Source organism: Cupriavidus pauculus (assembly GCF_002858765.1).
GTDB classification, from domain to species: Bacteria; Pseudomonadota; Gammaproteobacteria; order Burkholderiales; family Burkholderiaceae; genus Cupriavidus; species Cupriavidus pauculus_B.
On record NZ_PJRP01000002.1, the window covers coordinates 167,310 to 223,038 of the forward strand.

At 67.0% G+C, this 55,729-nt stretch carries 54 protein-coding genes (2 of these 54 only partly in view); 32 read left to right on the top strand and 22 right to left on the bottom strand.

The genetic code is table 11. From position 1 onward, the window contains the following. Nucleotides 1-358, bottom strand: the start of a protein-coding gene (locus CYJ10_RS05610; protein WP_101680539.1) for a LysR family transcriptional regulator. It extends 563 nt beyond the left edge of the window; 358 of the gene's 921 nt are visible here — the first part of the coding sequence; it begins with the start codon at nt 356-358; its stop codon lies off the left edge, out of view. A 161-nt stretch (nt 359-519) separates the two neighbouring features. On the opposite strand from CYJ10_RS05610, the gene CYJ10_RS05615 reads away from it, so the two are divergent. The 5 genes from CYJ10_RS05615 (at nt 520) to CYJ10_RS05635 (ending at nt 6,134) form a co-directional block, all read left to right on the top strand. After that, nucleotides 520-2,013, top strand: coding sequence for an acyl-CoA synthetase (locus CYJ10_RS05615; protein WP_101680540.1), 1,494 nt, complete (start codon nt 520-522; stop codon nt 2,011-2,013). Between the two features lie 109 nt (nt 2,014-2,122). Continuing rightward, nucleotides 2,123-3,091 (top strand): Bug family tripartite tricarboxylate transporter substrate binding protein, encoded by a 969-nt coding sequence (locus CYJ10_RS05620; RefSeq protein ID WP_101680541.1) that lies wholly within the window; start codon nt 2,123-2,125, stop codon nt 3,089-3,091. A 95-nt stretch (nt 3,092-3,186) separates the two neighbouring features. Then, nucleotides 3,187-4,650: a chloride channel protein gene (locus CYJ10_RS05625; protein WP_101681044.1), complete on the top strand. Its 1,464-nt coding sequence runs from the start codon at nt 3,187-3,189 to the stop codon at nt 4,648-4,650. 264 nt (nt 4,651-4,914) lie between these two features. Continuing rightward, the gene (locus tag CYJ10_RS05630) at nt 4,915-5,196 is read left to right on the top strand and encodes a hypothetical protein (RefSeq protein WP_101680542.1); all 282 of its coding nucleotides are present in this window, start codon (nt 4,915-4,917) and stop codon (nt 5,194-5,196) included. Between the two features lie 104 nt (nt 5,197-5,300). Next, nucleotides 5,301-6,134 carry a hypothetical protein gene (locus CYJ10_RS05635; protein WP_101680543.1) on the top strand — a complete coding sequence of 278 codons (834 nt, stop codon included), beginning with the start codon at nt 5,301-5,303 and terminating at the stop codon, nt 6,132-6,134. A 71-nt stretch (nt 6,135-6,205) separates the two neighbouring features. On the opposite strand, the gene dapB is transcribed toward CYJ10_RS05635, so the two are convergent. After that, nucleotides 6,206-7,015, bottom strand: coding sequence for a 4-hydroxy-tetrahydrodipicolinate reductase (dapB, locus tag CYJ10_RS05640; RefSeq protein ID WP_101680544.1), 810 nt, complete (start codon nt 7,013-7,015; stop codon nt 6,206-6,208). A gap of 96 nt (nt 7,016-7,111) precedes the next feature. Continuing rightward, entirely contained in the window at nt 7,112-7,561 is a 450-nt protein-coding gene (locus CYJ10_RS05645; protein ID WP_101680545.1) for an Lrp/AsnC family transcriptional regulator, read from the bottom strand. Nucleotides 7,562-7,700: 139 nt separating this feature from the next. On the opposite strand from CYJ10_RS05645, the gene CYJ10_RS05650 reads away from it, so the two are divergent. The 3 genes from CYJ10_RS05650 (at nt 7,701) to CYJ10_RS05660 (ending at nt 10,794) form a co-directional block, all read left to right on the top strand. Beyond that, on the top strand, nt 7,701-8,894 hold the full coding sequence (locus CYJ10_RS05650; RefSeq protein ID WP_101681045.1) for a saccharopine dehydrogenase family protein: 1,194 nt from the start codon (nt 7,701-7,703) through the stop codon (nt 8,892-8,894). Beyond that, nucleotides 8,891-10,414 carry an L-piperidine-6-carboxylate dehydrogenase gene (gene amaB, locus CYJ10_RS05655; RefSeq protein WP_101680546.1) on the top strand — a complete coding sequence of 508 codons (1,524 nt, stop codon included), beginning with the start codon at nt 8,891-8,893 and terminating at the stop codon, nt 10,412-10,414. The genes CYJ10_RS05650 and amaB overlap by 4 nt, the downstream gene beginning before the upstream one ends. A gap of 149 nt (nt 10,415-10,563) precedes the next feature. Continuing rightward, entirely contained in the window at nt 10,564-10,794 is a 231-nt protein-coding gene (locus CYJ10_RS05660) for a hypothetical protein (RefSeq protein WP_175459967.1), read from the top strand. A 173-nt stretch (nt 10,795-10,967) separates the two neighbouring features. Here CYJ10_RS05660 and CYJ10_RS05665 read toward each other — a convergent pair whose 3' ends face one another. From CYJ10_RS05665 to hemA, 6 genes are all read right to left on the bottom strand, one after another. Then, nucleotides 10,968-11,582, bottom strand: a complete 615-nt coding sequence (locus CYJ10_RS05665; RefSeq protein WP_101680547.1) for a UbiX family flavin prenyltransferase — start codon at nt 11,580-11,582, stop codon at nt 10,968-10,970. A gap of 17 nt (nt 11,583-11,599) precedes the next feature. Next, nucleotides 11,600-11,911 (bottom strand): Grx4 family monothiol glutaredoxin, encoded by a 312-nt coding sequence (gene grxD / locus CYJ10_RS05670; RefSeq protein WP_035875397.1) that lies wholly within the window; start codon nt 11,909-11,911, stop codon nt 11,600-11,602. A gap of 122 nt (nt 11,912-12,033) precedes the next feature. Next, a complete protein-coding gene (gene prmC, locus CYJ10_RS05675; RefSeq protein ID WP_101680548.1) occupies nt 12,034-12,906 on the bottom strand; it encodes a peptide chain release factor N(5)-glutamine methyltransferase in 873 nt (290 codons plus the stop codon). Between the two features lie 148 nt (nt 12,907-13,054). After that, the gene (locus CYJ10_RS05680; protein ID WP_101680549.1) at nt 13,055-13,384 is read right to left on the bottom strand and encodes a hypothetical protein; all 330 of its coding nucleotides are present in this window, start codon (nt 13,382-13,384) and stop codon (nt 13,055-13,057) included. Nucleotides 13,385-13,576: 192 nt separating this feature from the next. Further along, nucleotides 13,577-14,659 (bottom strand): peptide chain release factor 1, encoded by a 1,083-nt coding sequence (gene prfA / locus CYJ10_RS05685; RefSeq protein ID WP_101680550.1) that lies wholly within the window; start codon nt 14,657-14,659, stop codon nt 13,577-13,579. A gap of 109 nt (nt 14,660-14,768) precedes the next feature. Continuing rightward, nucleotides 14,769-16,073, bottom strand: coding sequence for a glutamyl-tRNA reductase (hemA, locus tag CYJ10_RS05690; RefSeq protein ID WP_101680551.1), 1,305 nt, complete (start codon nt 16,071-16,073; stop codon nt 14,769-14,771). A 157-nt stretch (nt 16,074-16,230) separates the two neighbouring features. Between hemA and CYJ10_RS05695 the strand changes: the two genes are divergently transcribed. Next, a complete protein-coding gene (locus CYJ10_RS05695; RefSeq protein ID WP_101680552.1) occupies nt 16,231-16,473 on the top strand; it encodes a hypothetical protein in 243 nt (80 codons plus the stop codon). Between the two features lie 52 nt (nt 16,474-16,525). On the opposite strand, the gene CYJ10_RS05700 is transcribed toward CYJ10_RS05695, so the two are convergent. After that, on the bottom strand, nt 16,526-17,293 hold the full coding sequence (locus CYJ10_RS05700) for a 5'-methylthioadenosine/adenosylhomocysteine nucleosidase (protein ID WP_101680553.1): 768 nt from the start codon (nt 17,291-17,293) through the stop codon (nt 16,526-16,528). A 210-nt stretch (nt 17,294-17,503) separates the two neighbouring features. Between CYJ10_RS05700 and CYJ10_RS05705 the strand changes: the two genes are divergently transcribed. From CYJ10_RS05705 to CYJ10_RS05720, 4 genes are all read left to right on the top strand, one after another. After that, nucleotides 17,504-19,678, top strand: coding sequence for a TonB-dependent siderophore receptor (locus CYJ10_RS05705; protein WP_257993098.1), 2,175 nt, complete (start codon nt 17,504-17,506; stop codon nt 19,676-19,678). 93 nt (nt 19,679-19,771) lie between these two features. Beyond that, nucleotides 19,772-20,785, top strand: a complete 1,014-nt coding sequence (locus CYJ10_RS05710) for a DUF2157 domain-containing protein (protein WP_101680554.1) — start codon at nt 19,772-19,774, stop codon at nt 20,783-20,785. Beyond that, a complete protein-coding gene (locus CYJ10_RS05715; protein WP_101680555.1) occupies nt 20,782-21,936 on the top strand; it encodes a DUF4401 domain-containing protein in 1,155 nt (384 codons plus the stop codon). Before CYJ10_RS05710 ends, CYJ10_RS05715 begins: the two co-directional genes overlap by 4 nt. Further along, the gene (locus CYJ10_RS05720) at nt 21,933-22,433 is read left to right on the top strand and encodes a GDYXXLXY domain-containing protein (RefSeq protein WP_101680556.1); all 501 of its coding nucleotides are present in this window, start codon (nt 21,933-21,935) and stop codon (nt 22,431-22,433) included. The genes CYJ10_RS05715 and CYJ10_RS05720 overlap by 4 nt, the downstream gene beginning before the upstream one ends. Before the next feature lie 531 nt (nt 22,434-22,964). Here the strand turns inward: CYJ10_RS05720 and ychF are convergent. Further along, the gene (ychF, locus tag CYJ10_RS05725; RefSeq protein ID WP_101680557.1) at nt 22,965-24,056 is read right to left on the bottom strand and encodes a redox-regulated ATPase YchF; all 1,092 of its coding nucleotides are present in this window, start codon (nt 24,054-24,056) and stop codon (nt 22,965-22,967) included. Between the two features lie 186 nt (nt 24,057-24,242). Between ychF and CYJ10_RS05730 the strand changes: the two genes are divergently transcribed. The 5 genes from CYJ10_RS05730 (at nt 24,243) to CYJ10_RS05750 (ending at nt 31,918) form a co-directional block, all read left to right on the top strand. Continuing rightward, on the top strand, nt 24,243-25,502 hold the full coding sequence (locus tag CYJ10_RS05730; RefSeq protein ID WP_101680558.1) for a UbiH/UbiF family hydroxylase: 1,260 nt from the start codon (nt 24,243-24,245) through the stop codon (nt 25,500-25,502). 169 nt (nt 25,503-25,671) lie between these two features. Next, nucleotides 25,672-26,430 carry a DsbC family protein gene (locus CYJ10_RS05735; protein WP_101680559.1) on the top strand — a complete coding sequence of 253 codons (759 nt, stop codon included), beginning with the start codon at nt 25,672-25,674 and terminating at the stop codon, nt 26,428-26,430. A 106-nt stretch (nt 26,431-26,536) separates the two neighbouring features. Beyond that, nucleotides 26,537-27,541 carry an acrylyl-CoA reductase (NADPH) gene (gene acuI / locus CYJ10_RS05740; RefSeq protein ID WP_101680560.1) on the top strand — a complete coding sequence of 335 codons (1,005 nt, stop codon included), beginning with the start codon at nt 26,537-26,539 and terminating at the stop codon, nt 27,539-27,541. Between the two features lie 62 nt (nt 27,542-27,603). Beyond that, nucleotides 27,604-29,418, top strand: a complete 1,815-nt coding sequence (locus CYJ10_RS05745; RefSeq protein ID WP_101680561.1) for a M61 family metallopeptidase — start codon at nt 27,604-27,606, stop codon at nt 29,416-29,418. Between the two features lie 97 nt (nt 29,419-29,515). Next, complete coding sequence (locus CYJ10_RS05750; RefSeq protein WP_101680562.1) at nt 29,516-31,918, top strand: FUSC family protein; 2,403 nt, start codon at nt 29,516-29,518, stop codon at nt 31,916-31,918. Nucleotides 31,919-31,979: 61 nt separating this feature from the next. Here the strand turns inward: CYJ10_RS05750 and CYJ10_RS05755 are convergent, their stop codons facing one another. Both CYJ10_RS05755 and CYJ10_RS05760 read right to left on the bottom strand, forming a co-directional pair. Then, nucleotides 31,980-33,311, bottom strand: a complete 1,332-nt coding sequence (locus tag CYJ10_RS05755) for an ABC transporter ATP-binding protein (protein ID WP_101680563.1) — start codon at nt 33,309-33,311, stop codon at nt 31,980-31,982. 36 nt (nt 33,312-33,347) lie between these two features. Next, nucleotides 33,348-35,093, bottom strand: coding sequence for an ABC transporter permease (locus CYJ10_RS05760; protein ID WP_101680564.1), 1,746 nt, complete (start codon nt 35,091-35,093; stop codon nt 33,348-33,350). A gap of 100 nt (nt 35,094-35,193) precedes the next feature. On the opposite strand from CYJ10_RS05760, the gene CYJ10_RS05765 reads away from it, so the two are divergent. Next, entirely contained in the window at nt 35,194-35,481 is a 288-nt protein-coding gene (locus tag CYJ10_RS05765) for an acylphosphatase (protein WP_101680565.1), read from the top strand. A gap of 4 nt (nt 35,482-35,485) precedes the next feature. Here the strand turns inward: CYJ10_RS05765 and CYJ10_RS05770 are convergent, their stop codons facing one another. From CYJ10_RS05770 to rpe, 8 genes are all read right to left on the bottom strand, one after another. Further along, on the bottom strand, nt 35,486-36,247 hold the full coding sequence (locus tag CYJ10_RS05770) for a uracil-DNA glycosylase (RefSeq protein WP_101680566.1): 762 nt from the start codon (nt 36,245-36,247) through the stop codon (nt 35,486-35,488). Further along, complete coding sequence (locus tag CYJ10_RS05775) at nt 36,237-36,881, bottom strand: CYTH domain-containing protein (protein ID WP_101680567.1); 645 nt, start codon at nt 36,879-36,881, stop codon at nt 36,237-36,239. Before CYJ10_RS05775 ends, CYJ10_RS05770 begins: the two co-directional genes overlap by 11 nt. A gap of 45 nt (nt 36,882-36,926) precedes the next feature. After that, entirely contained in the window at nt 36,927-37,730 is an 804-nt protein-coding gene (gene trpC, locus CYJ10_RS05780; RefSeq protein WP_101680568.1) for an indole-3-glycerol phosphate synthase TrpC, read from the bottom strand. Nucleotides 37,731-37,736: 6 nt separating this feature from the next. Next, nucleotides 37,737-38,765: an anthranilate phosphoribosyltransferase gene (gene trpD / locus CYJ10_RS05785; RefSeq protein WP_101681047.1), complete on the bottom strand. Its 1,029-nt coding sequence runs from the start codon at nt 38,763-38,765 to the stop codon at nt 37,737-37,739. A 65-nt stretch (nt 38,766-38,830) separates the two neighbouring features. Further along, nucleotides 38,831-39,400, bottom strand: coding sequence for an aminodeoxychorismate/anthranilate synthase component II (locus tag CYJ10_RS05790; protein ID WP_101680569.1), 570 nt, complete (start codon nt 39,398-39,400; stop codon nt 38,831-38,833). Nucleotides 39,401-39,418: 18 nt separating this feature from the next. Next, the gene (trpE, locus tag CYJ10_RS05795; protein ID WP_101680570.1) at nt 39,419-40,942 is read right to left on the bottom strand and encodes an anthranilate synthase component I; all 1,524 of its coding nucleotides are present in this window, start codon (nt 40,940-40,942) and stop codon (nt 39,419-39,421) included. Nucleotides 40,943-41,408: 466 nt separating this feature from the next. Then, nucleotides 41,409-42,155 (bottom strand): phosphoglycolate phosphatase, encoded by a 747-nt coding sequence (gene gph, locus CYJ10_RS05800; protein ID WP_101680571.1) that lies wholly within the window; start codon nt 42,153-42,155, stop codon nt 41,409-41,411. Nucleotides 42,156-42,169: 14 nt separating this feature from the next. Then, a complete protein-coding gene (gene rpe, locus CYJ10_RS05805) occupies nt 42,170-42,871 on the bottom strand; it encodes a ribulose-phosphate 3-epimerase (protein WP_101680572.1) in 702 nt (233 codons plus the stop codon). A 204-nt stretch (nt 42,872-43,075) separates the two neighbouring features. Between rpe and apaG the strand changes: the two genes are divergently transcribed. After that, nucleotides 43,076-43,450 carry a Co2+/Mg2+ efflux protein ApaG gene (apaG, locus tag CYJ10_RS05810; protein ID WP_101680573.1) on the top strand — a complete coding sequence of 125 codons (375 nt, stop codon included), beginning with the start codon at nt 43,076-43,078 and terminating at the stop codon, nt 43,448-43,450. A 46-nt stretch (nt 43,451-43,496) separates the two neighbouring features. Here apaG and CYJ10_RS05815 read toward each other — a convergent pair whose 3' ends face one another. After that, nucleotides 43,497-43,694, bottom strand: coding sequence for a hypothetical protein (locus CYJ10_RS05815; protein WP_101680574.1), 198 nt, complete (start codon nt 43,692-43,694; stop codon nt 43,497-43,499). 64 nt (nt 43,695-43,758) lie between these two features. Between CYJ10_RS05815 and mltA the strand changes: the two genes are divergently transcribed. From mltA to CYJ10_RS05875, 12 genes are all read left to right on the top strand, one after another. Then, on the top strand, nt 43,759-44,886 hold the full coding sequence (mltA, locus tag CYJ10_RS05820; RefSeq protein WP_101680575.1) for a murein transglycosylase A: 1,128 nt from the start codon (nt 43,759-43,761) through the stop codon (nt 44,884-44,886). 311 nt (nt 44,887-45,197) lie between these two features. Next, the gene (locus CYJ10_RS05825) at nt 45,198-46,847 is read left to right on the top strand and encodes a nitrite reductase (RefSeq protein WP_101680576.1); all 1,650 of its coding nucleotides are present in this window, start codon (nt 45,198-45,200) and stop codon (nt 46,845-46,847) included. Nucleotides 46,848-46,915: 68 nt separating this feature from the next. Then, the gene (locus tag CYJ10_RS05830) at nt 46,916-47,221 is read left to right on the top strand and encodes a c-type cytochrome (protein WP_101680577.1); all 306 of its coding nucleotides are present in this window, start codon (nt 46,916-46,918) and stop codon (nt 47,219-47,221) included. A gap of 41 nt (nt 47,222-47,262) precedes the next feature. Continuing rightward, entirely contained in the window at nt 47,263-47,631 is a 369-nt protein-coding gene (locus tag CYJ10_RS05835) for a c-type cytochrome (RefSeq protein ID WP_101680578.1), read from the top strand. Then, nucleotides 47,553-48,818, top strand: a complete 1,266-nt coding sequence (locus CYJ10_RS05840) for a cytochrome D1 domain-containing protein (RefSeq protein WP_101680579.1) — start codon at nt 47,553-47,555, stop codon at nt 48,816-48,818. The genes CYJ10_RS05835 and CYJ10_RS05840 overlap by 79 nt, the downstream gene beginning before the upstream one ends. 16 nt (nt 48,819-48,834) lie before the next feature. Continuing rightward, nucleotides 48,835-49,818 carry a siroheme decarboxylase subunit beta gene (ahbB, locus tag CYJ10_RS05845; RefSeq protein WP_101680580.1) on the top strand — a complete coding sequence of 328 codons (984 nt, stop codon included), beginning with the start codon at nt 48,835-48,837 and terminating at the stop codon, nt 49,816-49,818. Continuing rightward, complete coding sequence (locus CYJ10_RS05850; RefSeq protein ID WP_101680581.1) at nt 49,815-50,333, top strand: Lrp/AsnC family transcriptional regulator; 519 nt, start codon at nt 49,815-49,817, stop codon at nt 50,331-50,333. The genes ahbB (CYJ10_RS05845) and CYJ10_RS05850 overlap by 4 nt, the downstream gene beginning before the upstream one ends. A gap of 5 nt (nt 50,334-50,338) precedes the next feature. Beyond that, nucleotides 50,339-50,872, top strand: a complete 534-nt coding sequence (gene ahbB / locus CYJ10_RS05855) for a siroheme decarboxylase subunit beta (protein ID WP_101680582.1) — start codon at nt 50,339-50,341, stop codon at nt 50,870-50,872. 3 nt (nt 50,873-50,875) lie between these two features. Next, entirely contained in the window at nt 50,876-52,039 is a 1,164-nt protein-coding gene (gene nirJ / locus CYJ10_RS05860; protein WP_101680583.1) for a heme d1 biosynthesis radical SAM protein NirJ, read from the top strand. Next, a complete protein-coding gene (locus CYJ10_RS05865; protein ID WP_101680584.1) occupies nt 52,036-53,562 on the top strand; it encodes a cytochrome D1 domain-containing protein in 1,527 nt (508 codons plus the stop codon). Before nirJ ends, CYJ10_RS05865 begins: the two co-directional genes overlap by 4 nt. Before the next feature lie 12 nt (nt 53,563-53,574). Continuing rightward, nucleotides 53,575-54,450, top strand: coding sequence for a uroporphyrinogen-III C-methyltransferase (cobA, locus tag CYJ10_RS05870; protein WP_257993100.1), 876 nt, complete (start codon nt 53,575-53,577; stop codon nt 54,448-54,450). Nucleotides 54,451-54,701: 251 nt separating this feature from the next. Then, nucleotides 54,702-55,729 carry the 5' portion of an ABC-F family ATP-binding cassette domain-containing protein gene (locus tag CYJ10_RS05875; RefSeq protein WP_101680586.1) on the top strand. It continues 595 nt past the right edge of the window, so only the first 1,028 of its 1,623 coding nucleotides appear in the window; the start codon lies at nt 54,702-54,704; its stop codon lies beyond the right edge, outside the window.

Consider the following 55,729-nt stretch of genomic DNA (forward strand, 5'->3'; position numbering starts at 1 on the left):
TGCCTGGGTGCAGTTCGGCAAACCGCAGCAACAGCGGGGCGATGAAGGCGTCGCCCAGGCCGGTGGGCACGCTCACGCGCACATGGCCGCGCAGCGTCTTGCCCAGGCTGTCGATCTCGGCCTGCGCGGCGGCCATCTCCTGCAGGATGCGCAAGCCGTGGTCGTAGAGCGACTGGCCTGCATCGGTCATTTCCAGCCGGCGCGTGGTCCGACGCAGCAGCATGGCGCCGGCCTGCTCCTCCAGTTGCCCAAGCTGCCGGCTGACCTGCGATCGCGTGACGCCGCGCCGGCGCCCCGCTTCGGCCAGGTTGCCCGCTTCGACGATATCCACGAAGGCCTGCACAAGGTTGAGATCCATGCGACGACTCTGAAAGCAATGTCAAGTTTGATGCAACATTGTGATTCGGTCAGATGGGATTGTCGATATTGGCGCGCCTCGCTACAGTGGCCAGTCATCGGTGGAAAAGTCCTGACTCGTGGCCATCCACCGCATCCGGCAGCCATACAAGGAGACCCCGCATGCCCGCAGACCTCTGGTTCGACTCGTTGCAGCGCCCTGGCGCGGAGGTGCTGGCACGCGGCACGCGGCTGGCTGGCGGGCTGAGGCGGCTTGGGCTGGAGGAGGGCGGCGTGGTGGCGGTGCTGCTGCGCAATGATCCGGTGTTTGCCGACGTGGTGTTTGCGTGTCGCGCGGCCGGCACCTACTACTGCCCGGTCAACTGGCATTTCATGGCCGAGGAAGTGCGCTTTCTGCTGGAAGACAGCGGCGCGCGGGCGCTGATCGTCCACGCCGACCTGTTGCCGGCCGTGCAAGCGGTGGTGCCTGCCGGCGTCGCGGTGCTGGTGGTCGGCGGCACGCATCCCGACGGGATCGAATACGAACCGTGGCTGGCCGCACAAGCCCCCTACGACGGGCCGCGCGTGGCCCCGCGCGGGCATCTGGCCTACACGTCCGGCACCACGGGCAGGCCAAAGGGCGTGCTGCGCCAGGCGGTTCCTCTGGCAGACCTGGACGCGCAGCAGGAACGCCTGCGCTCGCTGATCCGGCAGGCCTACGGCATCGTGCCTGGCTGCCGTGCGTTGATGTCGGCGCCGCTCTATCACAGCGCGCCGAGTGTGTACGTGCAGAACGCGCTGCAGATGGCCGAGCGCCTGGTGCTGGCGCCGCGTTTCGATGCCGAGCAGGTGCTGGCGCTGGTGGAAAAGCATCGCATCGACGTGCTCTACCTGGTACCGATCATGTACGTGCGGCTGCTGAAGCTGCCGCCCGAAGTGCGCGCCAGGTATGACCTGTCGTCGATCCGCTTTGTCGCGTCCACCGGCTCGCCGTGCTCACCGGAGGTCAAGCGCGCCATGCTCGACTGGTTCGGGCCAGTGATCCACGAAACCTACGCGTCGAGCGAGGCCGGTCTGGTCACCGTGGCCACGCCCGAGGATGCCGCAGCCCGCCCTGGCACGGCCGGGCGCCCCGTGGACGACGCCAGCGTGCGCATCATCGACGAGAACGGCAAGCCGTGCGCGCCGGGCGAAGTGGGCCTGGTCTACGTGCGCCAGCCTGCCTATCCCGACTTCACCTACCTGAACAACGACAAGGCGCGACGCGAGATCGATATCGACGGCCACGTCACGTTGGGTGACATGGGCTACGTCGATGCCGACGGCTACCTGTTCATCTGCGACCGCGCGTCGGACATGGTCATCTCGGGCGGCGTCAACATCTATCCCGCCGAGATCGAGCACGAACTCGTGCGCTATCCGGGTGTGGCGGACTGCGTGGTGTTCGGCGTGCCGGACGACGAGTACGGCGAGCGCCTGCACGGCGTGGTCGAGCCGGTGGCGGGCGCCGAAGTGGCCCCTGCAGCGGTGATCGAATGGCTGCGCCACCGGCTGTCAGGCTTCAAGGTGCCGCGCTCGATCGAGATCGTGGCACGGCTGCCGCGCGACGAAACCGGCAAGCTGGCCAAGCGCCGGCTGCGCGACCAGCACTGGGCGGGCCGCCAGCGACGCGTCTGAGCACGACTTGCCCCAAGGTTCTTTCCCCTCTCCCACACGGCGGGCAAGGGGCGGGAGAAAGGGCAGGCGTCGGCATTGCGATTCCATTCAAATAAAGCAGGAGACAACCATGCACCGTATCGCCATCAGCATCTGCGCCGCCTTGTTGGGGATCGCGTTCACTGCCCCAGCCGTGGCCGCCTACCCCGACCGGCCGATCAAGCTTGTCGTACCGTACACACCGGGTGGCTCCACCGACCAGTTCGGCCGCGCGATGGCCGAAGGCATGGCGCGTGAACTGAAGCAGCCCGTGGTGGTGGAAAACCGCCCTGGCGCCAACACGATGGTCGGCACACAGGGCGTGGCGCGGGCGCAGCCGGATGGCTACACGGTCCTGATGGGCAGCAGCGCCAGCATGGTGCTGAACCCGATGCTCTACAAGAAGACCGGCTACGACCCGAAGGACTTCAAGGTCATCCTGATCGGCATCGAGGTGCCGCTGGTGGTGGTCACCAACCCCCAGGTGCCGGCCAGCAGCATCAAGGACTTCGCGGCCTATGCCAAGGCGGCGGGCGGCAAGCTCAACTATTCGTCCGTGGGGCTCGGCAATCCGCTGCAACTGGCCACGGAAATGCTGAAGTCTGAACTGGGTATCGAGATGACGCACGTGCCGTACAACGGCAGCGCGCCGGCGCTGGCGTCGCTGCTGGCCAACGACACGCAGTTGATGGTGGACGTGGTCAGCACCTCGCTGCCGCATATCAAGGCCGGCAAGCTCAAGGCGCTGGCCGTGACGGGCCGTTCGCGGCTGGAAGTCCTGCCCAATGTGCCGACGGTGGCCGAAAGCGGCTACCCCAACTTCCATGCGGCCACGTGGTTTGGTCTGGCCGTGCCGGCCCAGACGCCGCCGGAGGCTGTCGCGAAACTGCAGGCCGCCGCGTCGCACGTGCTGACCGAGACGCCGTTCCGCAACACGTTCAATGCGCTGGGCCTGATCGTGCAACAGCCGCGCGGCCAGGCGGAGATTGACCGCTACGTGCAGGCCGACCGAGAGAATTGGGGCAAGGTGATTCGCACCAACAACATCAGCCTGGATTGAGCCGGCGCGGCGGATCGGTGCATTGCGGGAAATCGGGAGCGTATAGTTGAGGACGTTTTTTGCCACGCCCCCGCATGCGTTATCGCATCGACGTCATGACCGATCCTGTCGAACCGCCTGATTCGAGCCCTCCCGATTCCAATCCGCCATCCGAGCCCGCCCCCCGCCGCGATCGGCTGGGCCAGCTCCGCGTTCACGCGCGCCGCGCGGCGCATCGCAAGACGCGCCAGGTGGGCCGGATATCGCGCACGTCGATGCGCTATGCGGTGTTCATGTGCGGCGCCGGCGGGGTGGCGCTGTTCTCGATGGTCTTTGCCTACATCGCCGAAATTGCGCTGCGCTGGAATGCGAAGCTGACCACGGCCACGCCTTGGCTGGCCTTTGTGATGCTGCCCTTCGGACTGGCCGCCCTGCGCTGGCTGACGATCCGTCTGGCGCCGCAGGCGCGTGGCTCCGGCATTCCGCAGGTGATCGCCGCCGTGACGCTGCCACCGGCTGGCGTGGCGCAGAACGCGCTCGTGTCATTCCGGCAATCGATGTGGAAGGTCCTGCTGACCGCCGGGGCGCTGCTGGCGGGCGCATCGGTGGGGCGCGAGGGGCCATCGGTACAGGTAGGGGCCGCAGCGATGCTGGCCTGGGGGCAGTGGTGCCAGCAGAAGCTGCGTTTCCGCATAGGCTTTCATCCCAGTTCGCTGATCGCGGCCGGTGCGGCGGGCGGTTTGGCGGCGGCGTTCAACACGCCGCTGGCCGGGGTGGTCTTCGCCATCGAGGAATTGGGTCGCGGCACGGCCGTACGGTGGGACAGGCTGGTGCTGTCCGGCGTGCTGACGGCGGGCTTCCTGTCGCTGGCCGTGCTTGGCAACAACCCGTATTTCAGCGTCAAGGTGCCGATGCTGGTACTGCACGACGTGTGGGGCCCGGTCATGCTGTGCGCGGTGGTCAACGGCGTGATGGGCGGGCTGTTCGCCAAGTTGCTGATTCGCGGCGTGCCTGGCTTGGTGCCGGCGGCATGGCGCGGCTGGACGACCGGGCATCCGGTCTGGGTGGCTTTCCTGTGCGGGCTGGTGGTGGCAGCTGTGGGCTGGGCCACCGCCGGCGCCACCTTTGGAACGGGATACGAGCAGGCGTCCGGCTTGATCAATGGCGAGCCGCACAGCACGTTGTGGTTCGGGCTGGCCAAGTTCGTGGCCACGGTGGTGTCGTACTTCGCGGGCATTCCGGGCGGGATCTTCACCCCCGCGCTGGCCATCGGCGCTGGCATCGGGGCGAATGTGGCCGATGTCGTGACCCATTTCATGTCCGGCATGGCCGAGCCGCGCGTGCTGGCGCTGGTGTCGATGGCGGCCTTCCTGGCGGCCGCTACCCAGGCGCCCATCACCGCCAGCGTGATCGTGATGGAAATGACGCGCACGCAGGACCTGACCATCTACCTGCTGGCGGCATCGCTGCTGGCGTCGTTCCTGTCGCGCCAGTTCAATCCGCACCCGTTCTATCACCACATGGGCCATGCGTTTCGCCGGGAGGCGACGGCCATCGCGCGGAAGGAAGCGCCGGCATGAAGCCCCCGAAATGGGGTCCAATAGTGGCGCAAGCGCCCCTCCGCTGTCGTCGTAACAGGTGGTTACAAACTTCCCCCGGCGGACGCACGCCGAAGTGTGGGTTTGGCATCGAAGCGCCGTAGCGGACGCATTCGCGATGTCTTACCATCTGCTGCGCATTGAACGGCGGCAGCAGATCGGCCGGCAGTGCATGTGTACCGGCGGCACACGACCTCGTCGGACCGGCATCGGATGTACATCGGATGCATTTCGGGGGAGCAGAAAATGGCTATGCAACGACCGGGCGGCACACGCCCGACCACGCCGCGCACAGGCAAGCCGCACACCAGCACGCCGCGCGACAGCGCCCAATGGCACGATCTTGGCGCGGACACCGCTATCTGGCACACGCGCGGCCTGCAGGCCAACACCCGCATGCGCGCACCGGTGGCCCAGCGCACACCGTCACGGCAGTTGCCGCCAAGCCCGGTGCCGAAGCTGATTCTGTGGGCAGTGCTGATTGGCATCGCGCTGGTATGCTTCAATGCTGTGAAGCATATGCTCTGACCCAACCTGTCGACCCGGCATCACACCGTTGATGCCGCGTATCCCCGGCAGGAACCCTCGGGACGGAGCCGGCTCCAATGCGGAGCCGATTTCAGGAGTGTGTTTTGAGATTTCCTCTTGCCGGGCTGGCAATTGCCGCCCTGCTGGCGACGTCTGTCGCCCGAGCCGCCCCGGCTGCGCCCGTCGCACCGGCCGCACCGGCAGCGCAGCCTGCCATCAAGGCCCCCAATGCCGCCGCGGCCACGGCGGCGCTCCTCGACGGCAAGGACCGTTTTTCGACGATGCTCGACACGCTCGAGATCGGCAGTCCGCTACCCGCATTGCCCGATTGCGCCGACCACCGGACCCCGGATGGCAAGGACGTGACCGCGTACTGCGTGGAATTGCGTGGCGACGGGGTGATGCGTCAGGTGGGGGTGCCGCGCGCCCAGCGGCCCGCGTTCATGGACGGCCCGCGCCTGGTGGCGCTGGTCGATGGCAATGCGCTGGTGGGCGTCATCGTGCCGACCGACGGCATCCGCTCGCAGGACGCTGCTGCCCAGGCGCTCAACGCCCGGTATGGCAAGCCGTTCCGCCAGGAGATGGTGGACATGAAGGACAAGGCGGGCAAGGACGTGCGGAGTATCCACGCGGGCTGGATGCGCAAGCCGCTGACCGTGGAGCTCTACGCGATTCCCGAGGATCCGGCCGAAGGCACGATTGAACTGCTGCTGCCGCAGGCGCGAGCGCTGATGGCCAACCGCGATGCCGAAGTGGCGAAGTCGCTGGCGCCTCCACCCGCGCCGCCGGGCAAGGGCGGCAAGTCGGACAAGGCTGACAAGGCTGACAAGGCTGACAAGGCTGACAAGGCTGACAAGGCTGACAAGGCCGAAAAGACGGACAAGGTCGAGAAGAAGGCGGCAGCCCCCGCCAAGGCGGTCAACCCGGGCAGCTGGTAACGCCGGAAGCCGCCAGGAAGGGCGGCGAGGGGAGGCAGGGCGCGCGGCGTGCTGCCGTCAGAGCCCTTCCGTCAGAGCCCTTCCATCACCTTGTCCAGGCCGCGCACCACGCCGCGCACCGTCTGCACCTTGCGGATGGCCAGCAGCGCGCCGGACACATAGGGCTTGGAGCCGTCGCCGGCTTCGTGCTTGATGTGCAGGCGCTGGCCATCGGCGCCGAAGATCACCTCGACCCCCAGCTGGTATCCCGGCAGCCGCACAGCGTGCACCTGCGTGCCAGACATCGTGGCGCCGCGCGTTTCCTTCGGGCCGCTGACCTGATCCACGGGTACGGCCTGCGCCGCCTGCTTGACCTGACCTAGCCGGAACGCCAGTTCACGCACCGTGCCGGACGGCACGTCCACTTTGCCGGCCTTGGCGTAGTCGATGATTTCCCAGTGATCGAGGTGGCGCGCCGCCATCTCGGCAAACTTCTGCAGCAGTACCACCGTGATCGCGAAGTTGCCGCAGGCCAGCACGCCGCGGTCGGCCTTGCGCGCCGCGGCGTCGATCTCTGCGTAGTCGTCCTCGGACAGACCCGATGTACCCACCACCACATGCGCGCCGTGCGCCAGCGCCTGCAGGATGTTGTGCTTGGCGATGACCGGCTTGGTGTACTCGACGTAGACGTCGTACGGCGTCTGGCCCAGTTCCTCGATGCTGGCCGCCGCCACGCCCGGGGTGTCCTTGTGGCCCGTCAGGCTGGCCAGCGTCTGGCCTGCCGCGCCGCGCGACAGCCCGGCCACCAGCGTCATGTCGGCGGCGTGGGCCACGCCGCGTGCCAGCTCGCCGCCGGCCCAGCCCGTCACGCCGCCCACGGCAACGCGAATATTCTTATCCATCGTTCTCTCCCGCTCCGGTTGCAAGGAGGGCAAGCATAGCGCGCCGGCTTCAACCGCGCTGGCCATGCCCCGCGATGCCGGCTGGCGCTGGCGGGGCTAGTCCGCCGCGCGCCGCCGGTCGATCTTTCGCGCCAGCACGATCGACGTGGTGGTGTGGTTCACGCCGTCGAGCATGCCGATCTCGTCGAGCAGCTTGTCCAGCCGCGCGTGGGTGTCGCAGCGGATCACGGCCAAGTAGTCCACCGGGCCGCTGACCGAGTTCAGTTCCTCGATCTCTGGAAAGCGCTGCAGCGCGCGCACCACGGCGGGCGCCGCTTTAGGCTGCACGGACAGCCCGCAGAACGCCAGGATGGCGTTGTCTTCCATCTGGCTGCCCAGCCGCACGCCGTACCCGGCGATCACGCCCGTGCGTTCGAGCCGGGCGATGCGGGCCACCACAGTCGTGCGTGCGATGCCCAGTGCGCGCGACAGGTTGGCCGCACTCTCCCGGGCGTTGGCCTGCAGCAGCGCCAACAGATGCCGGTCGGTCTGGTCGAGTTCTGCCATGGTCGTCGATGACGTTTCGTCAAATTACTATGTCAATACGACCGATTATGCCGGGCTTTCGTCAATCTTGCGGCTATATAACGTGCGCGTGGCTGCCCATACTTCAGTCACCAACAACAAGTTTCTGACGGAGTCAGCCATGCAAGCTTCCACGCTGGGTCCCGCCACGGTGCGCGACCTGACTCTCGCCCCCCGTCCGCTTTCGGTGGTCGTGCTCGGTGCCGGCAAGATCGGCCGCGTGATTGCCACGATGCTGGCCAATACTGGCGACTACCGCGTCTGCCTGGTCGATCACGACGCGCACCGGCTCGATGGCGTGCCGCGCGGCATCGAGGTACGGGCTGGCGATCCGACCGAACCCGGCACCTGCGCGGCGCTGCTGGCCGGGGCCGATGCGGTGATGAACGCGCTGCCGTTCCATGCCGCCATCCACGTGGCCACGGTGGCCGCGCGCCTGGGCGTGCATTACTTCGACCTGACCGAGGACGTGACGGCCACCCACGCCATCCGCACGCTGGCCGGCGGCGCGCGGTCGGTGCTGATGCCGCAATGCGGGCTGGCACCCGGCTTTATCGGCGTAGTGGGACACGACCTGGCGCAGCGCTTCCTGCGCGGCGGCGGCGAACTGCACGACCTGCGCATGCGCGTGGGCGCGCTGCCGCGCTACCCCAGCAACGCGCTCAAGTACAACCTGACGTGGAGCACCGAGGGGCTGATCAACGAATACTGCAACCCATGCGAGGCCATCGTGGACGGCCGCCGCGTGGAATTGCCGGCGCTGGAGGGGCACGAGACCTTCGCACTGGACGGCGTGGAGTACGAAGCCTTTAATACCTCTGGCGGGCTGGGCACGCTGCCCGACACGCTGGCCGGGCGCGCCCGCCAGGTCGATTACAAGTCCATCCGTTATCCCGGCCACTGTGCCCAGATGAAGCTGCTGCTGAACGACTTGCGGCTGCGCGAACGACGCGAATGGCTGCGCGAGATCTTCGAGCACGCCATTCCGGTGACGGCGCAGGATGTGGTGGTGGTGTTCGCCAGCGCCACCGGCCACCCGCCCGGCACGCGGGGCGAGGGCAAGCGCGGGCCGCTGACGCAGGCGTCGTTTTCCACGCGGATTGGCGGCATGGACGATTTCGCAGGCATCGGCCATGTCAATGCGATCCAGCTGACCACGGCGGCTGGCATCTGCACCGCGCTGGATCTGGTGGCCACCGGCGTGTTGCCGCAATCGGGATTTGTGAAACAGGAAGCCATGCCGCTCGACCGCTTTCTGGCCAACCGCTTCGGCCAGCATTACGCGCGGCACCCGCTGCAGGAGACGCTCGCATGAAAGCGCAGGAATTTGCCGAATGCTGGCAGGCCATGGGCCTGCCGCAGCCTTGGACGCCGGCCGGCGCGCCCGCGGCGGGTACGCTGGCCGTGCGTTCGCCGATCGACGGCGAGGTGTTTGGCCAGTTGCCGGTGTGTTCGCCCGCCGACGCCGATGCGCGCATCGCCCGCGCCCACGCGGCGCAGAGTGTCTGGGCGCTGACACCGGCGCCGGCACGCGGCGAGGTGGTGCGCCGCCTGGGCGAGGCGCTGCGCGTTCACAAGGCGGCGCTGGGCCGACTGGTGTCGCTGGAGGCGGGCAAGATCCTGCAGGAAGGGCTGGGCGAAGTGCAGGAGATGATCGACATCTGCGACTTTGCCGTGGGTCTGTCGCGCCAGTTGCACGGGCTGACGATTGCCTCGGAGCGCCCCGCGCATGCGATGCGCGAGACCTGGCATCCGTACGGGCTGTGCGGCGTGATTTCGGCGTTCAACTTCCCGGTGGCCGTGTGGGCGTGGAATGCCGCGCTGGCGCTGGTGTGCGGCAACGGCGTGGTGTGGAAGCCTTCGGAAAAGACGCCGCTTTGCGCGCTGGCCGTGCAGGGGCTGCTCGACCGGGTGTTGGACGACCATGCGCCGCAGTTTGCGGGCCTGTGCTGCGTGCTGACGGGCGGGCGCCAACTGGGCCAGGCGCTGGTACAGCATCCCTCGGTGCGGCTGATGAGCGCGACCGGCTCCACGCGCATGGGCCGCGAGGTCGGCATGGCCTGCGCCGCGCACTTCAAGCGCGCCATCCTGGAACTGGGAGGCAACAACGCGGCGATCGTGGCGCCATCGGCCAACCTGGAACTGACGATCCGCGCGATGACCTTCGCGGCGGCCGGTACGGCCGGGCAGCGCTGCACCACGTTGCGGCGCGCGTTCGTCCACGCGGATCGGATCGAAGCGGTGACGCAGCGCCTGCGCCAGGTGTATGCCCGCCTGCCGGTGGGCGACCCGCTGCAGGACGGCACGCTCGTCGGGCCGCTGATCGATGCCGCGGCCGGCGATGCCATGGCCAACGCGCTGGCCAGTTGCCGCGCGCAGGGCAACGTCGTGCATGGCGGCGAACGGCTGCTGGCCGACCGGTTCCCGCGCGCCTGCTACGTGCGGCCGGCGCTGGTGCTGACCGACACCCAGCATGACACGATGCTGACCGAGACCTTCGCGCCCATCCTTTACCTGATGCCATACACGTCGCTGGACGAGGCCATCGCGCTGAACAACGCGGCATCGCATGGCCTGTCGTCGTGCATCTTCACCGAGTCGTTGCGCGAGGCGGAGATGTTCCTGTCGGCGGCGGGCAGCGACTGCGGCATTGCCAACGTTAACATCGGCACCAGCGGCGCGGAGATCGGCGGCGCGTTCGGCGGCGAGAAGGCAACCGGCGGTGGCCGTGAATCGGGGTCCGATGCGTGGAAGGGCTATATGCGCCGGGCCACCAATACGATCAACTACGGCGACACCCTGCCGCTGGCCCAGGGCGTCCGCTTCGACGTCTGACCCAGCGTGCCGCTTACATGCACGAAGTCGTTGCGAATCGTAACAAGGGTTACAGCGCCTTGACGCTGTATTACCGGACCCACCCGTATAACGTTCTTAAGGACAGTGCATTGAGATGACGCAATGCCTGGGACAAAAAGGACGTTGTGATGAGAACGAAAGCGATTGTGTTGGGTCTGGCAGTGACGGGCGCGGCCATGCTTGGCGGCTGCGCGGTATATCCCACGCCGTACGGGCCCGAGGTCGGCCCGGCCCCGGTCGCGGTGGCACCCGCGCCGGTGTACGTGTCGCCGCCGGCCGTGGTGGTGCGGCCATCGTATGGCTACTACGGTGGCGGGTACTACGGTGGTTACTACGGGCGCCGGTATCGGCACTGGTAATTGGGGCGCGTGAGCGCTTGAAGAGTGATCCTCTTTCCCGCCTGCGGGAGAGGGGTAGGGGAGAGCGCGGGCGTTTCAAGCGACAACAAGTCGCTGTTTGAACTGTCGAGCCCTCTCCCTCGGCCCCTCTCTTGCAAGTGGGAGAGGGGAAAAAGACAGCGAGCCAAATCGAATCAGTCGCCTGCGGTGTTGTTCAGCCCGCCCCAACCCGGCGCGAGCGTTTCACCGACATCGCGCAGGTCCACCAGGTCGAGCACGCGGCCGACGGTATGGTCGACCAGTTCAGCGATGCTCTGCGGCTTCTGATAGAACCCCGGCACTGGCGGAAATACGATGCCGCCCATCTCGGTGACGGCGGTCATGTTGCGCAGGTGGGCCAGGTTCAGCGGGGTTTCGCGCACCATCAGCACCAGCTTGCGGCGCTCCTTGAGCGTGACGTCGGCAGCGCGGGTGATGAGGTTGTCTGAGAGACCATGGGCCACGGCGGCCAGCGTACGCATCGAGCACGGCGCCACGATCATCGCGTGGGCGCGGAACGATCCGCTGGCAATGGTGGCGCCGATATCGCGCACGTTGTGAACCACATCGGCCAGCGCTTCCACTTCCGCGCGGCCGATGTCGAGTTCGTGCTGCACGTTCATGATGCCGGCGGGCGACATCAGCAGGTGGGTTTCCACGCCGCTCACATCGCGCAGCACCTGCAGCAGCCGGACGCCGTAGACGGCGCCGGTGGCACCCGTGATGGCGACGATCAGCCGTTGCGGCACGCCGCCCTGATTCACAGGCATGGCAGTTCCAGACAGGCTCAGGCCTTCAGCAGCGATTGCAGTTCGCCGTTCTGGTACATCTCCATCATGATGTCCGAGCCGCCGACGAACTCGCCGTTCACGTACAGCTGCGGGATGGTCGGCCAGCTGGCGTATTCCTTGATGCCCTGACGGATGCCCTCGTCTTCGAGCACGTTGACCGTGGTCGGCGCGTCGACGCCGCAGGCCTTCAGGATTTGGATCGCACGGCCCGAGAAACCGCACATCGGGAACTGGGCGGTGCCCTTCATGAACAGCACCACGGGGCTGCCCTTCACGATCTGGTCGATCTTCTGTTGTACGTCACTCATGATGAAAACGGTCCGGTTGCATGGGGGATCAGCGGATTTTACCGGAATCGGGCCCCGGCATCAGGTAGGGGTATCAGCCAGTCGTCGGCCCATCCCCCCCCGGGCCACCCTCAGGCCCGCCCTCAGCCGGGCAGCCGGCCGCCGCTGCAGCGCTCGTTTCCGCCCAGGTCGCGTGCGGTGAACACCTCGGCAAAGCCGGTGCTGGTCAGCAGGTGGCGGGTGGCGTAGCCCTGGTCGTAGCCGTGCTCCATCAGCAGCCAGCCCTGCGGCAGCAGCCGCTGGGTGGCGCCGGCGACGATGGCCCGCAGGTCGGCCAGGCCGTCCTCGTGATCGGTCAGGGCGTCGATCGGCTCGAAGCGCAGGTCGCCTTCGGCCAGGTGCGGATCGCCCGCCGCGATATAGGGCGGATTGCTCAAGATCAGGTGAAACCGTTGTCCGGGCGGCAGCGCGTGATACCAGTCCGACACCAGAAAGCGGATATTGTCGGCCTGCAGCGCGCGGGCGTTGTCCTGCGCCACCATCAGCGCGCCGCGTGAAATGTCGGTGGCCCAGACGTCGGCGTCAGGCCGCTCGCGGGCGATGGTGACGGCCAGGACGCCCGAGCCGGTGCCCATGTCCAGCACGCGCGGCGTGTGGATACCGGCCAGACGGGCCAGCGCGGCCTCGGCGGCCACTTCGGTATCGGGACGCGGAATCAGCACATCGGGCGTGACGCGGAACGTGCGGCCGAAGAATTCGCGTTCGCCCAGGAGGTAGGCCATCGGCTCCCCGGTCAGCCGGCGCGCCAGCAACGTGGAAAATGCATCACGTTGTGCCTCATTGAGAGGGTCCTGGTCACGGGTGATCAACTGGGTGCGCGTGAGCCCGGTGACATGGGACAGCAGCATGCGGGCCTCCAGCGCGGGCAGGCCGGCCATGGCAGCAAGCGTCTGCGCTTCGCGCAGGGTGGGCGTGGAAGGCAGGGGCGGAAAATCGCCCGGAGGATTCGAGGACATCGGCGGCAGTGCGTCAGGACAATCGGCGGCCGGTTCGCAAAAAACCCCGTCGGGCCTGGGCCTGACGGGGTTTTCGCGTGGCTCTGCATTCAGGCGCCTAGTGTAAGCCCATTCGGGGCCGACTTCCGCGCGCGCCTGCGTAGGACTATTACTTGTTGACGGCGTCCTTGGCCTTGTCGGCCGTAGTGTTGACGGCGTCCTTGGTCGCTTCCTTGGCGTGGGCCATGGCGTTGCCGGCGTCTTCGCGGGCCTTGTCGGCGGCGGCGGAGACATCCGAGGCCACGCCGCTGGCAGCAGCCTTGGCGGCGTCGGCGGCATTCGCAGCAGCGGCGGCGGCGTCGCTGGCGGCGGCCTTGGCCGATTCGGCGGCGTTCTGCATGGCGCTGTCAGCGTTGGTTTGCGGAGCCTCGTCCTTCTTGCCGCAGGCGGCAACGGAAATGGCGGCGGTAAGCATCAGCACGGCGAGCAGTTTGTTCATGATTTCGTCCTTGTGTGTCTGTTTGAGGAGTGACATCCACCCAGACTTCGAGACCCCAACGCGCCGATGTCTCGCGAAAGTGACGTATTGGGATGGTCTGGTCGAAATCGATTATAGACAGCGCCTTTTTACAAGCCAGTGCTGTTTCAAGCATTTACCTAGGTTACAAACTTCGGCGCGGGTCGGATTCGGTCAGGATTCCTCGCCCAGCGCCGCCAGCTGGTCGGCCTGGTGCTCGGCAGCCAGCGATCCCACCAGTTCGTCGAGGTCGCCGTCCATGATCATGTCGATCTTGTAGAGCGTCAGGTTGATGCGATGGTCGGTCACCCGGCCCTGCGGGAAGTTGTACGTGCGGATGCGGTCGCTGCGGTCGCCGGTGCCAATCAGGTTGCGCCGCGTGCTGGCTTCCTTGGCCTGCGCTGCACGCAACTGGCCGTCCTTGATGCGCGCGGCCAGCACCTTCATGGCTTTTTCCTTATTGCGGTGTTGGCTGCGGTCGTCCTGGCATTCCACCACGATGCCGGTGGGCAGGTGAGTCAGGCGCACGGCGGAGTCGGTCTTGTTCACGTGCTGGCCGCCCGCGCCCGACGCGCGGAACGTGTCGACGCGCAGGTCGGAGGGATTGATCTCCACCTCGCCCACTTCGTCGGCCTCGGGCATCACGGCCACGGTGCAGGCCGATGTATGGATGCGGCCCTGCGCCTCGGTGGCCGGCACGCGCTGCACGCGATGGCCGCCCGACTCGAACTTGAGCTTCGAGAACGCGGCATCGCCGGCAATGCGCACGATCACTTCCTTGTAGCCGCCCAGGTCGGACTCGGATTCGCTCATGACCTCCACCTGCCAGCGCTGGCGCTCCGCATAGCGCGTGTACATGCGCAGCAGGTCGGCGGCGAACAGCGCGCTTTCCTCGCCGCCGGCGCCGGCGCGGATTTCCAGCAGCAGGTTGCGGTCGTCGTTGGGGTCCCGGGGCAGCAGCAGCGTCTGCAGCGACTTTTCCAGGCCGTCGAGGCGGTCGCGCGCGGCGGCGATCTCGTCGGCGGCAAAGTCCTTCATCTCGGGGTCGTCCAGCAGCGCCTGCGCGGTGGCCAGGTCGTCCTGCGCCTGGCGATACTGCGAATACTGCTCGGCCACCGGCGACAGTTCGGCATGTTCGCGCGACAGCTTGCGATACTGGCCCATGTCCGCCGTAGCCGTTTCGCTGGCAAGCAGGGCGTTCACTTCGTCGAGTCGCTCGGCCAGCTGGTCGAGCTTGTTGAGCATGCTGGGTTTCATCGGTAGCGGAGTCGGGATGCTGAGGGGGCGCGGTGGCGTGGCCACGGCGTGGATCGGCGGGCAATGCCCGGCGGCGCCGGCGGACGCCAGCGCGGTATGGTCGGCGCGGCTAGCGCTCGGAGTGACTGCTGTGGCGGAACAGGCCCGGCACCAGGCGCAGCAGCGCCTCGCGGTCCTCGCCCTGGGTGTGGTTCAGGGCGTGCGTGGGGCCGTGCAGGAACTTGCGGGTCAGCGCGCCGGACAGCGCTTCGAGCACGGCGGCCGGATCGTCGCCACGCGCCAGCATGCGGCGGGCGCGCTCCAGTTCGGCCTGGCGAATGGTTTCGCCGCTGGCCTGCAGGTCGCGGATCACCGGCACCACGCTGCGCGTTTCCAGCCAGTGCATGAAGTTCTGCACGCGCGATTCGATGATCGCCTCGGCCTGGGCCACGGCGGCCTGGCGCATCGCGTTGCCCTCGCGCACCACGGCGCCGAGGTCGTCGACCGTATAGAGGAACACGTCGTTCAGACGCGCCACCTCGGGTTCCACGTCGCGCGGCACGGCCAGGTCGACCATCATGATCGGGCGGTGCTTGCGGCGCTTGACCGCGCGCTCCACGGCACCCAGGCCGATGATCGGCAGCGAACTGGCAGTGCACGACACGACGATGTCGAACTCGTGCAGGCGCTCGCCCAGGTCCTGCAGGCGGATGGCCTGCGTCGTGAGACCCTGCTCAGCCAGTTGCTCGGCCAGCTTCTCGCCGCGTTCGACGGTGCGGTTGGCCACCACCACCTGGCGCGGCTTCTGCGCGGCAAAGTGCGTGGCGCACAGTTCGATCATCTCGCCGGCGCCGATGAACAGCACGCGCTGCGTCGACACACTTTCAAAAATCCGCTGGGCCAGGCGCACGGCGGCGGCGGCCATCGACACGGAGTGCGCGCCGATTTCGGTCTGGCCGCGCACTTCCTTGGCCACCGCGAACGTGCGCTGGAACAGCTGGTTCAGGTACGTGCCCAGCGCGCCGGCTTCGCCAGCGGTGCGCACCGCGTCCTTGAGCTGCCCCAGAATCTGGGTTTCGCCCAGCACCATCGAGTCGAGCCCGCTGGCCACGCGGAAGGCGTGGCGCACGGCTTCGGACTGGGGCAGGGCGTACAAATGCGGCGCCAGATCGCCTGCGGGCACGTTGTGATGCTGGGCCAGCCAGCGCAGCGTGTGCTCGAACCCTTCCTGACCCGGCTGAAGCACATCGGTGGCGCAGTAGATCTCGGTACGGTTGCAGGTGGAAAGAATGGCGGCCTCGGTGCCGTTGCGCCCAGCCAGGTGGGTGCGCAGGGCGCCAAGTGCGGGTTTGATCTGCTCAAGCGGAAACGCCACACGCTCGCGGAGCGAGACGGGTGCCGTGGTGTGATTGATACCGATCGCGAGCAGTTGCATTTGTGGGGTTTGATTGCCAGCCGGAACGGTGCCGGAAGCGCTGGTCATTATACCGCCCCGTTACAAAGTTGCAGGGAACCCCAGGCGGCGTCGGCGACCTGCAGTATCGTTACGACACATCCACTTTTGCTGTGGATCAAAAGACATGGGAGTGGTTATGTTTGGGCTGGCAGTGGTGGGCGCAGTGGTGGGATTCGCGGGACGGCTATTGCATCCCGCGGGCCGTGTTGTCACCGTGCCGTCCGCGCTATTGTTGGGGGTGTTGGGCGCACTGGCGGCCTTTTACGGCGGGCGCGCCGCGCATCTGTTCACCGATGGCCAGATTGTCGGCTGGGGCGCCGCGATTGCTGGCGCCGCCCTGCTCGTGGCGGTCTGGGGCATGGCCCGGCCGCGCCGGTAACTTCAGAACGAACGAAATGGTCGGGAATTGGCATCCATGCCAATGTGCCCGATTAGCCTCTTGTGTCCAGAAATCGGCGCAGGATCGCGCTGGAATAGTGGCTGGCCACGTCGCGCAAAAACGACGAAAAATCAACGTGTGCCGTATCGTCCGCACGGTCGGACACCGTCCGCATCAAGGCGTAGGGCACGCCATATTCGTGGCAGATCTGTGCCAGCGCGGCGCCTTCCATTTCCACCGCCTGCAGGCCCGGCAAGGCCTGTCGCAAATCGGCAACAGCGGCCGGCGCGTTGATGAACTGGTCGCCGCTGGCAATCATCCCGACGTGCAGGCGCGGCTGATCGATGCCAAAACGGGCCAGCACGCCATCGGGCACCTCGGTGGCCAGGTCGTCGTGCAGGAAACCTTCTGCCGCGCTATGTAACGCAGCGGTGAGTACGGGGTCGGCCGGGAATTCGGACTGGTCCAGCAAGGGCACTTCGTGGCGCGGAAACAGCGGGCGGGCGTCCATGTCGTGCTGCACCGTGCGGTCGGCCACGACGATGTCACCGACTCGTACGTCAGTGCCCACTCCCCCTGCGAGGCCAGTAAAAACGATCTCGTCGACGCCAAATTCCCGAATCAATGTGACCGTGGTGGCCGCTGCCGCTACCTTGCCGACGCGCGCCAGCACCAGCACGACGGGCTGGCCATGCAGCGTGCCGCGGTAGTAATCGCGCATGCCGATGGTCTGCATGGTGGCGCGCGCGTCTTCGTGGCGCATCGCGGAGATCAGGCCGTCTACTTCGTGATGCAGGGCGGCGAGGATGCCGAGGGTCATGGTGCTGTAGGGGACGAATCGAAAACGGCGCCAGCTTACCGGTGACCGCAGCGATGCGAAAGCCAGAGCGGACTGTGGGCAGCGTGCGACATTCCGCGCATGAGAAACGTGTTCGATTGTGTGCTGCGCAATACATGGCGTTACAATTCGTTGCTTTTAATGCGATTCATTCGCATTCGTATTTTCAATAAGTAACGAGAGAAGACATCCATGCCAGTCCGCGCCCGGGGCCGCTACCGCCGCTCGTACGCCCTCCAGATGACCACCCTTGCCTTGAGCATGCAGGCCGCCAGCCTGGCCATGGCCCAGGAACAGGCGCCTGCCGCCGTGCCGGCCAACCACAGCCTGCCCACCGTGACGGTCAGCGCCAGCAGCGGCGTGGAGTCGCCCACCGGCCCGGTGCAGGGGGTGGTGGCCAAGCGGGCGGTGACGGCCACCAAGACCGATACGCCGATCGTCGAGACGCCGCAGTCGATCACGGTCATCACCCGCGACCGCATGGAGTTACAGGGCGCGCAGTCGGTGGCGCAGGCGGTGGGGTATACGGCGGGCGTGACCACGGCCGGCTTCGCCAACGACAACCGTACCGACACGATCAAGATCCGTGGCACCGACTCCACCCAGTATCTGGACGGCCTGCTGAACGCGGTTGGCTTCTATAACAACACCCGCCCCGATCCGTACGCGCTGGAGCGCATTGAAGTGCTGAAGGGGCCGTCGGGCATGCTGTACGGCCAGGGCGCCGTGGGCGGTATCGTGAACCTGGTGTCGAAGCGGCCGCAGGCCGACGCGGCGCGCGAAATCGGCGTGAGCTTCGGCAACTACAACCGCAAGCAGATCCAGGCCGACTTCACCGGCCCGATCGATGCCGACGGCAAGTGGCTGTACCGCTTCGTGGCGATGGCGCGCGACAGCGATGCGTCGGTGGATTACGTGAAGGACAACCGCTACTTCATCGCGCCGTCGCTGACGTACCGTCCGAACGCCGACACCGAATTCACCCTGCTGGCCAATTTCCAGAAGGACGACAGCGGCACGATGATCGGCTTCTTTCCGTGGCGCGGCACGCTGATCGAGAATCCGGCCGGCCAGATCCCGCAGAACTTCTTCGTCAGCGAACCGGGCTTCGACAAGTACACGGCCGAACAGCACGCCGTGGGCTACCAGTTCTCGCACCGCTTCAACGACACCTTCACCGTGCGCCAGAACCTGCGCTACTCGCACAGCACGGTCGACTACCGCAGCATCTACACCACCGGCTTTACCGGCGCCACGCACGGCTGGGTGCCGGGCAGCGACACCATGCTGCGCCGCGTGCTGTACCTGAACCAGCCCACGCTGAACCAGTTCGCCGTGGACACCCAGGGCCAGGCGAAATTCCGCACCGGTCCGGTCGGCCATACGTTCCTGGCCGGCCTGGACTACCAGAACAGCGAAAGCACGGGCCGCACCAATGCCAACGGCTCGGCCGCGCCGATCAACGTGTTCAATCCGGTCTACGGCAACTACGTGGCGCCCACGGCCTTCCGCGACCTGCCGGCGGCCAAGCAGATCCAGACTGGCGTGTACCTGCAGGACCAGATCGAATGGAACAAGTGGCTGCTGATGGTGGGGCTGCGCTACGACTGGTCGCGTGCGGCGCAGGACAACACGCCGTCGGCCTCGCGTGACGACAGCGAACTGACCAAGCGCTTTGGCCTGATGTACCGCTCCGACTTCGGCCTGAACCCGTATGTCAGCTATGCCGAATCGTTCCAGGGCCAGGCCGGGTTCAATGTCGATGGCACGGCATTCAAGCCGCTGCGCGGCAAGCAGTGGGAAGCCGGTATCAAGTACCAGCCGCCGGGCAAGAACATGACGCTGACGGCTGCCGTGTTCGATATGCGCGAGGAAAACCGCAAGGTGGCGGGCGTGGTCAACGGCATGGCGGGCACGGTGCAGATCGGCGAAGCCCGCACGCGCGGCGCCGAACTGGAGGCGCTGGTGTCCCTGGGACGGCTGGACCTGATCGCCGCGTACACGTTCCTGAACGCCAAGACGATCGAAGGCACGGCGGCCGAGCAGGGGCAGCGGCTGGCCAGCGTACCGACCAACACGGCGTCGCTGTGGGCCAACTATCGCTTCAGCCTGTTCGATATCCCCGGCTTCCTGGCCGGTGCCGGTGCGCGCTACAACGGCCCGAGCACCGACGGCACGGGCAACAACCGCGTGGGCGGATTCACGGTGTTCGACGCCGTGGTGGCCTACGATCGCGGCCCGGTACGCGTATCGCTGAACATGAACAACGTGTTCGGCAAGCAGTACGTCTATAGCTGTATCGCGCGGGGCGATTGCTTCTTCGGCACGCAGCGCTCGATCATCGGCAACGTGACCTACCGCTTCTGATCGATCCGTTTTGACCCCGGGGCACCCCCGGGAGACTTCGGCGTGCCGGTTTGCTAGCATGCAGCCCATGCCGACTCTCAGGGGGATCGCCGGTTGGAAACTTTCACTTCTCGCCGCACCATCCAGCAGGCGCTGGCCGACTGGCGCGCCCAGGGCCGCCTTGGCGCCACGGACCTACTGGCCGCCTGGGCGCCCACGCTGCCCGGCAGTGCGCACTGGCGCCACTGGCTAGACTTCGCACTGTTGATCCTGGGCACGGCGCTGCTGTGCGCCGGCGTCATCGTCTTCTTCGCCTTCAACTGGGCGTCACTTCATAAATTCTCCAAATTCGGACTGCTGGCCGGGTTGCTGACCGTGCTGGCCGGGTTTGCCGCGTGGCGCCCCGCTGGCGACATGGCGGGCCGGGCCGCGCTGGGCGGCGCGCAAATTGTGTCCGGCGTGCTGATGGCCGTGATCGGGCAGACCTACCAGACCGGCGCCGATGCCTGGCAGCTGTTCGCGCTGTGGACGCTGCTGGCGGTGCCGTGGGCACTGGCGGCGCGCGCGGCGCCGCATTGGTGGATCGTGCTGGTCATCGGCAATGTGGCGCTGCTGCGGTTCTGCAGCGTGCGGCTGGGCATCGGCGGCATGTTTGAACTGCTGTTCTCGGCCCGATTCGCGCGTGAAACGATGATGTTCCTGTTGGGTACGTCGATCATCCAGTTGGCCGCCTGGTATGTGCTGGCCGCGAGGGCGGGGCGCTGGGGCTTCGTGGGCGCGACTGGTCCCAGGTTGCTGGGCCTGCTGGCCTGCGGGTATGCAGGATGGGTGGGACTGATGAGCGTGCTGACCGATCACGTGAGTGCCACGGGCCTGCTGGTCAGCGCCGTGGCGCTGGTCGGCCTGACGGCCTGGTTCCGCTGGCGTGCGTTCGATATCGTGGTGCTGAGCTTGGTCTGCCTGACCGGCATCGGCGTGATCATCTCGGCCGTGGGCCGCTGGCTCGTGGATTTCCACGGCGATTTCGGCGCCTTCCTGCTGCTGGCGTTGCTGACCATCGGCCTGGCCGTGGCGGCCGCCACGTGGCTGCTGCGCGCCTGGCGCGAGACTTCGGGGAGCCCGGCATGAACCCGCGCCAGATCGATCGGACCGAACAGACTGAACAGACCGAACGCGGGCTCTGGACCCAGCTGGCCGCGCGCGGCACGGTGCAGGGCGACTTTGCGCCGACGTTGCGCACGCCGTGGCCGATCCGTCTGCTGATGGGCGGCGCAGGCTGGCTCGGGGCGCTGTTCTTCCAGATGTTCCTGATTGGCACCGTGTTCGCCACCACCCGTGGCAACGGCCCGGCCATGGCTATCACCGGCGTGGTGATGATCGGCATCGCCGTCGCGCTCTATCGCGTGACGGCCCGCGAGAGCGGCCGCATTGCGCTGGGGCAGTTTGCCCTGGCGCTGAGCCTGGGCGGCCAGGGCATGGCCATAGCCGGCGTGGGCGAGGCACTGGGCTTCCAGCGCTTTCTGGAGACGGCGCCGTTCTGGGTGGCCGTGGCCCTGTTTGAAGGGGTGCTGTTCGTGCTGGTCCCGGACCGCCTGCACCGCTTTCTGGCGATGCTCGCACTGTGGATGGCGCTGGGCGTTGCCGCGTGCGTGGTGCTGGGCGACCTGATGGCGCCGCGCTGGACCGCCATTCCGATGGCGCTGGGTCCGATGACGGCCCTGGCATTTGCAGCGCTGCTGGCCTTTGTCATGCGTGAGGACCGGCTCGCGGCGGCGGGCCGCCTGCCGATGACCGAGCCGGCCGCCGATGCCACGCTGCTGATGGCGCTGCTGGGCGCGCTGGTGGTGACCGGCTTCGCCCATCCGGCCGAGCTGATCTTCGGTGTCGATACGCCCTGGCGTGCGCACGGCGGGTGGCTGGCCGGCGCGTTGATTGGCGTGGCACTGGTGGCCATGACGCTGCTGGAGTGCCGTCGGCTGACGTGCAGCGTGCCGGTAGGCGCGGCGATGCTGGGCGTGGCCATCGCGTTCAGCGCGTTGATGGTGTACGCCCCAGCCGTGACGGCCGGAGTGCTGGCACTGGCCGTGGCGCTGCGACGCGGTTCGCTGCCGTGGCTCGGGCTGGGCATCGCCACGGTGCTGATCGGCTTTGTCTGGTACTACAGCACGCTGCAGTGGACGCTGCTGGCCAAGTCGGCCACGCTCGTGGCCGCCGGCGCGCTGCTGCTGGCCGCCCGTGCCGCGCTGGGCCGCATCGCCAGCCAGGAGGCCGTGGCATGAAACGCTGGATCATCGTGGGATGGCTGCTGACGGTTGGCGTCGCCATGGCAGGCATCGTCGGCAAGGAACGGCTGATGGCGCGCGGCGACGTGGTCTACCTGCGCCTGGCGCCGGTGGACCCGCGCTCGCTGATGCAGGGCGACTATATGGCGCTGAATTTCTCGGTCGCCAACGAGGTGCGCGTGGCGCATGGCACGGCGCAGACGGGCCAGTCGCGCGAGGAAGTCATCGTGGTCCGCCGTGACGACCGCAATGAAGGCCACTTCGTCCGCCTGCACAAGGGCGAGCCGCTGGCGGCAGGCGAGTTGCTACTGCGCGTGCAGAACGTGCCGTCGCGATGGGGCGGCAACAGCGTGCAGGTGTCGACGGACGCGTGGTTCTTCCAGGAAGGCCAGGCGGAACGCTTTGCCAAGGCGAAATTCGGAGAATTCCGCGTGGATGCCGACGGGCAGGCGTTGCTGGTGGGCATGCGCGACGAGGCGCTGCACGGGATGTAGCCACGTCTGTGGTCACGGTCGGCGGCCGGCCGGGGTTGGACAGGGGCCACCCCTTGTGGCATAAGAGGTCTTTCGCCCCCGCTTCCTTTGCAGCGTGGTTTTCAATGCTGCCTTGCGCCCTGCCCATGATGCTCGCCAACAGCCGTCGTTCCAGCCCCTGCGGTGCCATGCACCGAGGGCTGGAACGCGCGCTGTCGCTGCATCGGGCCCTGGGCCTGCTGACCCAACGAGTCGCTCGCGCCGGCCTTTTCCTGGCCGTGCGGGACGCTCGGCAATCGATTCCTCAGGCCTGAGCACTCCCGTACGGCACCTTGCCAGATGTGGTCCCCACCGGACTACGCCTTCAACGTGTTTCCTGGAGCCCCCGATGCCCCCGATCTACCGCCAAACCATTCTGGCCATCATCGCCGTTGCCGTGCTCTTTATCGCGCTCGAATAGCGTAGCGCCGCCGAAATGAAAATCGCCCGCGACCATCACGGTTGCGGGCGATTTCGACGGGCTCGGGCTGGGGAGCGGCGTCCCCGTGCGACTTAGACGTTGAACAGGAAGTTCATCACGTCGCCGTCGTGCACCACATATTCCTTGCCTTCGGCGCGCATCTTGCCGGCTTCCTTGGCGCCCGTCTCCCCCTTGAACTGGATGTAGTCGGCGTAGGCGATGGTCTGGGCGCGGATGAAGCCGCGCTCGAAGTCGGTGTGGATCACGCCGGCAGCCTTCGGGGCGGTATCGCCCACGTGGATCGTCCAGGCGCGGACTTCCTTCACGCCGGCCGTGAAATACGTCTGCAGGCCCAGCAGGGTGAAGCCGGCGCGGATCACGCGGTCCAGTCCCGGCTCTTCCATGCCCAGGTCGGCCAGGAATTCGGCCTTGTCGGCGTCATCCAGGTCGGCAATCTCGGCCTCGATGGCGGCGCAGACGGCCACCACCGGCGAACCCGTGGTCTTGGCGTACTCGCGCACGGCGTCCAGGTGCGGGTTGTTCTCGAAGCCGTCTTCACGCACGTTGGCCACATACATGGTGGGCTTGGCGGTGATCAGGCAGAACGGGCGCAGCGCTTCCCATTCTTCCGGGGACAGGTCCAGCGTGCGCACGGCCTTGGCCTGGTCCAGCACGGCCTGGGATTTTTCCAGCACGGCCACCAGGCGCAGGGCTTCCTTGTCGCCAGCGCGGGCCGGCTTGATATAGCGCGCCAGGGCCTTCTCGACGGTGGCCAGGTCGGCCAGCGCCAGTTCGGTGTTGATGACTTCGATGTCCGACAGCGGATCGACCTTGCCCGCCACGTGGATCACGTTGTCGTCCTCGAAGCAGCGCACCACGTGCGTGATGGCATCGGTTTCGCGGATGTTGGCCAGGAACTGGTTGCCCAGGCCTTCACCCTTGGACGCGCCGGCCACCAGGCCCGCGATGTCGACGAACTCGACCGTCGCCGGCAGGATGCGCTCGGGCTTGACGATCTCCGCCAGCTTGGCAAGCCTCGGATCCGGCACTTCCACGACGCCCACGTTGGGTTCGATGGTGCAGAACGGATAGTTTTCGGCGGCGATGCCGGCTTTCGTCAGGGCATTGAACAGCGTGGACTTGCCGACGTTGGGCAGGCCGACGATGCCGCATTTGAGGCTCATGGTGTCAGGCGGAAAATGGCGAAACCCGTATTCTAGCGGATGGGCGGCGCCGGCCGACGCTGGAATGCACGCCGGCGGCCGCGAGTGCGGCCTTGCGCCGCGTCACCAATGTCGCACCCGTCACGTCGCTATAATCCAGCCATGTCCGGACCTGCCGTGCCGGCGCCCAGCGCCGCCGCCCAATAGATGTCGTCGAATCCTTCCTCCCGCTTCCAGATCGCCGTGGTCGGCGGTGGCATTGTCGGCAAGGCCTGCGCCCTGCTGCTGGCGCAACAGGGCATGCAAGTGGCGCTGGTGGCGCCCCGCCCCGCAGGCGACACCGCGCGCACCGACGATTACTGGGACAGCCGTATCTACGCGTTCTCGGCCAGTTCGCAGGCGCTGCTGGAGCGGCTGCGGGTCTGGGAGGCCCTGGACCCGGCGCGCGTGCAGCCGGTGCGCGACATGCGCGTCTATGGCGACGAAAGCGCGTGCGAGACCGACCCCTCGCCCCATGGCGACCTCCATTTCTCGGCCTATGCCGCTGCCGTGCCCCAACTGGCCTGGATTATCGAATCGGGCCACGTGGAGCGTGTGCTCGATACCGCGCTGCGCTTCCAGCATCAGGTGAAATGGTTCGACGACACCGCCGAACACCTTGAGCGCGACGTCGACGGCGTGACGCTCACGCTGGCCAGCGGCGAGCGCGTGCGCGCCAACTGCCTGGTGGGCGCCGACGGTGCGCGGTCGTGGGTGCGCCAGGAGTGCCATATCGGCACCACGCAACGGCGCTATCGCCAGTTGGGCGTGGTGGCCAACTTCCGCTGCGAACTGCCGCATCAGGAAACGGCCTGGCAGTGGTTCTTGGGCTGCCCCGAAAAACTGATGGCCGACGAGGAATCGGCCAATGGCGAGATTCTTGCCATGCTGCCGCTGCCCGGCAACCGGGTGTCGATGGTCTGGTCGGCCGACGAGGCCCATGCCCGCGACCTGCTGGCCCTGACCCCCGAAGCCCTGGCCGCCACGGTGGCACAGGTGGCCAGCGGCGCCGTGGGCGCCCGGTTTGGCGCGCTGCGCTGCATCACGCCGGCACAGGGTTTTCCGCTGGTGTTGCAGCGGGCAGATCACTTTGCCCAGCCGCACGTGGCGCTGGTGGGCGATGCGGCGCACGTGGTGCATCCGCTGGCCGGGCAGGGCATGAACCTGGGCCTGCGCGACGTGGTGGAACTTGGGCGGGTGATGGCCGACAAAGAGTCGTTCCGTCACGAGGGCGACCTGCGCCTGCTACGCCGCTACGAGCGGGCCCGGACCACCGATCTGCTGTCGCTGACGGCGGCCACGGACGGCCTGCACCGGCTGTTCTCGCTGCCCGGCACGCCGGCTCGGCTGATGCGCAACCTGGGCATCCGCACGGTGGGCAGCCAGGGGCTGCTGAAGCGGTTCCTGATCGGCCGCGCGCTCGGGTAGCGCGACCCGCTGGTCGGGGCGCCCTGGACACGCCGATACCCCGAATCGCGCGGAAAGCGCGACAATCTCGCCATCGGCACGCCGGATGCGGCCAATCCCGCTGGTCGACGATTTACCGATGACATGCAAAGCCGGCACACTGACCGGCATATCGTTACCTGGAGTCAATATGTTGCAACTGTTCCGCCGCCGATCCGCACGCTTTGCCGCGATCGCCGCCTTTGCCAGCGGCGTGGCCGCAGCGGGCTATGCCCTTCACGCGCTGGCCGCGGACGAACCGGGCACGGACAAGATCAAGCAGTCGATCCAGAAGATGCTGGGCGGCCGCGCCGAGGTGAAGAGCGTGACCCGCGCACCGGTGCCGGGCCTCTTCGAGGTCAACGTCGGCGGCCAGCTGGTCTATACGGACTCCACCGGTCGCTACATCCTCAACGGCGAGCTGATCGATACCAAGACCAATACCAACCTGACCGAAGAGCGCCTGGCCGAGATCAACAAGATCAAGTGGTCGGACCTGCCGCTGACGCGCGCCATCAAGTGGACCAAGGGCGACGGCAGCCGCTCCGTGGCCGTGTTCTCGGATCCGAACTGCGGGTACTGCAAGAAGATCGAGCAGACCTTCCAGCAGATGGACAACATCACGGTCTACACCTTCCTGTACCCGGTGCTGTCGCCGGACTCGTCGGTCAAGGCCAAGCAGGTCTGGTGTGCGTCGGACCGCACCAAGGTGTGGCGCGACTGGATGCTGAACCACGTGGCGCTGGTGGGCAACGGCAGTTGCAAGACGCCGATCGACGACAACCTGGCCCTGGGCCAGAGCCTGAATATCTCGGGCACGCCGGCGGTGTTCTTTACCGACGGCACGCGTATCCCGGGCGCGGCGGATGCCGCCACGCTGGAGCGCAAGCTCGCAAGCCTCAAGAAATAACCACGACGCCGGACCCCAGCCGGCTGTCAGGAACGGCCGGCACTGTCCGGCCGTTTTTCATTTCCGGACGCCCTCCGTCCATCCACAAGAAGCGGGAGACACCATCATGACGTTCCAGGCTTTGCTGCTGACCCAGGCCGACGACAAGTCCACGCAGGCGCAGATCGCCCAGCTCGACGAAAGCCAGTTGCCCGCGGACGGCAACGTGCTGGTGGCCGTCGACTATTCGACGATCAATTTCAAGGACGGCCTGGCGATCACGGGCCGCTCGCCCGTGGTGCGCCAGTGGCCGATGGTGGCCGGCATCGACGGCGCCGGCACGGTGCTGGAATCCGGCGACGCGCGCTGGAAGACCGGCGACCGCGTGGTGCTGAACGGCTACGGCGTGGGCGAAGCGCACTGGGGCTGCCTGGCGCAGCGCGCCCGGCTCAAGGGCGACTGGCTCGTGAAGTTGCCCGATGCCTTCACCACGCGCCAGGCCATGGCCATCGGCACGGCTGGCTATACGGCCATGCTGTCAGTGCTGGCGCTGGAGCGCGGCGGCGTGAACGGGCCGGTGCGGCCCGGCGATGGCGACGTGCTGGTGACCGGCGCGTCGGGCGGCGTGGGCTCGGTGGCGATCGCCATCCTGTCGAAGCTCGGGTATCGCGTGACGGCGTCGACGGGCAAGACGTCCGAAGCCGACTTTCTGCGCGCGCTGGGCGCTGCCGACGTGATCGACCGCGCCGAACTGGGCGTGCCCGGCAAGCCGCTGCAGAAAGAGCGCTGGGCGGCCGTGGTGGATTCGGTGGGCTCGCACACGCTGGTCAATGCGTGCGCCCAGGTGCGCTACGGCGGCGTGGTGACCGCGTGCGGGCTGGCGCAGGGCATGGATTTTCCCGCGTCGGTGGCGCCGTTCATCCTGCGCGGCGTGACGCTGGCCGGCATCGACAGCGTGATGGCGGCGATGCCGCTGCGCGAGACGGCGTGGAAGCGGCTGGCGCAAGACCTGGCGCCCGACCGCCTGCAGGCCATCACGCGCGAGATCCGGCTGGGCGAGGCCATCGAGGCGGCCCGCAAGATCATGGAAGGTGGCATGCGCGGGCGCGTCGTCGTCGATGTGAACGGCTGACGCGCGGTTCGGAGACATCGCACGTCCCGGGAGGTCCGGGGCGTGACGCTACAATCGTGACCATGACCCCGATCCGCTACGCCATCGCCCCGCTTCAACCGGAAGCCCACCTGTTCGCCGTGACCGTGACGGTGGATGTTCCCGACCCGGCCGGCCAGGTCTTCACGCTGCCCGCTTGGATCCCGGGCAGCTACATGATCAGGGATTTCGCACGCAACATCGTCCGCATCCGCGCCGATGCGGGCCGCGTGCGCGTGCCGCTGACCAAGCTGGACAAGCAGACCTGGCAGGCCGCGCCGCTGCCGCCGCAGGCCGGCCCGCTGACGCTGAGTTACGAAGTCTATGCATGGGACCTGTCGGTGCGCAGCGCGCACCTGGATACCACCCACGGCTTCTACAACGGCAGTTCGGTGTTCCTGCGCGTGGTGGGGCAGGACGCGCAGCCGTGCACGGTCGACATCCATCCGCCCGCCGGCGAGGCCTATGCCGACTGGCGCGTGGCCACGGCGCTGCCCGAGGCACGCGGCCCGGGCGGTGCGCGCCGCTACGGGTTTGGCCGCTACCAGGCGGCCGACTACGACGCGCTGATCGATCACCCCGTGGAGATGGGCACGTTCGCGCTGGGCACCTTCCGCGCCTGCGGCGCGCAGCACGACGTGGTGTTCACCGGCCGCGTGCCGCAGCTGGACATGGCACGCATCTGCCGCGACCTGAAGCTGATCTGCGAGGCGCAGATCAGGTTGTTCGAGCCGCGCTCGGCCCGCGCGCCGTTCCTGGACAGCAATCGACGCTACGTCTTCATGACGATGGTCACCACCGATGGCTATGGCGGCCTGGAGCACCGGGCCAGCACGGCGCTGATGTGCGCGCGCAACGACCTGCCGGTGCGCGGCAACAGCGAGACCAGCGAGGGCTATCGCACCTTCCTGGGCCTATGCAGCCACGAGTACTTCCACACCTGGAACGTCAAGCGCATCAAGCCGGCGGCGTACGTGCCGTACGACCTGACGCAGGAAACCTACACGCCGCTGCTGTGGCTGTTCGAGGGCTTCACCAGCTACTACGACGACCTGATCCTGGTGCGCACCGGGCTGGTCACCGAGCAGCAATACGTGGACATGCTGGCCAAGACCTGGAACGGCGTGCTGCGCGGCAACGGCCGAACCAAGCAGAGCGTGGCCGAAAGCGCCTTCGATGCCTGGACGAAATACTATCGCCAGGACGAGAACGCGCCGAATGCCATCGTCAGCTATTACACCAAGGGGTCGTTGGTGGCGCTGGCACTGGACCTGACGATTCGCGAGAAGACGCGCGGACGCCGGTCGCTGGACGACATCATGCGCGCGCTGTGGCAACGCTATGGCCGCGACTTCTACGCGCCGGGCGCCCACCAGCGCGGCGTGACCGAAGCCGAGGTGCACGCGCTGTGCGACGACGTGACCGGCCTGCGCCTGGGCAAGCTGCTGCGCGCGCTGACCGAAGGCACCGATGAGATCGGGCTGCCGGCACTGTTCCGCGACTTCGGCATCGTGGTCGAGCCGCAGAAGCCGAACGGCAGCGCCGCGCTGGGCATCAAGACCCGTACCGATGATGGCTGGGTACGCGTGAGCCAGGTGCTCGACGGCGGCGCGGGCCAGCGGGCCGGCCTGTCGGCGGGCGACCTGATCGCAGCCGTGGATGGCCTGCGCGTGGCGCCGGGCCAGCTCGACAAGCTGTTGTCGCGTTATCGTCCAGGCGACCGGGCCGAACTGCACGTGTTCCGGCGCGACGAACTGCAGGTGCTGCCGGTGACGCTGGCGCGCGAGCCGGCCACGCAGTACAAGGTCAAGCTGGAACCGGGCAAGCATGCGGGGCGAGCGCGCTGGCTGGGCCAGTAACCTGCCTGTCACGGCGCCGTGGCCATCATGGTGACGGCGCCCGCTCCCCGCTCGCTCCCAATTCATCCGTTTCTGTCTGGCTTCTAGCCTCCGCCCCATGGAATACGCGCACGACCCCCGCACATTCCTGTTTTCGCATTACATCTACCGTGGCCTGCGATCCGCCACGGGCGTGATCGGCCTGACGCTGATCGCGATGCAGATCATGGACCTGCCAAGCGCCATGGTGGTGTCGGTGGGCGCGCTCTGCACGAGCCTGATGGATCTGCCCAGCCCGCTGCCGCACAAGTTCAACGAGATGCTGGCCAGCGTGCTGCTGTGTACGGCCGTGACCGCGCTGGTGGCGCTGGCCACGCCGTTTCCGCGCGTGATGCCGTTCGTGCTGGTGCTGGTGACATTCCTGGCCGGCATGATGACGGTCTACGGCAACAAGACCATGCCGCTGCAGTTCTCGATGCTGTTCGTCATGACGCTGACGGTCAACGAGGAATTTGTGGTACGCAAGGCGCTGGAGCACTCCACGCTGTTCGGCGCGGGCGCGCTGGGCTACCTGCTGTATGCGATGACCGTCAGCTGGATCATGGAGCGCCGCACGCGCCAGCAGATTCTGGCGGAATCGCTATATGAGATGGCCGGCTACCTGGAGATCAAGGCCGCCTTCTACGACGCCGGCACCGATTACGACGAGCAGTTCAACCAGCTGGTGCGCCAGCAGATCGTGGTGGCCGAGCGCCAGCAGGCGGCGCGCGACATGGTGCTGCGTGGCAACAAGACGCCGCATGACGGGCTGCTGGTGCAGGTACACCTGCGCATGCTCGACTTCTACGAGTACCTGCTGTCGACCAATACCGACTACGCGCTGCTGCGCCAGACCTTTGGCGGCACGCCGGTGCTGGACGGGTTGCGCCGGCTGGTGCTGGGCCTGTGCAAGGATCTGGAGGAAATTGCCTACGACGTCACACGCGGCCGGCCTTCGTACAGCGCCTTCAACTATCGTCCGGACCTGCGCAAGGTGGAGGAGGAGATCGAGCAGCTGCGCCATCACCATGTGTCGCCGGCCGCGATGACCGCACTGCGCGACACGCTGGAAATGATCCGCGGCGCCATCACGCTGGTGGGCCAGCTGCACGAGGCGTCGCGCACGCCGGTGGAGCCCGCCCAAGTGCTGCCGGGCTCGGACATGACGCCGTTCCTGACACGGCAGAAATACGAATTCGGCGTGGTGCGCGACAACCTGCACTGGCGCTCGCCCGCCTTCCGCTTCGCGCTGCGCATCACCATGGCGGTGGCGGTGGGGCTGTGGCTGGGCGATCGCCTGCCGTATGCGTCGCACAGCTACTGGATCCTGCTCACCATCGTCGTGATCCTGAAGCCGAACTTCAGCATGACCAAGCAGCGCTACAACGACCGCCTGATCGGTACGCTGATCGGCTGCATCGTCAGCGTGGGCATCCTGCGCTGGGTCCACGAGCCGCTGCTGCTGATCGGCATCCTGTACCTGGCGCTGGTGGCCAGTGCCGCGTTCGTGCAGATCAAATATCGCTATACGGCCATCGCCGCCTGTATCCAGGTGCTCATCCAGATCAACCTGCTGATCCCGGGCAGCCAGACGGTGGTGGGCGAGCGGCTGGTGGACACCGTGATCGGCGGCATCATCGCGTCGATTTTCAGCTTTGTACTACCTAGCTGGGAATACCGGGCGATCCCGAAGCTGGTCGAGAACGTGCTGCAGGCCAACCGCCGCTATATCGCGGCCACGCGCGACCTGCTGATCCGCAAGGCCAAGGACGATTTTGCCTATCGCGTGCAGCGCAAGCAGTTCATGGACAACCTGTCGGCGCTGATCGGATCGTTCCAGCGGATGCTCGACGAACCGCGCAGCCGGCATCGCGCCGTGGACAACCTGAGCCGCTTCATCGTGCAGAACTATCTGGTGGCGGCGCACGTGGCGGCGGCACGTATCCAGGTGCGGCAGCACTATGGCGAGATGGATGTCCCGGCGGCGGAGAGCGCGATCGAGCAGGCCACCAATGCCGCGCTGCGGTCGCTGACGCTGGCCAGCGAGCGGTTGGCGGGTGAGGAACGGCACGGCCCGCGTGGCGCCGGCTTTATTCGCACGCCGGCCGAGACGGCGGTGGCAGGGGTGGGGCTGGTGCATGAAGCCGTGCCGTCATCGGCCACGGCCGGGGCTGCGACGCCCGCATTGGCGCAACAGCTATCGGACGACGAAGCCAGCGAGCGGCGCGCCCGCATCGCCGATTCGGCGGACCGGCGCAAGGCCGATGTCCTGGCCCAGGCGGCCGCCGCCGGCGAAATCGGCGCCAACGAGCCGCTGCAGAAGTCGCAGGACCAGCATGCGGCCACGTCGGCCAGCGCGTCGGGCCGCGCCGCCAATGCGCTGCTGGAACGGCGCCTGCGCGCGCTGCGCGAGGATGCCGCCAAGATCGCGCTGCGGACCGGGGCGATCGGCCGGGCGATCCGGGTGCCGCTGAAGAACTGATTGCTTGAACTACCTTGGACCTGCTCCCCTCTCCCGCGGGCGGGAGAGGGGAGCGCAAGCCTCAGCCCTGCGGCATCGCGTCGTCGTCCTGTGCCTCCGGCAACGTCAGCATCCCGCTATTGAACGAGTAGCCATACACCTCGCCATACCGGCCCCAGTCGATCGCGATCTTGAGCACGCGCTCGGCTTCGTCGGCCTTCAGGTAGGCCTCCATCGCACGCAGGATCGCCTCTTCGCCAACGTCGCCGTTCTCGCTCTGCTCCAGTTCGCGCCGGATATGGGCGGCCAGCGCCACATGCGCCAGCAACTGCTTGCCGAACACCACCTTGCGCTCGGGCGGCTCGGTCTCGTAGTAACTGCGGCCCAGCGCCGTGGCCGTGATGTCGCCGCGCTCGATGGTGGCCAGGCCCAGCAGCTGCATCGCTTCGCACGCGGGCAGCAGGTCGTCGTCGGTCAGGCCGGCTTCCTCGGCCAGGTGCGGCAGGTCGGCGCGGCCGAAGAACGGCGACTCGTGCAGCAGGTCGAGCACGGCTTCCATCTGGCTGATGTCGGCGTCCGGCAGGCGATAGCCGATCTGCGCGGCGGCCAGCGCCGGCACGCGCGGCCCCAGTGCGGCGGGCGACGTCATCAGCGTGTAGACCTCGTCGACCAGCGCGCGCACCTGCGCGTCGTCGCGGTTGCGCGGACGCGGAAACGGCACCGGCACCTCGGCGCGCACCCGGCCCGGATCGCTCGACAGAATCACGATGCGGTCGGCCATCATCACCGCTTCCTCGATGTTGTGCGACACGATCAGGATGCTCTTGATGTTGGCGCGGCCCGATTCCCAGAGGTCGAGCATTTCGTCGCGCAGCGTCTCGCCGGTCAGCACGTCCAGTGCGGAGAACGCCTCGTCCATCAGCAGCAGGTCGGGCTCGGTCACCAGCGCACGCGCAATGCCCACGCGCTGGCGCATGCCGCCTGACAGCTCGCGCGGCAGCGCACTGTTGAAGCCGGACAGCCCGATCATGTCGATGGCCGCCTCGGCGCGGCGCGTGCGCTCGGCCTTGGCCACGCCCTGCGCTTCGAGCCCCAGTTCCACGTTCTGCTGCACGGTCAGCCACGGGAACAGCGCGAACGACTGGAACACCATCGCGATGCCTTCGGCCGTGCCGGCCAGCCGCTGGCCACGAAAATGCACCTCGCCACGATCCGCGCCGACCAGGCCGGCCATGATGCGCAGCAGCGTGGACTTGCCGGAGCCCGACTTGCCCAGCATGGCCACGATCTCGCCTTCGCGCAGAGTCAGGTTCACGCCTTCGAGCACGGCGCGGTCGGTGTGGTCGGCGGTGCGGAACATCTTGCCCACGCCGCGCAGGTCGATCACCGGACGGGCGTTGTCTTGCAGTGCCATCGTAATTTCCTTAGTTCCGGTCGTTCATGCCGGCGTTCAGAGCCGGGTGCGCGCCTGCGCCAGGTCGTAGAGCCGGTTCCACAGCAGCCGGTTAAAGCCCACCACGAACAGCGCCATCACGCCGATGCCCAGCGCGATGCGCGGGAAGTCGCCGCGCGCGGTCATTTCGGCGATGTAGCTGCCCAGGCCCGTGGCCACCAGTGTGCGGTCGCCCCAGGTCACGTATTCGGACACGATGCTCGCATTCCACGACCCGCCGGCCGCCGTCACCAGCCCGGTCAGCAGGCTCGGAAACACCGCCGGCACCAGGAAGCGCCGCCACATCAGCCAGCCCTTGAGCCCGACGTTGCGCGCGGCCAGTCGCAGTTCGGTGGGAATGCCCGACGCGCCGGCCACCACATTGAACAGGATGTACCACTGCGTGCCAAAGATCATCAGCGGACTGAGCCAGATCTCGGGGTTCAGGCCGAACCGGGCGATGGCCATCACGGCCAGCGGGAACATCAGGTTGGCCGGGAAGGCGGCCAGGAACTGGGCGATCGGCTGGGCGATCCGCGCCAGCGACGGGTTGAGCCCGATGCGGATGCCCACCGGCACCCAGACCAGCGCGGCCAGCGCGATCAGCACGACCACGCGCACCATGGTCAGCGTGCCCAGCCACAGCACGTGCGCGGCCTCGGCCCAGCCCACCTCGCTGTGGACGAAGTGGAACACGCGATACAGCGCGGCCAGGGCGATGCCGATAATGATGGCGTCGCGCAGCCGATCCAGCCACGGCGCCCAGCGCACCGGCGCGGCGGGCAACGCCACCACGTTGCGATGGCGCGCGCTCCAGGCCAGCGTGCGGCCGGCCAGGGCGGCGGTACGCTTCAGCAGCGCATGCACCCAGGCCGAGCGGCGCAGCAGATTGAGCAGCCACGACTGTGGCACGGTGTCCTGCGCCAGCGTCTCGAAGCGGAAACGGTCTGCCCAGGCCACCAGCGGACGGAACAGGAACTGGTCATAAAGTACGATGCCGACCAGCATCGCCAGGATCGCCCAGCCGATGGCGGTCAGGTCCTGCTGCTGGATGGCCAGGGCGATATACGAGCCGATGCCGGGCAGGCGGATATCGTGGCCGGACACCGCAATGGCCTCGGACGCCACCACGAAGAACCAGCCGCCGGACATCGACATCATCATGTTCCACAGCAGGCCCGGCATGGCGTAGGGCACTTCAAGCCGCCAGAACCGCTGCCACGGCGAGAGCCGGAACATGGCCGCCGCTTCGAGCAGGTCACCAGGAATCGTGCGGAAAGACTGGTACAGGCTGAACGCCATGTTCCAGGCCTGCGAGGTAAAGATCGCGAAGATGGCCGCGCATTCCACGCCGGCCAGGTTGCCGGGGAACAGCGCGATGAAGCCGGTAACGGTGATCGACAGGAAGCCCAGGACCGGGATCGACTGGAGAATGTCCAGTGCCGGTACCATCACTTTTTCGGCGGTGCGGCTGCGCGAGGCCAGCGCGGCAAACGCGAAAGAGAACACCAGCGACGCGCCCAGCGCGGCCAGCATACGGATGCTGGTGCGCATCAGGTAGTAGGGCAGCCAGGCCACATCCAGATGGATGGCCAGTGACTCGCCCGGCTGGTACGGCACGTCCATCTGGCGTGCGGCATAGGCCACGATAACGATGGCGGCCAGGATGATTGGCAGCAGCGCGAGGTCGAAGCGGTTCGGCGGGGCGGTCAGCAGCGGGCCGACGTAGCCGGGCGCTTGGTTGTTGTTGGGCGTTGGTGGCATGGGCGCGGCCTCGGTGGTGTTCGATGCCGCGAAGGCATCGTATGCTGAAGTCCTAACGCCCAACCGGGCTAGGTAGTTTACCTAGGGAATGAAACGAATCATGACAGTATCGACGGAAACCTGGCAGCTGGTAGCCCATGGCCGCGTGCAGGGCGTGGGCTACCGCGGCAACTGTGCGGACCGGGCCAGGGCGCTGGGGCTGGGCGGATGGGTGCGCAACCGCATGGATGGCACGGTGGAAGTCATCGCCACGGGCTCGCGGGAGCACCTCGAAGCACTGCAGCTATGGATGGAGCAGGGCCCGCCGGCCGCGCAGGTGTTGCGCGTCGAAGTGAAGACCGCGCCGCCCGAAACCTTCGACGGCTTTGAGTGGCGCACGACGGTTTAGGTGCTTAAGGGTTCTGCCAGTCGATGCCGGGCCGGCCGTGGCGTTCCAGCCAGTCGTTGGCCTGTTTGAAGTGCCCGCATCCCAGGAATCCGCGATGTGCCGATAGTGGGGACGGATGTGGCGCTTCCAGCACGCAATGTGTTTGACCTTCCAGCAGCGTTCGCTTGGCCTGCGCGTGGCTGCCCCACAGCATGAAGACGAGGTTGGGCCGCGACATGGCCAGCGCGTGGATCACGCAGTCGGTCACAGCTTCCCAGCCGCGCTTGGCGTGACTGGCGGCATTGGCCTGCTCCACGGTCAACACCGTGTTCAGTAGCAGCACGCCCTGGCGCGCCCAGCCTTCGAGATTGCCCGAGGCACGCACCGGCTCGCCACCATATTCGGCGGCGATTTCCTTGAAGATATTGCGAAGGCTCGGCGGCACCTTGATGCCATCGGGCACCGAGAACGCCAGGCCGTGTGCCTGAGGTATCTCCACGCCGCCGACCGTGCCAGTGCCGTGATACGGGTCTTGGCCCAGGATGACGACCTGCACCGCGTCGGGCGGCGTCAGGTGCAGCGCGTGGAACACCGCATGCGGGAACACCGGCTTGCCGGCAGCGCGCTCGCTATCGACGAAATCGCACAGCGACGCCCAGTCGGCATTGCCGATACACGGCGCCAGCAGCTTGCGCCAGGCGGCGGGCAGGGCATCGACCTGATCTTGCAGGCAGTCGACGGACGGGGCGGGTTTTGAAGTTTCGGTGGCGAACAGGTCAGCTTGCATCGGGCGCGTCGGTGAGTCGGTAGCCGCGAGCGGCCTTGCTGAGATCCATGGGGGCCAGCGGTGCCACGTGGCCCAGACGCTGGCCGAAGGCGCGCAGCGCGGCTTCGGCGCGCGCTTCGTCCTTGTCAGACTGCGCGCCTTTGCCCGGCAGCCATTCGAGTTCCAGTTCCTGGATGGGCTCGGTCCGTGCGGTGCCGGGGGCGCTGATTGTCCCGGTATCGATGGCGGCCTCGATCCGCTCGCCGTCCTGCTCGACGATCCACGTGCGGCGCACGAAATCGGTACGGAAGACCGGCGCCAGCCGGTCGGCCAGCGGGGCCACCACGGCGCGCGCCTGGGCGTCGAAGCGGTCCAGCTCGATGGCTTCGCCGCCAATTTCGGTTTCCCACTCGTGGCGCGCGGCCAGGCCGCCGCCGCTCTTGCCCGCGGTCTTCAGCGTCTGCAGCCACTGGCTGTCTTTCCGGCGCAGCCGCAGCGCTGCCCGCGCATGGGCCAGGTCGCGCGCGGGCGTGTCCAGATAGACGTTCAGCATCGTGACTTCGCCACGCGCTTCGCCATGGGCGTCGAGCCACGCCGCCACGGCCGCCAGCGCGGCGTCGGGCAGGGCCAGCTTCAGTTCGATCTCTTTTGCCATTGCCGTTGCTGTGGTCAGTCGTTGTTCAGTCGGACGGTCGTCGGTTCAGCCGAACATCCGCGCCAGTTCCACACCCGGTTCGGGTGCGCGCATGAACGCTTCGCCCACCAGGAAGGCATTGACGTTGGCATCGCGCATGCGCTTGACGTCGGTCGGGCCAAGGATGCCCGATTCGGTCACCACCAGGCGGTTATCCGGCATGTGCGCCAGCAGGCCCAGCGTGTTGTCGAGCGACACCTCGAACGTGCGCAGGTTGCGGTTGTTCACGCCCACCAGCGGTGTCTGGAGCTTCAGCGCGGCATCCAGTTCGTCGTCGCCATGCACTTCCACCAGCACGTCCATACCCAGCTCCAGCGCACAGGATTCGAGCTCGGCCATCAGGCCGTGGTCCAGCGCGGCCACGATCAGCAGGATGCAGTCGGCGCCCCAGGTGCGCGCTTCGTAGACCTGATACAGGTCCATCATGAAGTCCTTGCGCAGGGCCGGCAGATCGCAGGCGGCGCGGGCGCGCTTCAGGTAGTCGGCGTGGCCCTGGAAGAAGTTCACGTCGGTCAGTACAGACAGGCAGGCCGCGCCGTGCGTGGCGTAGCTCTCGGCGATGGCTTCGGGCACGAAGTTCTCGCGCAGCACGCCCTTGGAGGGCGACGCCTTTTTGACCTCGGCGATCACCCCGGCGTGGCCGGAGGCAATCTTCTCGCGCAGTGCGCGCTCGAAGCCGCGCGGCGCCAGGCCGGGCTCGCCGCGCAGGCTCTCGGCCTCGGCACGCAGGCTCGGCAGGTCGCGCTTCTTGCGCGCCGCGTTCACTTCGTCAGCCTTGACGGCCAGGATCTTTTCGAGAATGTCGGACATGGCGATTTACTTAAATTGCTGCGTGGCGCGCACGAACTGGTCGAGCTTCTCGCGCGCGGCACCGCTGGCGATGGCTTCGCGCGCGCGCTGGATACCGTCTTCGATCGAACTGGCCACATTGGCCGCATAGAGCGCGGTGCCGGCGTTCAGCGAGACGATTTCTCGCGGCGTGCCGGCTACGTTGCCCAGCGCCTCAAGCAGCATTTCCTTTGATTCGGCCGCATCGGCCACCTTGAGGCCCCGATTCGAGATCATCGACAGGCCAAAGTCCTCGGGATGGATCTCGTACTCGCGCACCTCGCCATCCTTCAGTTCACCCACCAGCGTGGCGGCGCCCAGCGATACCTCGTCCATGCCGTCCTTGCCGTAGACCACGATCGCGTGCCGCGCGCCCAGGCGCTGCATCACGCGCACCTGGATACCCACCAGATCAGGGTGGAACACACCCATCAGGATGTTCGGCGCGTCGGCCGGGTTGGTCAGCGGGCCCAGGATGTTGAAGATCGTGCGCACGCCCATTTCCTTGCGGATCGGTGCCACGTTCTTCATGGCTGGATGGTGCGTGGGCGCGAACATGAAGCCGATGCCGGTCTGCTCGATACACTGGCCCACCTGCTCGGGCGTTAGCATGATGTTCACGCCCAGCGCCTCCAGCACGTCGGCGCTGCCGGATTTGGACGAAACGCCGCGGTTGCCGTGCTTGGCGATCTTCGCGCCGGCGGCGGCGGCCACGAACATCGACGCCGTGGAGATATTGAACGTATGCGAGCCGTCGCCGCCGGTGCCGACGATGTCGACGAAGTTCTGGCGGTCCTTCACATCCACGTGGTTGGCAAACTCGCGCATCACCTGGGCGGCGGCCGAGATCTCGCCGATGGTTTCCTTCTTCACGCGCAGGCCGGTCAGGATGGCGGCGGCCATCACGGGGCTGATCTGGCCCTGCATGATCTGCCGCATCAGGTGCAGCATCTCGTCATGAAATATCTCGCGGTGTTCGATGCAGCGCGTCAGCGCTTCCTGCGGCGTGATGGACATGGCGGATTGTTCGATGTTGTGGGCGGCTGGATGGTCGGCGGAGTAGGCGGAAAAATCGGTGCGCCTCATCGTGGCGCCTTGATGAAATTGGCCAGCAGCGCGTGACCGTGTTCGGACAGGATCGACTCGGGGTGGAACTGCACGCCTTCCACGTTCAGCGTCTTGTGGCGTACGCCCATGATCTCGCCGTCCGGCGTCCAAGCCGTGACTTCCAGGCAATCTGGCAGCGTTTCGCGCTCGATGGCCAGCGAATGATAGCGCGTCACATCAAAGTGCTTCGGCAGGCCGGCGAACACGCCTTCCTGCGTGGTTTCGATGGTGCTCACCTTACCGTGCATTACCTTCTTGGCACGGATTACCTTGCCGCCGAAGGCCTCGCCAATGGCCTGGTGGCCCAGGCAGACGCCCAGCAGCGGGACCTTGCCCGCGAAGTGGCGCAGCACCTCCACCGAGATGCCGGCCTCGTGCGGGCTGCACGGGCCGGGCGACACGCAGATATGGTCCGGCTTCAGGGCCTCGATCTCTTTGATCGTGATTTCGTCGTTGCGATAGGTCCGCACGTCGGCGCCCAGTTCGCCAAAGTACTGCACGAGGTTGTAGGTGAACGAATCGTAGTTGTCGATCATCAGCAGCATGTCATCTCTCCCGGGGGCTCAGAGGTCGGTGTCCAGGCCGTCCTGGACCTGTTCGGCGGCACGGATCACGGCGCGCGCCTTCGCCTCGGTTTCCCTCCATTCGGCCTCGGGGTCCGAGTCCGCCACGATGCCGGCCGCGGCCTGCACGTAGAGATTGCCGTCCTTGATCACGCCGGTGCGGATGGCGATGGCCAGGTCCATTTCGCCGCCGAACGACAGGTAGCCCACGGCGCCGCCGTAGATACCGCGCTTGCGCGGTTCCAGTTCGTCGATGATCTCCATCGCGCGCACCTTGGGCGCGCCGGACAGCGTGCCGGCCGGGAAGGTGGCGCGCAGCACGTCGAGATTGCTCATGCCCTCGCGCAGCGTGCCTTCCACCGAGCTGACGATGTGCTGCACGTGCGAGTACTTCTCGATCACCATCTTGTCGGTGACCTTGACTGAGCCGGTCTCGGCAATGCGGCCGATGTCGTTGCGCGCCAGGTCGATCAGCATCACGTGCTCGGCGATTTCCTTGGGGTCGTTGAGCAGTTCGGTGGCCAGCTGGGCGTCGCGGTCGGGCGTGCTGCCGCGCGGGCGCGTCCCGGCCAGCGGACGGATCGTGACGATGTGCGCGGTCTCGGTGTCACCGTTCTGCGGCGTGCCGACCTTGCGCGTTTCCTGACGCACCAGGATCTCGGGCGACGCACCCACCACTTGGAAATCGCCGAAGTTGTAGAAGTACATGTACGGCGACGGATTCAGCGAGCGCAGCGCACGGTACAGCGACAGCGGCGAGTCGCGGTACGGCTTCATCAGGCGCTGGCCCACCTGCACCTGCATCATGTCGCCGGCCATGATGTATTCCTTGGCCTTGTGGACAGCCGTCAGGTAGTCGGCCTTGGCGAATTCACGATAGACCTCGGTCTGCACCGACGGGCTGGTCACCGGCACGTCAACCGGCTGGCGCAGCTTCATGCGCAGTTCGCGCAGGCGCTGGCGGGCGCGGGAATAGGCTTCGGGCGTGGTCGGGTCGGCGTAGACAATCAGGTAGAGCTTGCCGGACAGGTTGTCGATCACGGCCAGTTCTTCGCACAGCAGCAACTGGATATCGGGCAGGCCCAGGTCGTCGGGCATCTGCTTGTCGGCCAGCTTCTTTTCGATATAGCGCACGGCGTCGTAGCCGAAGTACCCGGCCAGGCCGCCGCAGAAGCGCGGCAGGCCCGGGCGCAGCGCCACCTTGAAGCGGCTCTCGAACGTGGCGATGAAGTCCAGCGGGTTGCCCTCGTGCGTTTCCACTACCTTGCCGTCGGTCACCACCTCGGCGCGCTGGCCGTAGGCGCGGATCAGCGTGCGGGCGTGCAGGCCGATGAACGAGTAGCGGCCGAAGCGCTCGCCGCCCACCACCGATTCCAGCAGGAAGGTGTTCACGCCGCGCGTCTGTGACTGCGCCAGCTTCAGGTATAGCGACAGCGGCGTTTCCAGGTCAGCCAGCGCCTCGGCAATGATCGGGATGCGGTTGTAGCCCTGGTCGGCCAGCGATTTGAATTCCAGTTCGGTCATGTCGATCCTCTACTTGCGGCGCCGGCCAGTTTGGTCGGGTCAGGCGACGCCGTGATGTCGTCAGCGGGATGGGAGGGCGACAAGCTGCATCAACCCGCCTCCCCCGGGGGGGGCGGACCGTGGCGCACACGTGAATCGATGAGGCAGCACACGGCCAGGGGCGGCGCGTGGCGCGTTCTCGAGGCTAACCGTAGCACAGGCGCAAGCAGGAGCAACCGGAACTACGGCGCTGGCGGAAGGATCTGCCGGGGAGGCCGGTCGTCAGGATATTGGGACCGGTCCGGCGGAGCCTGGGTGGGAGGAAATCCGCAGACTGCGGACGTCCGGGCGACCCAAGCCCGTCAGGAAACTCGCGAACGCACTTTACGCCTGTTCAGAGGCGCGCCAGCGACGCCAGGGCCAAGCCTGCCGATCACTGCCAGAAAAGATGCGTTTGCGGTTGAGGAACATTGATGGTGTTCAGGGATTAACCGTGATGGTTTGTCCGGGTGTGTGCAGCAAGGATCGCTGCCGCGCGGACAATGTCGGGAACTATACCATCGGCGTCAACGCCTTGTACAGGGTTCCCATGGTTGTAGCCATAGGGCATCAGCAGCACACCCATGCCCGCCGCGCGGGCCGCCCGGGCGTCGTTTTCGGAGTCGCCAATGGCCAGGACGGCGGCCGGATCCAGGTGGAACGCATCGGCCACCTTGAGCAGCGGATAGGGGTCTGGCTTGCGCAGCGCAAAGGCATCGCCGCCGTAGACCAGCTCGAAATACTGGGCCAGGCCCGTCTTGGCCAGCAGCGGCTCCGTGAAATTCCACGGCTTGTTGGTCACGCAGGCCATGCGCAGGCCAAGCGCCTTCAACGCCGCCAGGCCCTCGCGGACATTGGGGTAGACATTGGAGAACTGGCCGTTGATCCGCACGTACTCGCGGTCATAGAGCGCGTAGGCGTCGGCAAACAGGCCATTGGCGTGCAGCGGGCTGAAGCGGGCGTCCAGCACGCGGCGGATCAGGTTCTCCGACCCCTTGCCGACGAAGCTGACGATCTCCTGGGCGGACATCGGCTCCACTGGCCCCAGGTGCGGATGTTGGTGCACCAGCGCCAGCAGCATCGCGTTGACCGACGCATGGAAGTCGCCGGCGGTATCGACCATGGTGCCGTCCAGGTCGACGATCACCGCCTGGATGCCGCGCCAGTCGGTGCGGCGCAGGATTTCGCTCGTCATCGTCCGGGCCCGCCTTACTTGCCGACCTTGGCGAGCACGTCGCGGAACGTGCCGAGAATGCCCTTGTAGCCGCCGTCGGCGTCAGGCTTGCCGAACACGGCCGAGCCGGCCACGAAGGTGTCGGCGCCCGCGGCGGCGATCTCGGCGATGTTGTCCGGCTTCACGCCGCCGTCCACTTCCAGCAGGATCTGGCGACCGGTGCGGGCCGTGTAGGCGTCGATCCGGGCACGCACGGCGCGCAGCTTGTTCAGGGTCTCAGGGATGAACGACTGGCCGCCGAAGCCCGGGTTCACGCTCATCAGCAGGATCACGTCCAGGCGATCCATCACGTGGTCCAGGTGGTGCAGCGGCGTGGCCGGGTTGAACACCAGGCCGGCCTGGCAGCCGTTGTCGCGGATCAGGGCCAGCGAGCGGTCGATGTGATCGCTGGCTTCCGGGTGAAACGTGATGATATTGGCGCCGGCCTTGGCAAAGTCGGGAATGATGCGGTCTACGGGGCGCACCATCAGGTGGACGTCGATCGGGGCGGTCACGTGCGGGCGGATGGCCTCGCAGACCAGCGGGCCCACGGTCAGGTTGGGCACGTAGTGGTTGTCCATCACGTCAAAGTGGATCCAGTCGGCACCGGCCTCGGTGACGCGGCGCACTTCCTCGCCCAGGCGGGCAAAGTCGGCGGACAAGATGGACGGGGCGATGCGGTAGGTAGGCTGGCTCATGGCTGTTCGGACGCTGGATTGAGGCTCTGAAGGCGGCGGATGGGGGGGGATCCGCGAGAATGGCGCGTATTTTACGCCGGTTGGGCCCGATCCTGCCCGGTAGAGCGTGCTTGCCCCTGCCAAGCCCTTGCCGCACAATGCGACACACCCGGCCGCGCCCCCAGGCGGGACGCCGGCCAGCCGACCATCCTCATCCGTCGAACAATGAGCGAGTACGCTTTTTCCGTGGCCGTGCGCACCCAGTACATGGCCGACCAATCGGACCCGGACCGCGGACGCTACGCGTTCGCCTACACCATCACCATCCACAACATCGGCGAAGTGGCCGCGCAGCTGATCTCGCGGCACTGGATCATCACCGACAGCGACAACGCCACGCAGGAAGTGGCGGGGCTGGGCGTGGTGGGCCACCAGCCGCTGCTCAAGCCGGGCGAGCACTTCGAGTATTCGAGCTGGGCCACGATCTCGACCCCGGTGGGATCGATGAAGGGCGATTATTTCTGCGTGGCCGAGGACGGCCACCGCTTCGAGGTGCCGATTCCCGAATTCGCGCTGGTGCTGCCGCGCATGCTCCACTGAGCGGCCAGCGGGCACGGCACGGCAGAGCGCGGGCGCCTCGGGGAATCTAGGCGTCTGGCGCCTTGTCCGTCTCCTGCGGAGACTGGCCGGCCCGCGACGGGTGATCCTGCGGCGCACGGGTGGGACGCGGATGCTTTTTCGCGGTGCCCATCGTCCAAACCACGATGAAAATCAGCAGCAGCAACGCCAGGCCGGCTTCGGCTGCCAGCAGCAGGGTGGGATGGTTTTCAAAGAACTGGCTCATCGCGTTGGGGCAGTCTATGACAGTCGTCGGATCGGGTTGAGATTGTAGGCAAAGAACGAACAAGATGGCATATCAGTATTCCCCGCGCGCCCCGCGTGCGCCTTCCCGAGGCTGGCTGTCGCTGGCCGCGTCCGCCCTTGGCGCCGCGCTCCTGGCCGGCTGCATGAGCGGCGGCCCGATCCGCGTGCAGCCGGGCGGCACGGCCGGCACCCCGGCACCGTCGACGTCGCCGAACGCCGGCAAGCTGCAGCCGGCCACCTGGGCCGAAATCGGCGGCTGGAGCCAGGACGACGTGCGCGCTGCCTGGCCAGCCCTGCAGGCCAGCTGCCAGGCGCTGAAGAAGAAGCCCGAATGGAGCCGCGTCTGCGCCACCGGCTTGATGGTGGATGCCGGCAACCTGACGGCCATGCGCGCCTACTTTGAAGCCAACTTCCAGCCATTCCGCGTGGTCAACGTCGATGGCACCGATAGTGGCCTGATTACCGGTTACTACGAGCCCGTCCTGCATGGCTCGCGCACGCGCCAGGGCCAGTACCAGGTGCCGCTGTACCGCCGCCCCGCGCAACTGCGCGGCGCGCTGCCTGCACGCGCCGACCTGCTGCAGATGCCGGCGATGCGCGGCAACGAACTGGTCTACGTGGACGACGCCGTCGAAGCGGCCTTCCTGCAGATCCAGGGCTCTGGCCGTATCCGCCTGCAGGACGGCACGGTGATGCGCGTCGGGTTTGGCGGCACGAACGACCAGCCGTTCCGGTCCTTCGGCAAATGGCTGCTCGACCGTGGCGAGATCACGCCCGCGCAGGCGACGATGCAGGGCATCAAGGCTTGGGCGCGCAACAACCCGGCGCGCGTCGACGAAATGCTCAACGTGAATCCGCGCTTCGTGTTCTTCCGCGAACTGCCGCCGAACAACGATGGCCCGGTGGGCGCGCTCGGTGTGCCGCTCACCGCGGAACGTTCGATCGCCGTGGACCCGGCCACGATCCCGCTGGGCGTGCCGGTCTTCCTGTCGACCACCCGCCCGCTGTCCACAGAGCCGATCCAGCGCCTGATGTTCGCCCAGGACACCGGTTCCGCCATCAAGGGCGGCGTGCGCGCCGACTTCTTCTGGGGCGCCGGCGACGCCGCCGGTGAAACTGCCGGCCGCATGAAGCAGGGCGGCCGCATGTGGGTGCTGATGCCACGTAGTTGATGGGTTCAGATGGTTGTCTCCCCTCTCCCAGCGCGCGAGAGGGGAGACAACCGGCAGATGCATTGCCCGACGTACTTCAGATGTCCTCTTCGCGCCCAGGGTCTTTACCCTGCCAGCGTGTCCGTTTCGCGTTTCCCCAACACCTCCCTCCGCATTCCGTCACGCTGTGACGCATCCCTCGGGCCGAGTTCCGTGTGAACTGTCATCGGCTTGACTGCCATCAATCCTTGGTCATCGCATTTTCACGATGATGGGCACATCCGGCGTGCACCAGCACGCCACCGCATTCCCCACTCTCGCTGAGCAGAGACATGAAGGCGAAACACAGGATGTTCCCCGCAATGGCGGCACTGCCGCTGTTCCTCTGGATGGCTCATGGCCAGGCCGAGACGGCGCCGCCGCCGAACCCGGTGCCGACCTTGACCGCGGATGAGTTCAACCATGCCAGACAGATCTACTTCGAGCGGTGCGCGGGCTGCCACGGCGTACTTCGCAAGGGCGCCACGGGCAAGCCGCTGACGCCCGACATCACGCGGGCACGCGGTACCGAATACCTGAAGACGTTCATCAAGTACGGCAGCCCGGCCGGCATGCCGAACTGGGGCACGTCGGGCGATCTGTCCGACCCCGAGGTGGACCTGATGGCGCGCTACGTGCAGCTGGAGCCGCCGACCCCGCCGGAGTTCTCGCTGGCCGACATCGAAAAATCGCGCAAGGACATCGTGCCCGTGGCCAAGCGGCCCGCGCGCAAGATGAACCACTACAACCTGGACAACCTGTTCTCGGTGACGCTGCGCGATTCGGGCGAGGTGGCGCTGATCGATGGCGATTCCAAGAAGATCATCAACATCGTCAAGACCGGCTACGCGGTGCATATCTCGCGGATGTCGGCATCGGGCCGCTACCTGTATGTGATTGGACGCGATGCGCGCCTGAACCTGATCGACCTGTGGATGCCGGTGCCCGACAACGTGGCCGAAGTCAAGATCGGTCTGGAGGCCCGTTCGGTGGAAACGTCGAAATACAAGGGCTTCGAGGACAAGTACGCCGTGGCTGGGTCCTACTGGCCGCCGCAGTACGTGATTATGGAAGGCGACACGCTCAAGCCGCTGAAGGTGGTGTCCACGCGTGGCATGACGGTCGACAACGAGTACCACCCCGAGCCGCGCGTGGCATCGATCGTGGCCAGCCACTACCGGCCCGAGTTCGTCATCAATGCCAAGGAAACCGGCAAGGTCCTGATGGTCGATTATTCCGACCTGAAGAACCTGAAGACCACCACGATCGACTCGGCCAAGTTCCTGCATGACGGCGGCTTCGATTCCACGGGCCGCTACTTCCTGGTGGCCGCCAATGCGTCGGACAAGATCGCCGTGGTCGACACTAAGGAAGACCGCCTGGCGGCGCTGGTGGATGTGGGCAAGACCCCGCACCCGGGCCGGGGCGCCAACTTCGTCCATCCGAAGTACGGTCCGGTCTGGGCCACGAGCCACCTGGGCGACGAAACCGTCAGCCTGATCGGCACTGATCCGGTGAAGAACAAGGCCAGCGCCTGGAAGGTGGTGCAGACGCTTAAGGGTCAGGGCGGCGGATCGCTGTTCATCAAGACCCATCCGAAGTCCCACAACCTGTGGGTCGACACGCCGCTGAATCCCGACACCAAGCTGAACCAGTCGGTGGCCGTGTTCAACACCCAGAAGCTGGAAGGTGGCTACGAGATCCTGCCGATCGCGGAATGGGCCAACCTGAAGGGCGAGGGCGCCAAGCGCGTGGTGCAGGCCGAGTACAACAAGGCCGGCGACGAGGTGTGGTTCTCCGTATGGGGCACCAAGGACCAGGAATCGGCGCTGGTGGTGGTCGATGACAAGACGCGCAAGCTCAAGACCGTCATCAAGGACCCGCGCCTGATCACGCCGACCGGCAAGTTCAATACCCATAACACCCAGCACGACGTCTATTGACGTCCGGGCAGCCGGCGCCTGGTGGCGCTGGCTGCTTGTCCAGTTTTCGACCTATCAGGAGAACGTACATGCATCCCGCAAAAGTGATCGGCGCCGCCTTGCTGGCAGCCGCGCTGCCGATGGCCGCCCATGCCAACGCCGAACTGGCCAAGAGCAAGAACTGCATGGCCTGCCACAGCGTCGACAAGAAGCTGGTCGGCCCGGCGTTCAAGGACGTGGCCGCCAAGTACAAGAGCGACAAGGACGCGGCGGCGAAGCTGTCGCAAAGCATTCTGAAAGGCAGCACCGGCAAGTGGGGCCCAATCCCGATGCCGGCCAACGCGGTCAGCGATACCGACGCGAGCGCGCTGGCCAAGTGGGTACTGACCCTTTGACCTTCTGATCCCGACCCGCTGATCCCTTGACCCGCCGACCCATGGCCCGATCCATCGCATGGCACCTGGTGGTGCTCGGCATGTTGGCCACGCCGGCCGCGCTGGTGTATGCGGAACCGTCCGCGGCACGCCAGGCGCAACTGGCGCGCTGGCTGCGCGACGACTGCGGTGCCTGCCACGGCATGACGCTGCAGGGAGGGCTGGGTTCGCCGCTGACGGCCGAGGCACTGGCCGGCAAGCCACGTGACGGCCTGGTAGCCACCGTGCTGCAGGGCCGGCCCGGCACCGCCATGCCGCCGTGGCAACCGTTCATGACGCAGGAAGAAGCCCAATGGCTGATCGACAGACTCCAGGCGGGCAAACCGCCGCCCGTCCTCCCCACATCGTCCGCCGGAGCATTGCACGACTGATCCGGTTCGCGGCTGCAGCGCTGGGGGTGTCATCGCTGGTGACCGCCTGTACCGGCTTGCCCGCCGAACCGGGCGCCGCCGTGCGCGGCACCGGCGACCTGGGCGTGGTCATCGAACGCGCCACCGGCCGGCTGCAGGTAGTGGAAACCACCGGCATGACGAGCCTGGGCACCATCGACGGCCTGGGCGATCTTTCCCACGCCAGCGTGGTGTTCTCGCGCGATGGGCGCTACGCATTTGTCTTTGGCCGCGATGGCGGGCTGTCCCGCGTGGATTTGCTGGCGCAGCGCATCACCCATCGCGTGAAGCAGGCGGGCAACAGCATCGGCGGCGCCATCCTGCAGGGCGGCAAGGTGGTGGCTGCGCAGAACTACGCGCCGGGCGGCATCAAGCTGTTCGACGCCGGGACGCTGGAGCTGCTGTCTGAAATCCCCGCCATCGGCCCCGACGGGCGGCGGTCCAAGGTGGTGGGCCTGGCCGACCTGCCCGGCCAGCGGCTGGCCGCCAGCCTGTTCGAGGCGGGCGAAATCTGGATCATCGATGCGTCGGATCCGCGCCAACCGCAAGTCACGCGTTTGCCTGCCGGCCGTGAGCCGTACGACGGGCTGATGACGCCGGACGGACGTTGGTACCTGGCCGGCCTGTTCGGCGAAGACGGCCTGTCGCTCGTGGACTTGTGGCAGACGCCGCCCGCCACGCGCAAGGTGCTGTCCGGCTACGGGCGGGGCGAGACGCCACTGCCGGTCTACAAAATGCCGCATCTGCGCGGCTGGGCCATGGCGCAGGGGCAGGCGTGGTTGCCGGCTATCGGCCGCCACGAACTGCTGGTGGCAGACCCCGCGCGCAACTGGCAGGAACAGGCGCGCGTGGCCGTGGCCGGGCAGCCGGTGTTTGCGATGGCGCGCCCCGATGGCCGCCAGGTGTGGGTCAACTTTGCCTTTCCGAAGAACGATACCGTGCAGGTGGTGGATACCGCCACGCGGCAGGTGGTGAAGACGCTGACGCCCTGCCACGGCGTGCTGCACATGGAGTTAACGCCGAAGGGCGAAGCCTTGTGGCTGTCTTGCCGCGACGACAACCGCGTGGAGGTCTACGACACCGCGACGTTCCGGCGCATCGCCACACTTACGGCCGATCAGCCCAGCGGCATCTTCTTCACGGTGCGCGCGCAGCGCATCGGCATGTAATTGCCATGTGACAGCCATGTTCGACGAGCAACGCTTCTACGACTGCATCCAGCGCGACTTCCCGATCGTGCCGCGCCCGTTCCAGAGCGCAGGCGCCGCGCTGGACCTGAACGAACACGCCGTGCTGAGCCTGCTGGCGCGCGACGTGGGCGCCGGCCGAGTGAGCCGGATTGGCGCCGTGTTCGCGCCAAACGTGATCGGCGCCAGTACGCTGGCCGCGCTGGCGGTGCAGCCGGAGGCCCTGTCCAGGGTGGCGGCGCGTGTCAATGCCTATGGCGCAGTCAGCCACAACTACGCGCGGCATGGTCACCATTACAACCTCTGGTTCGTGGCCGGCGCGCGCACGCGGGCCGCGCTGGACGTGGTGCTGGGCAGCATCGCCGACGACGTGGACCAGTCGCCGCTGGACCTGCCGATGGAGCGCGAATACCACATCGACCTGGGTTTCTCGATGTCCGGCACGCCGGGCACGCCACGTGGCTGGCGCACGCCATCGCCCAAATCGACACATCTGGATGAGGACGACTGGCGCCTGGTGGCGGCGCTGGAAACGGGGCTGCCGCTGACACCACAACCGTTTCACGCGCTGGCCCGATGCACGGGCATGCCGCTGCACCGGGTGCTGGCGCGTATTGCGCAGTGGCATGCCAGCGGGGTGATCCGCCGCTTTGGCGTGATCCTGCATCACCGGCCCTTTGGCTATCGGCATAACGCCATGTGCGTGTGGAATGTGCCGGATGCCCGTGTGGATGCCATCGGCACGCGACTGGCGCGCGTGGCGCCGGTGTCGCTGTGCTACCGCCGTACGCGCCGGCTGCCTGCCTGGCCGTACAACCTGTTCGCGATGGTGCATGCGCGCAGCGAAGCCGAGTTGCAATCCGCGCTGGAACACTTTGACCAGCAGGCCGGCATGGGAGCGTTGCCGGGCAGGGTCCTGCGCAGCGGCACGTGCTTCAAGCAGTGCGGCACGCGCTATAGCTGGGAGGTGCCGCCGACATGAACGACCACGCCACCGCGGTGGATGCACCCGCCGCACTCGACACACCCGTCGGCCTGGACACCCCGGATGCCCTGGACGCCCTCGACCGACGCATCATCAACACGCTGCAACGCGAGCTGCCGCTGACGCGTCGGCCCTATGCCGATGCCGCCGCCGCACTCGGAATCGATGAGGCCACGCTGATCGCCCGCGTGCGTGCGCTGCTGGCGCGGGGCGTGCTGACGCGCTTCGGCCCGCTGTTCCAGATCGAGCACGCCGGCGGCCAGTTCGTGCTGTGCGCCTGCCATGCACCGGCCGACCGGCTGGACGCCGTTGTCGCGGCCATCAACGCCTTTCCCGAGGTGGCGCATCACTATGCCCGCACGCATCACCTGAACCTGTGGTTCGTGCTGGCCGTATCCGATGCTGCCGACGTGCCCGGCGTGCTGGCTCGCATGGCGGCCAGCGCCGGTGTCGAGATCCTGCCCTTCCCGAAGGAACGCGAGTTCTTCGTCAACCTGTATCTACCGGTGTAGCGACCATGCCCATCGCCCCCAGCATCCCCTGTATCGCCTCGACTCGCGCCAGCGAACTGGACGCCATCGACCGCGCGCTGATCCAGGCTACGCAGGCCGGCCTGCCGCTGGTGCAGGCGCCGTGGCAAGCGCTGGGCGACCTGATCGGTATTCCGGAAGACGAGGTGCTGGCCCGCTTTGCGGCCATGCGCGACCGCGGCGTGCTGCGCCGGGTGGGCGCGGTGCCGAACCATTACGCGCTGGGCTGGCGCGCCAACGGGATGACGGTGTGGGATGTCGATGACGCGCGGATTGTCGAACTGGGCGCGCGCGTGGGCGCGTTGCCCTGCGTGAGCCATTGCTACCAGCGGCCCCGCCGGCTGCCGGACTGGCCCTACAACCTGTTTGCGATGGTGCATGCGCGCACGCGGGAAGAGGCAGCCCCGCACATCGCAGAAATACGAGATTTGCTGGACCAGGCATGTCGGGCGCACGAGGTACTCTGGTCCACGCGCATCCTTAAGAAAACCGGCCTGCGCCTGCGGGCTTCCGGAGATTGATACATGTTCAGAGTTTCCCGCTTCATGGAGGCATTGCGCGACGGCGGCCCCGTACCGGCGCCGCGCCGCGCCGGTGGCCCGGTGGTGATATGGAATCTGGTGAGGCGCTGCAACCTCAATTGCAAACACTGCTATTCCACGTCGGCCGATACCGATTTCAAAGGCGAGCTGTCCACGACCGAAGCCATCGGGGTGCTGGAACAGCTGAAGGCAGCCAGGGTGCCGGCGCTGATCCTGTCCGGCGGCGAGCCGTTGCTGCGGCCAGACCTGTACGAGATCGCCGCACATGCCAAGCGGCTTGGCTTTCACCTGTCGCTATCGTCGAACGGCACGCTGCTGGACACCCGGCACGCGGCTCGTCTGCTGGTGGCCGGCTTCGACTATGTGGGCGTGAGCCTGGACGGCATGGAAGCCACGCACGATCGGTTCCGGCGCTGCCCCGGTGCATTCCGGCAGGCGCTGGACGGCCTGCGCGTGGCCCGGCAATGCGGTCTGCGCGTGGGCGTGCGCATGACGCTGACCGAAGCCAATGCCGACGAGTTGCCCGATGTGGTGGCACTGACCGAAGCCGAAGGCATCGACAAGTTCTATCTATCGCATTTCAACTATGCAGGCCGTGGCAGCAGCCATCGCGGCGACGATGCCCATCACGCCCATACGCGCGTCGCAGTGGATTGGCTGTTCGACCATGTCTGGGCGCGTGCCCAGGAAGGCCGGGCGGGCGATTTCGTCACGGGTAACAACGATGCCGACGGCGTGAGTTTGCTGCACTGGATTGCGCGGCGCCAGCCCGGCCGGCTGGCCGACATGCGCCAGCGCCTGGTCAATTGGGGTGGCAATGCCACAGGCGTGGGTGTGGCCAATATCGACAATCTCGGCAATGTGCATCCGGACACCATGTGGTGGCATGTGTCGATCGGCAATGTACGAGAACGCGCGTTCGGCGATATCTGGGCCGACCGCAGCCATCCGCTGATGCGCGGACTCAAATCGGCGCCCCGGCCGCTGGAAGGGCGCTGCGCCACGTGCGCCCATCGCGAGATCTGCAACGGCAACACGCGCGTGCGCGCCTATGCCGTCAGCGGGAATCCATGGGCCGAGGATCCGGGCTGCTATCTGTCCGATCAGGAAATCGCTGATCCGCTAGGCCGGGAGGTTGTCGCATGAAACCGCTGATTGCAGGGCTGGCGATGGCGGCTTGCGTGTGGTCGACGGCCCACGCCGGCACGGTGGGCGGCGCGGCGTCCGATGAGCTGCCCGGTGCGTTGGCCAATACCCTGTCCGACACAGAGGCGGCATTCCAGCAGCACTGCGCGGTCTGCCACGGCGCCGACCGGCTCGGTGGCATGGGGCCGGCGCTGTTGCCGGAAAGCCTGGAGCGGCTCAAGCCCGATGCCTTGCGCGATGTGCTGCGCCATGGTCGGGCCGCCACGCAGATGCCGGGCTTTGCCGGGCAGTTGCCGGAGGCCACGCTGGACCAGATCGCCACTTGGCTGCGCACGGCGCTGGCGCAGGCGCCGCACTGGGAGGCGGCAGACATCCGCGCGTCGCGCGTGGTCTATCACGCACCGGGCAGCCTGCCGGACAAACCGGTGTTTCGCGCCGATCCATCGAACCTGTTCCTGGTCGTCGAATCGGGCACCCATCACCTGAGCGTGCTCGATGGCGACAAACTGGAGCCCATCTATCGCTTCCAGACGCGCTTTGCGCTGCATGGCGGCCCCAAGTTCAGCCGCGATGGCCGCTATGTGTATGTGGCCAGCCGCGACGGCTGGATCAGCAAGTACGACTTGTGGAACCTGACGCTGGTGGCCGAGATACGCGCAGGGCTGAACACGCGCAATGTGGCGGTCAGCGACGACGGCAAATGGGTGCTGGCCGGCAACACGCTGCCGCAGACCATGGTGCTGCTGCGTGCCGATGACCTGTCGCTGGCGCGGGTGTACCCGGTGACCGGGGCAAACGGCAAGGCGTCGCGCGTTTCGGCGGTTTACGATGCCGCGCCGCGTAGCTCGTTTATCGCCGCGCTGCGCGACATCCCCGAGGTCTGGGAAATTCCGTACGCGACGCTGGAGCCGCGCGTGATCGCGCTGGACGAAGTGCTCGACGACTTCTTCTTCGACCAGCCGTATCGCCATATCCTTGGCGCCTCGCGCGGTGGCGCGGGCCAGGTGATCGACCTCGATGCCGGCCGCAAGGTGGCGGACCTGGCGCTGTCCGGCATGCCGCACCTTGGCAGTGGCATCACTTGGCAGCGCGACGGGCGCGACGTGATGGCGTCGCCAAACCTCAAGCAGGGCGCGCTGAGCGTGATCGACATGCAGACTTGGCAGACCGTGGCCACCATAGCCACGAATGGCCCGGGGTTCTTCCTGCGCAGCCACGAGGCCACGCCCTATGCCTGGACCGACGCCATGATGAGCCCGCGGCGCGACACGCTCCAGATCATCGACAAGCAGACGCTGAAGGTGGTGGGCAGCGTCACGCCGTCGGCGGGCCGGACGGCGGCGCACGTGGAGTTCACGCGTGACGGCCACTATGCGCTGGTCAGCTTGATGGAAGACAAGGGCGCCATCGTGGTCTACGACGCGGCCACGCTGCAGGAAATTAAGCGATTGCCGATGGACAAGCCCGTGGGCAAGTACAACGTGTTCAACAAGACCACGCGTTCTTCGGGCACGAGCCATTGAACTGAGGAAGACATGATGAAACGGTGGAACACGGACGGCCCACGCGGGGCGCAAGACGGGCAGGCGAGGCAGGGCGCGCAGGACCGGAAGACCGGCAAGGTGTGGCTGATAGGTGTCGGCCCGGGGGATCCGGAACTGGTGACGGTCAAGGCCGCGCGGGCGCTGTCGGAGGCGCAGGTCTGGCTGATCGACGATCTGGTGCCCGAGATGATGGCGTGCTACGCGAGCCCGGGCACCGAGATCATCTCCGTCGGCAAGCGCGGCGGGCGTTGCTCGGTCAGCCAGGCCAGCATCCACGCCCAGACGCTGGCGCACGCCTTGGCGGGCCGCTGCGTGGCGCGCGTGAAAGGTGGCGATCCGCTGATGTTCGGCCGGGGCGGCGAGGAGGCTGCGTTCCTGCGCGGGCACGGGCTGGATGTCGAGGTGGTCAATGGCATCAGCAGTGGCCTGGCCGCTGCCCAGGCGCTGGGCATCGCCCTGACGCATCGCGCCCATTGCCATGGCGTGACGTTCGTCACCGCGCACACGCGCGGCGATGGCGAACCGGACTGGCGGGCGCTGGCGGCTAGCGGCACCACGCTGGTCATCTATATGGGCATGCACCGCATCGCGTCGATCCGCGAGGCATTGCTGCAGGCAGGGATGCGGCCCGACATGCCGGCAGGCGTGGTGATGCATGCCAGTTGCGCGGATCAGCGCAACTGGACCGGCACGCTGGGCACGCTGACTGATGCGGTGGGGGCGGGGCTGGCTAGCCCGTCGATCATCCTCGTGGGCGAAGTGGTGGCGACGGCTTTGCATCGCCCTGCGGTTTTCTCCCCTCTCCCGCGAGCGGGAGAGGGGCCGGGGGAGAGAGCAGGTATCTCAAGCTGCGACGTCGCTGTTTGAACGGTTTTATCCCCTTCCCCAACTCATCTCCGGCGAGGCGGGAAGGGGAACCAGTCCCCAGGGTGCCACCGCCTTCGTTGGCACCCGCGCCCCATCACGCAAGAATCTGCCATCCCCATTACAATGGCGGCCTGATCCCCCAACACAGAGGTATTGGTCCCATGCGCCATTGATGCCGCCGTCGACAAGACGGCCAGTCTCCACCCGCCCCCGCAAGCTGGGGGAGTTCCTGGCATCTCTGGAATCCACGCATGACCGATCCCTATCTCAGGCTCGAAGGCCTGTCCTATGTCCTGCCCGACGGCAGGACGCTTTTCTCCGATCTCGACGAAATTTTCGACCGGCGCCCCACCGGCCTGGTCGGCCGCAATGGCGCGGGAAAATCCGTGCTGGCGCAGATTTTGGCGGGGCAGTTATTGCCAACGCGCGGCCGTTGCCTGCGTTTTGGCAGCGTGTGCTATCTGGCCCAGCAGGTGTCGCCCCCTGGAGATGCCACCGTGGCCGGCCTGGCCGGGGTGCAGCACACGCTCGACGCCCTGGCGCGGATCGAGGCGGGCAGTAGCGCGCCCGAGGACTTCGACGCCGTGGGCGCCGGCTGGGATGTCCGCCAGCGGCTGCAACAGGCGCTCGAACGCAGCGGCCTGGGCCATCTCGACCCCGCCACGACGGCTGACACACTGAGCGGCGGCGAGGCCATGCGGGTGGCGCTGGTCGGCGCCATGCTGTCCGATGCGGATTTCCTGATCTTGGACGAGCCCAGCAACCATCTCGACCGGCCCGCACGTTGGGCGCTGATCGAGCAGTTGCAGCAGTGGCCGCGCGGGCTGCTGGTGCTCAGCCATGACCGGGCGCTTCTGGACACCATGCCGCGCATCGTGGAACTGTCGTCGCTGGGGCTGCGCAGCTATGGCGGCAACTACACGTTCTACGCCCAATGCAAGACGGACGAGCAACAGCACGCGATTGGGCAGCTTGAACAGCGCAAGCTCGAACGCAAGCGCGAGCAACGGTCCATGGTGGACCAACGCGAGCGCCAGGCACGGCGCCATGCGCGCGGCAATCGGGAGGGCAAGACGTCGAACCAGGCCAAGATTCTGCTGGGCGGCCAGAAGGCGCGCAGCGAAGTGTCCGCCGGCAAGTTGCGCCAGCAACAGGCCGCCAGCCAGACCGATCTGGACCAGCGCGTGCGCAACGCCGCGCAGCAGGTGGAGGACGCGGCACACATCACACTTCACGGCGTGCCGGTCGCTCAGGTGGGTCAGGTCGCACACCGGCGCGT

Coding starts and splice junctions, on each gene's coding strand:
- CYJ10_RS05615 (WP_101680540.1), top strand. CDS start 520: ATGCCCGCAGACCTCTGGTTCGACTCGTTGCAGCGCCCTGGCGCGGAG.
- CYJ10_RS05620 (WP_101680541.1), top strand. CDS start 2,123: ATGCACCGTATCGCCATCAGCATCTGCGCCGCCTTGTTGGGGATCGCG.
- CYJ10_RS05625 (WP_101681044.1), top strand. CDS start 3,187: ATGACCGATCCTGTCGAACCGCCTGATTCGAGCCCTCCCGATTCCAAT.
- CYJ10_RS05630 (WP_101680542.1), top strand. CDS start 4,915: ATGGCTATGCAACGACCGGGCGGCACACGCCCGACCACGCCGCGCACA.
- dapB (WP_101680544.1), bottom strand. CDS start 7,015: ATGGATAAGAATATTCGCGTTGCCGTGGGCGGCGTGACGGGCTGGGCC.
- CYJ10_RS05645 (WP_101680545.1), bottom strand. CDS start 7,561: ATGGCAGAACTCGACCAGACCGACCGGCATCTGTTGGCGCTGCTGCAG.
- CYJ10_RS05650 (WP_101681045.1), top strand. CDS start 7,701: ATGCAAGCTTCCACGCTGGGTCCCGCCACGGTGCGCGACCTGACTCTC.
- amaB (WP_101680546.1), top strand. CDS start 8,891: ATGAAAGCGCAGGAATTTGCCGAATGCTGGCAGGCCATGGGCCTGCCG.
- CYJ10_RS05660 (WP_175459967.1), top strand. CDS start 10,564: ATGAGAACGAAAGCGATTGTGTTGGGTCTGGCAGTGACGGGCGCGGCC.
- CYJ10_RS05665 (WP_101680547.1), bottom strand. CDS start 11,582: ATGCCTGTGAATCAGGGCGGCGTGCCGCAACGGCTGATCGTCGCCATC.
- grxD (WP_035875397.1), bottom strand. CDS start 11,911: ATGAGTGACGTACAACAGAAGATCGACCAGATCGTGAAGGGCAGCCCC.
- prmC (WP_101680548.1), bottom strand. CDS start 12,906: ATGTCCTCGAATCCTCCGGGCGATTTTCCGCCCCTGCCTTCCACGCCC.
- CYJ10_RS05680 (WP_101680549.1), bottom strand. CDS start 13,384: ATGAACAAACTGCTCGCCGTGCTGATGCTTACCGCCGCCATTTCCGTT.
- prfA (WP_101680550.1), bottom strand. CDS start 14,659: ATGAAACCCAGCATGCTCAACAAGCTCGACCAGCTGGCCGAGCGACTC.
- hemA (WP_101680551.1), bottom strand. CDS start 16,073: ATGCAACTGCTCGCGATCGGTATCAATCACACCACGGCACCCGTCTCG.
- CYJ10_RS05695 (WP_101680552.1), top strand. CDS start 16,231: ATGTTTGGGCTGGCAGTGGTGGGCGCAGTGGTGGGATTCGCGGGACGG.
- CYJ10_RS05700 (WP_101680553.1), bottom strand. CDS start 17,293: ATGACCCTCGGCATCCTCGCCGCCCTGCATCACGAAGTAGACGGCCTG.
- CYJ10_RS05705 (WP_257993098.1), top strand. CDS start 17,504: ATGCCAGTCCGCGCCCGGGGCCGCTACCGCCGCTCGTACGCCCTCCAG.
- CYJ10_RS05715 (WP_101680555.1), top strand. CDS start 20,782: ATGAACCCGCGCCAGATCGATCGGACCGAACAGACTGAACAGACCGAA.
- CYJ10_RS05720 (WP_101680556.1), top strand. CDS start 21,933: ATGAAACGCTGGATCATCGTGGGATGGCTGCTGACGGTTGGCGTCGCC.
- ychF (WP_101680557.1), bottom strand. CDS start 24,056: ATGAGCCTCAAATGCGGCATCGTCGGCCTGCCCAACGTCGGCAAGTCC.
- CYJ10_RS05730 (WP_101680558.1), top strand. CDS start 24,243: ATGTCGTCGAATCCTTCCTCCCGCTTCCAGATCGCCGTGGTCGGCGGT.
- CYJ10_RS05735 (WP_101680559.1), top strand. CDS start 25,672: ATGTTGCAACTGTTCCGCCGCCGATCCGCACGCTTTGCCGCGATCGCC.
- acuI (WP_101680560.1), top strand. CDS start 26,537: ATGACGTTCCAGGCTTTGCTGCTGACCCAGGCCGACGACAAGTCCACG.
- CYJ10_RS05745 (WP_101680561.1), top strand. CDS start 27,604: ATGACCCCGATCCGCTACGCCATCGCCCCGCTTCAACCGGAAGCCCAC.
- CYJ10_RS05750 (WP_101680562.1), top strand. CDS start 29,516: ATGGAATACGCGCACGACCCCCGCACATTCCTGTTTTCGCATTACATC.
- CYJ10_RS05755 (WP_101680563.1), bottom strand. CDS start 33,311: ATGGCACTGCAAGACAACGCCCGTCCGGTGATCGACCTGCGCGGCGTG.
- CYJ10_RS05760 (WP_101680564.1), bottom strand. CDS start 35,093: ATGCCACCAACGCCCAACAACAACCAAGCGCCCGGCTACGTCGGCCCG.
- CYJ10_RS05765 (WP_101680565.1), top strand. CDS start 35,194: ATGACAGTATCGACGGAAACCTGGCAGCTGGTAGCCCATGGCCGCGTG.
- CYJ10_RS05770 (WP_101680566.1), bottom strand. CDS start 36,247: ATGCAAGCTGACCTGTTCGCCACCGAAACTTCAAAACCCGCCCCGTCC.
- CYJ10_RS05775 (WP_101680567.1), bottom strand. CDS start 36,881: ATGGCAAAAGAGATCGAACTGAAGCTGGCCCTGCCCGACGCCGCGCTG.
- trpC (WP_101680568.1), bottom strand. CDS start 37,730: ATGTCCGACATTCTCGAAAAGATCCTGGCCGTCAAGGCTGACGAAGTG.
- trpD (WP_101681047.1), bottom strand. CDS start 38,765: ATGTCCATCACGCCGCAGGAAGCGCTGACGCGCTGCATCGAACACCGC.
- CYJ10_RS05790 (WP_101680569.1), bottom strand. CDS start 39,400: ATGCTGCTGATGATCGACAACTACGATTCGTTCACCTACAACCTCGTG.
- trpE (WP_101680570.1), bottom strand. CDS start 40,942: ATGACCGAACTGGAATTCAAATCGCTGGCCGACCAGGGCTACAACCGC.
- gph (WP_101680571.1), bottom strand. CDS start 42,155: ATGACGAGCGAAATCCTGCGCCGCACCGACTGGCGCGGCATCCAGGCG.
- rpe (WP_101680572.1), bottom strand. CDS start 42,871: ATGAGCCAGCCTACCTACCGCATCGCCCCGTCCATCTTGTCCGCCGAC.
- apaG (WP_101680573.1), top strand. CDS start 43,076: ATGAGCGAGTACGCTTTTTCCGTGGCCGTGCGCACCCAGTACATGGCC.
- CYJ10_RS05815 (WP_101680574.1), bottom strand. CDS start 43,694: ATGAGCCAGTTCTTTGAAAACCATCCCACCCTGCTGCTGGCAGCCGAA.
- mltA (WP_101680575.1), top strand. CDS start 43,759: ATGGCATATCAGTATTCCCCGCGCGCCCCGCGTGCGCCTTCCCGAGGC.
- CYJ10_RS05825 (WP_101680576.1), top strand. CDS start 45,198: ATGAAGGCGAAACACAGGATGTTCCCCGCAATGGCGGCACTGCCGCTG.
- CYJ10_RS05830 (WP_101680577.1), top strand. CDS start 46,916: ATGCATCCCGCAAAAGTGATCGGCGCCGCCTTGCTGGCAGCCGCGCTG.
- CYJ10_RS05835 (WP_101680578.1), top strand. CDS start 47,263: ATGGCCCGATCCATCGCATGGCACCTGGTGGTGCTCGGCATGTTGGCC.
- CYJ10_RS05840 (WP_101680579.1), top strand. CDS start 47,553: ATGGCTGATCGACAGACTCCAGGCGGGCAAACCGCCGCCCGTCCTCCC.
- ahbB (WP_101680580.1), top strand. CDS start 48,835: ATGTTCGACGAGCAACGCTTCTACGACTGCATCCAGCGCGACTTCCCG.
- CYJ10_RS05850 (WP_101680581.1), top strand. CDS start 49,815: ATGAACGACCACGCCACCGCGGTGGATGCACCCGCCGCACTCGACACA.
- ahbB (WP_101680582.1), top strand. CDS start 50,339: ATGCCCATCGCCCCCAGCATCCCCTGTATCGCCTCGACTCGCGCCAGC.
- nirJ (WP_101680583.1), top strand. CDS start 50,876: ATGTTCAGAGTTTCCCGCTTCATGGAGGCATTGCGCGACGGCGGCCCC.
- CYJ10_RS05865 (WP_101680584.1), top strand. CDS start 52,036: ATGAAACCGCTGATTGCAGGGCTGGCGATGGCGGCTTGCGTGTGGTCG.
- cobA (WP_257993100.1), top strand. CDS start 53,575: ATGATGAAACGGTGGAACACGGACGGCCCACGCGGGGCGCAAGACGGG.